Below are 57,671 nucleotides of genomic sequence, written 5' to 3' on the forward strand. Positions count from 1 at the left end.
CGCCCGCCCCGCCCGCCCAGGGCCAGGGTCCCGCCGCCGGAGCCTGGCCCGGCGCCTCCGCCGCGCCCGCCGCCCCGGCCCCGCAGGCCGCCCCCGCCCAGGTGCCCGCGCCCGCTGCGGCCGCCGCCGCTCCGTCGCCGGGCATGGCCGCCGGCGCCGGGCAGATCCAGGCGATGTGGCCGGCCGTCCTGGAAGCCGTCAAGAACCGGCGCCGCTTCACATGGATCCTGCTGAGCCAGAACGCCCAGGTCGCCGGCTTCGACGGCACCACCCTCCAGCTCGGCTTCCCCAACGCCGGGGCCCGCGACAACTTCGCGAGCAGTGGCAGCGAGGACGTGCTCAAGGCGGTCCTCGCCGAGCAGTTCCAGGTCACGTGGAAGATCGAGGCCGTGCTCGGCGGTGGCGGGCAGCCCGTACCGCCCGTGTCCGCCTCGTCCTACGGTGCTCCGCCCGCGCCCGCCTACAGCCCGCAGCCGGCCCAGCACGCCCAGGCCCCGCAGCAGCAGTCGCAACAGCAGTCACAGTCACAGCAGTCACAGCAGTCGCACCAGCAGCAGGCGCCGCAGCAGTCGTACCAGCAGCAGCCCCACCAGCAGCAGCAGCCCGCTCATCACGCGCCCCCGCCGGTCGCCCCCGAGGACGACGTCCCGGAGGACGACGACCCCGACCTCGTCGACAGCGCACTGAGCGGACACGAACTGATCGTGCGCGAGCTCGGAGCCACCGTTGTGGAGGAATACACGAACGACTAGGCGGTCCGACTTGGGTGCCCGCACGAAGCGCACCCCCGCGCGCGGGCTAGGCTGCACGACGTGAAGGTCCTCGTCATCGGCGGCGGCGCCCGCGAACATGCCCTGTGCCGCTCTCTGTCCCTCGATCCCGACGTCAACGCGCTGTACTGCGCCCCAGGCAACGCCGGCATCGCCGAGGTGGCCGAGCTCCGCCCCGTCGACGCCCTCGACGGCGAAGCCGTCTCCCGCCTCGCCACCGAGCTCGGCGCCGACCTGGTCGTCGTCGGCCCGGAGGCCCCGCTCGTCGCCGGGGTCGCCGACGCCGTGCGCGCGGCCGGCATCCCCGTCTTCGGCCCGTCCGGCGAGGCGGCCCAGCTGGAGGGCTCCAAGGCCTTCGCCAAGGACGTGATGGCCGCGGCCGGCGTCCCCACGGCACGCAGCTACGTATGCGCCGCCCCGGAAGAGGTGGACGCGGCCCTCGACGCCTTCGGCGCCCCGTACGTGGTCAAGGACGACGGCCTCGCCGCCGGCAAGGGCGTCGTGGTAACCGACGACCGGGCCGCCGCCCGCGCCCACGCGCTCGGCTGCGACCGCGTCGTCATCGAGGAGTTCCTCGACGGACCCGAGGTCTCCCTCTTCGCCATCACCGACGGCGTCACCGTGCTGCCGCTCCAGCCCGCGCAGGACTTCAAGCGCGCGCTCGACGGCGACGAGGGACCCAACACCGGCGGCATGGGCGCCTACTCCCCGCTCCCGTGGGCCGACCCGAAGCTCGTCGACGAGGTCATGGCCGCCGTCCTGCAGCCGACCGTGGACGAACTGCGCCGCCGCGGCACCCCCTTCTCCGGGCTGCTCTACGCGGGCCTCGCGATCACCTCGCGCGGTGTACGGGTCATCGAGTTCAACGCCCGCTTCGGCGACCCCGAGACCCAGGTGGTCCTGGCCCGGCTGCGCACCCCGCTCGCGGGCGTGCTGCTGAACGCCGCCAACGGCACCCTGGACGCCCAGCCCCCGCTGAGCTGGAGCGAGGACGCCGCCGTCACGGTCGTCATCGCCTCCCACAACTACCCGGAGACCCCGCGCACCGGGGACCCCATCGAGGGTCTGGCCGAGGTGGCCGAGCAGGACGCTCCGAACGCCTACGTGCTGCACGCCGGGACCCGGCGCGAGGGCGACGCGGTCGTCAGCGCGGGCGGTCGCGTGCTGTCGGTGACGGCGACCGGTTCCGATCTGGCGCAGGCCCGGACCAGGGCGTATAAGGCCGTCGCGCGGATCGGGCTCGACGGCTCGCAGTACCGCACGGACATCGCGGCCAAGGCGGCGGAAGGTCGCTGAGCAGCGGGATCCCCCGCACGCGGGCCCGGTACGCACTCGGTGCGGCCGGGCCCGCGCGCATGCTCGCGTGCGAGTGCATCCAGCCGCGTTCGAACGCACCCAGCTTTACCCAAAGCCATTCCATCGGGTGATCGTCACCCGGTCCGCCTGACGTCCGCTCGCGCCCCAACTATGGTGCGGCGCAAGCATTCCGGCTCTCATTCCGGCACTTGGCCCACCGGCATTGCGATGTCAGTGGCGGGTGTCACAGTGGGGGAGTGAGCAAAGCCGCCGCAGGGCAGAGGGGGGTGAGGTCCGGCCGTGTCCGGAACCGGTTCGATCGCTGAAGTGGGCACGCCGTCCGCGCGTTCCCGTGCTTTGGCCGTGCTGCGTGTGCGCAGCAGGGCCCTGGCCGCCGTACTGCTGCCCGCCGCCCTCGCGGTGGTCCTGGTGAGCGCCCGGATGACGGGCCGCCTCGCCGGCGACCCCTGGCCGGCGGTGACCCTCACCGTGTGCGCGGTCGCCGCGCTCGTCCTCCTCGTCGGCGGGATATTCGCGGCCGTCGTGCTGCGTGCCAGTCCCGCCATCACTCCGACCGTGCCGCTGTCCGAGGCCTCCGCCCCCGATCTCTACCGGCTCGTGCGGGACCTGGCGGACCGGATGGACGTCCCCGCGCCCTCCGCGATAGCCCTGACGCCCGACTGCGACAGCTGGCTCGAGGACCGCACGCACCCGGCCCACCGCCGTGCCCGCACGCCGATACCGGCCGGACCCGCCGCGCGTCCCGGATCCGCCGGGTCTCCCGGCCCCGAGACCGAGCCGGGTGCCGCCCCCGTGCTGGTGATCGGCTCCCCGTTCCTGTGGTGGATGCGCGTCGCCGAGCTCCGCGCCGTGCTCGCGCCCGTCGTCGCGGGTACGGGCCCCTCCGCGCACCCGGACATAGCCGACGCGCGCGGATTCGTACGGGGCCTCGACGCCGCCGTGGACGTGGGCAACGGCCGCTTCCTCGGCTGGATCGCCGCCCCCGCCCGGCTGCTGCTGCGGCTGTGCCGGGTGGACGCCGCCGAGATGGAGCGCGGGGTCGCCGCCGCCGCGTCGGAGCGTGCACAGGGTGTGGACTACGGGCTGCGCATCGTCGCCCAGGAGCAGGTCGGCCTGGCGTACGCCGGCTGGGACCGGCTCCTGACCCGCGTGGCGCTGCCCGCCTGGCGGATGGGCCGGTGGCCCGCCCGCCTCGACGCGGGGGTCGTCTCCGCTCTGACCGAGCTGTCCCGGCGCGACCGCCTCGCCGACGGGTTCACCTCCCGGCTGGGCGAGCGCCCGGCGTGCGACCTGCTGGAGCGGCCCGGGGCGGTGGACGAGGCCGCCTCGCTGCTGGCCGCCCGGCTGTTCCACGGCGGACCGGCCGAGGCCGGGCCGGCCTGGTCGCCGGTGGACTGGGCGGAGTATCCGGAGGAGGTCGTCGACCGCAAGTGGCGTACGGAGGCCGCGCGGCTGCTCGCCGCGCTGGATGCGCTGTCCGCGCCCGCCGCCTCCACCGTGGAACGGGTGCTGGCGTACCTCACGGACGGTGATGGCGAGGCGCTGGCCGGACGGCTGAGCGCGGAAGCCGCCCGGGACGCCGCCCCTGCCGTCGCCAACCCGGGAGCGCGAGGCGCCGACTCCCTGCCGCTGTTCCCGTTGGAGGCGCCGCGCAGCGGCCGGGACCTGCTGACGGATCACGTCCTGGCACTGGTGTGCTGCGCGGCGGTGGATTCCGCCGGGGCCGCGCCCGGGCTGGACTGGCTGGACGGCCCGGTGCTCCTGCTCGGTGGCGTCCGGCGGGCGGACCTCGCGCCCAGGGTGCTGTCGCTGGTGGAGGACGGGGACTCCGGTCCCCTGCGGGACTGGCTCGCGGAAGTGGGCGTACGCCCCGAGAAGCCGGTCCGCCTGGTGTAGGCGGTCCGGGGCGGTCCGGGGCGGACACGGTCCAGGTCGGTCCCGCTCCCCGTACCGGCCGCACCGGCTCGGGCGGCGGCCGATTTCTTTGACCGCTGAACTTTTCGCGACGAAGGGTGACGGGCCGCGCGCGTTATGTGATGTGCTGGGACCGGTCGTGGCGTTCGGGGGAGCGAGGGAGGGGAGCGGTATGGGTGCGGAGCAGATTCGGCGTTGGGAGTCAGGTGCGCTCGCGCACGCGGTGACCGATCCCTTCGGGCAGGGACCGCTGCCGTGGTTCCGGGGCAGCGAGCTCTACTACGACGACAGCGGGCAGGTCGTGCCCTGGTACGTCGACCCGGCCGTCGCCGCGGGGCCCGGGCAGATCCCCCGCGCCCGGAGGAACGGCGGCCCCCGGACCGCCGATGACGTGCACAGGCAGATCAAGGGGTTCACCTCCACCGGCGCGGTCGCACCCGGCGAGGCCATCGACTTCCACATCACCGTGGACCCGCCGCAGCAGTTCTCCGTCGATGTCTACCGCATCGGGCACTACGGCGGCGACGGCGCCTCCAAGATCACCACGAGCCCCCGGCTCTCGGGAATCGTCCAGCCGCCGCCCCTGACCGCCGACCGCACCGTCTCCTGCCACCACTGGTGGCTCTCCTGGCGGCTGCAGGTCCCCTCGTACTGGAGCGTCGGGGCCCATGTCGCGGTCCTGACCACGGCCGACGGCTACCGCTCGCACATCCCGTTCACGGTGCGCGACGACCACCCGGCCGATCTGCTGCTCCTGCTCCCCGACATCACCTGGCAGGCCTACAACCTCTACCCGGAGGACGGGCGGACCGGCGCCAGCCTCTACCACGCGTGGGACGAGGACGGGCGACTGCTCGGCGAGCGCGACGCCGCCACCACGGTCTCCTTCGACCGCCCGCACGCCGGAGCCGGTCTGCCCCTGCACGTCGGCCACGCCTACGACTTCATCCGCTGGGCCGAGCGCTACGGCTACGACCTCGCCTACGCGGACGCCAGCGACCTGCACGCCGGCCGCGTCGACCCCACCCGCTACCGGGGCCTCGTCTTCCCCGGCCACGACGAGTACTGGTCCGCCCCGATGCGCCGCACCGTCGAGCGCGCCCGCGACCACGGCACCTCGCTCGTCTTCCTCTCCGCCAACACCATGTACTGGAAGGTCGAGCTCTCCCCCTCGCCGTCCGGAGTGGAAGACCGGCTCCTCACCTGCCGAAAACGCCGCGGTCCCGGCCGCCCCAGTCTCTGGCGCGAAGTGGACCGCCCTGAGCAGCAGTTGCTCGGCATCCAGTACGCGGGGCGGGTCCCCGAGCCCGCGCCCCTGATCGTGCGCAACGCCACGCACTGGCTCTGGGACTCCACCGGCGCCGTCGAGAACGACGAACTGCCCGGCCTGGTCGCGGGCGAGGCCGACCGCTACTTCCCGCGTACGCAGCTCCCCGAGCACCAGAGCCGGATCCTGCTCGCGCACTCCCCGTACGAGGACGGCGAGGGCCACCGCCGCCACCAGGAGACCTCGCTCTACCGGGCCCCCAGCGGCGCCCTGGTCTTCGCGTCCGGAACCTTCGCCTGGTCGCCGGCCCTGGACCGCCCCGGGCACGTGGACGAGCGGGTCCAGCGGGCCACGGCCAATCTCCTCGACCGGATCTGCAAGAGGGACTGACCGCACCCGCGGTCCCCGTTCGCGAACGGGTACGGGAGAATGGGGCGCGCTCGTACAGAACCACAGGGAGACCCCGTGTCCGGATTCGTCGAAAAGCCCGAGCCGGTCCAGGTGCCCGGCCTCGTCCACCTCCACACCGGCAAGGTGCGCGACCTCTACCGCGACGAGGACGACAACCTCGTCATGGTCGCCAGTGACCGCATGTCCGCCTTCGACTGGGTGCTGCCCACCGAGATCCCGGACAAGGGCCGCGTCCTGACGCAGCTCTCCCTGTGGTGGTTCGACCAGCTCCAGGACATCGTCCCGAACCACGTCATCAGCACCGAGCTGCCCGCCGGCGCCCCCGCCGACTGGGCGGGCCGCACGCTGATCTGCCAGAACCTGCGGATGGTCCCCGTCGAGTGCGTGGCCCGCGGATACCTCACCGGCTCCGGCCTCGCCGAGTACCGGCAGACCCGTACGGTCTGCGGACTCGCCCTGCCCGAGGGCCTCGTCGACGGCTCCGAGCTGCCCGCCCCGATCTTCACTCCGGCCGCCAAGGCCGAGGTCGGCGAGCACGACGAGAACGTCTCCTACGAGGAGGTCGCGCGCACCGCAGGCGCCGAGACGGCCGCCCTGCTGCGCCAGAGCACCCTCGCCGTGTACGGACGGGCCCGCGACATCGCCCGCGACCGCGGGATCATCCTCGCGGACACCAAGTTCGAGTTCGGGTTCGACGCGGACGGCACCCTGGTCGCCGCCGACGAGGTGCTGACCCCGGACTCCTCGCGCTTCTGGCCGGCGGACCTGTGGAAGCCGGGCCAGAGCCAGCCGTCCTTCGACAAGCAGTTCGTCCGCAACTGGCTGGCCTCCCCGGCCTCGGGCTGGGACCCCAAGGGCGAACTCCCGCCGCCCGCCCTCCCGCAGGAGGTCGTGGAGCAGACCCGCGCCAAGTACGTCGAGGCCTACGAGCGCCTCACCGGCCAGAACTGGGCCTGACGCGGCAGGCCGCGGTCCGGCGCCCGGAAACGGGCCCGGACCGTGGTCCCGCGGCTCTGCCTCCGGCGCCGGAAACGGGAGAAGCCCCCGGTCCGAGGACCGGGGGCTTCTTCGTTACAGAGCGGACAACGCGACTCGAACGCGCGACATCCACCTTGGCAAGGTGGTGCTCTACCAACTGAGCTATGTCCGCATGCGCCGTAACGCGAGACCTACTATACCCAACCCCGCTCCCTCGCGAGACGCACTGCCGTGTGCCGGTTCTCGGCCCCCAGTTTCGAGGCCGCCGAGGACAGGTAGTTGCGCACCGTTCCCTGCGAGAGCGAGGCCCGCTCCGCGATCTCCGCGATCGGCGCCCCGTCCCCGGCCAGTTCCAGCACTTCCGCCTCACGGGCGGTCAGCGGGGAGTCCCCCGCGCTGATCGCGTCGGCCGCCAATTCCGGATCCACGTAACGGCCGCCGGCGTGCACGGTCCGGATCAGCTCGGCCAGCCGTTGCGCCGAGACCGTCTTCGGCGCGAAGGCCCGGACACCCGCTGCCAGGGCTCTCTTCAGGTGTCCGGGACGGCCGTGGCTGGTCACGATCATGGTCTTGCAGCCGGGGAGCTCGGCCCTCAGGGATGTGGCCACACTCACACCGTCCGCCCCGGGCATCTGCAGGTCCAGTACCGCCACGTCCGGCCGGTGGGCCCGCGCCATCGCGAGCGCCTCCGGGCCCGAGGCCGCCTCGGCGACGACCAGCAGATCGTCCTCCAGGCCCAGCAGCGCGGCCAACGCGCCCCGGATCAGGTGCTCGTCATCGGCCAGCAGTACCCGTACGGGGCTCATGCCCGCGCCTCCTGTCGCATCGGCCCGGCCGGACCGGGGATCTCGGCGCGCAGCCTGAACCGGCCGCCGCCCACCGGACCGGCCTCGAGCGTGCCGTCCAGCGCCGCGAGCCGCTCCCGCAAGCCCGCCAGTCCCGAGCCCGGGGGCCCGGCCGGGGCCTTGGGGGCCCCGTCGTTCTCCACCACCAGCGTGAGCGCGCCCGTCCGCTCCTCGGTGGTCAGGCGGATCACGCAGCTGCGGGCGTCGCCGTGCCGCAGCACGTTCGTCGTCGCCTCGCGGACCACCCAGCCGAGTGCCGACTGCGCCTCGGCGGGCAGCTCGTGGTCCGCCTCGAACTCGACCCGGCAGTCCATTCCGGCCGCGCGCAGTACCCCGCGCGCGCCTTCGAGCTCCACCGAGAGGTCCGCCTCCCGGTAGCCCCGCACCACGTCGCGGACCTCCTTCTGGGACTCCCGGGCGATTCGCTGGACCTCGATCATCTGGTCGACGGCCTCGGGGCGCTCGCGCCGGGCGAGCTGGACCGCCAGCTCGCTCTTGAGGGCGATCACCGCGAGGTTGCGGCCCATCACGTCGTGCAGGTCCCGGCCGAAGCGCAGGCGCTCCTCGGCGACCGCGAGCTGCGCCTGCACCTCGCGGGCGTGGTCCAGCTCGTACACGGTGTTCAGCAGCCAGCCCGAGAACCCGCAGGCCGCGCAGAGGAAGAGGCTGGTCAGCAGCACCCCGACCGCGAGCCCGGCGGACTCGCCGGCCGGGAGGCCGAGCGCGAGCGCCCCCACCCCGGCGCCGGCGGCCGTGACCGGGGCGACGTAGCGCATGTGCCGGACTTCCCGCAGGCACAGGACGAGCGTGCCGCTGGTGAAGCAGGTCATGCCGACGACGAGGGTCGGTGCCACCGAGGCGTCCCCGTCGCGGCCGGCCGCCCGTAGGGCGAGGACGGCCAGCACGGCGGCGCCGGTCAGGGCGACGGTGGCCACGGCGAGCCGGGCCGGCCGCTCGCGCCGGCCGACGATCCAGTCCAGCGCCCGGGAGGAGAGGAAGCCGACGAGTACGGAGTGGGCGCAGACGAGGAGGAAGAGCGCGAGGGCGATCGCCGGGGGCGTCCTCCCGGCCGCGCTGCCGAGCGCTGCCAGGCCGATCGAGAAGATCTCGATGAGCACGAAGAAGTGGAACGACCAGCGGGTGTAGAGCTCGACCTTCCCCGCGCTGCTGCGGCTCTTCCACCAGCCGGTGATTCTCATGGGCCAAGTCTCGCGGCAGCGGGGCCGCACCGGCCATGACACATGTCATCGGACTCAGGGGAAGTCCGGAAACCTGATGTGCGGGGATACGGCGATACGGGCGATACCGGCGATAGGGGCATACGGGATACCAGGCATACGGCCATACGACAAAAGCCCCGATCAATGACCGGGGCCTTTGTGCGCTGAGCGGACGACGCGACTCGAACGCGCGACATCCACCTTGGCAAGGTGGTGCTCTACCAACTGAGCTACGTCCGCATACTCACCACAGCACGAAGTGCCGTGCGATGCGTGCATCACTCTACCTGATCCACAACTGTGGTCGGTAATGCGTTGCAGAGCGGGTGACAGGGATCGCACACTGCGCCTTCCCCCTGGAAGGGGGATGTTCTACTACTGAACTACACCCGCACGACTTCGGGGCCAGGCCTTGCGGCCCCGCCCCTTGGCGTGATCCACACACTAGCGGACCGATAGGGGTGGATGGCAAATCGGCTCTCAGTGAGCGGCGTTGTACTCCTCGTAGACCTTCTTGGGGATCCGCCCGCGCGGCGGGACGTCGAGCTGGTTGGACCTGGCCCAGGCCCGGACGACCGCCGGGTCGGGGGCGATGGCCGTGTGCTTGAAGGCCTTCCCGGAACGGGCCTGGCGCCGGCCGGCCGCCACGAAGGGGGCCAGGCCCTTCCGCAGTTTCTTTGCGTTGGCCACATTGAGGTCGATCTCGTACGTCTTACCGTCCAGAGCGAAGACGACCGTTTCCACCGCTTCTCCACCGTCGATGTCGTCGGAGAGCGTGACTACTACGCGCTGCGCCACGGATATCGGTCCCTTCGTGCGGCGCCGCCCTCCCCGCTGACGTGCGGGGCCGAGCTGTGCTGCCGCCTGTGTGGATGTTTCGGAGCAATGCATCTTTCCGGTCCCGTTGTGCGGCGGATAATGCCGACACATCGGATGAATCCTTTGTACCCCGATTCCCATTGCATTGCGAAGCCCAGTTAATTCTCTCCGCGTGTCCCGCCGCAATCCCGGGTGCGTGGTTTTCCCGTGGATTTTGCGAAGCGTTGGTGAAGCCGAATCGGCTGGACGATCATACCGAAGCGATATCTACCCGCGTAGAAATTTTGGCCGGGTAGGCTGAGGGAACCGCCTTCGCACCAACCACCTCATCGGGAGTGCCAGTGGCACGCGTCGTAGTCGACGTCATGCTCAAGCCGGAGATCCTCGACCCCCAGGGCCAGGCGGTGCAGCGTGCACTGCCGCGCCTGGGCTTCGAAGGGATCGCCGACGTCCGCCAGGGGAAGCGCTTCGAACTGGAGGTGGAGGGACCGGTCGACCAGGCCGCCCTCGACCGCATCCACAAGATGGCCGAAACATTCCTCGCCAACACCGTCATCGAAGACTTCACCGTGAAGGTCGAGGCCTGACGGTGACCACTCGCATCGGAGTCGTCACGTTCCCCGGAACGCTGGACGACCGTGACTCGCTGCGCGCCGTCCGCCTCGCGGGAGCCGAGCCGGTCTCGCTCTGGCACCGCGACAAGGACCTGCACCAGGTCGACGCGGTCGTCCTCGCGGGCGGCTTCTCCTACGGGGACTACCTGCGCGCCGGGGCCATCTCCCGCTTCTCGCCGGTGATGGAGACGATCATCGAGCAGGCCAAGGGCGGCATGCCCGTCCTCGGCATCTGCAACGGCTTCCAGATCCTCACCGAGGCCCACCTGCTGCCGGGAGCGATGCTCCGCAACAACCACCTGCACTTCATCTGCCGCGACCAGAAGCTGCGGGTGGAGAACGCGGAGAGCGCGTGGACCGGCGACTACACCGCCGGCCAGGAGATCTCCGTACCGCTCAAGAACATGGACGGCCGGTACGTCGCCGACGAGCGGGTGCTGGACGAACTGGAGGCCGAAGGCCGCGTGGCCTTCCGGTACGTCGACGTGAACCCGAACGGCTCGCTGCGCGACATCGCCGGCATCACCAACGCCGCGGGCAACGTCGTCGGCCTCATGCCGCACCCCGAGCACGCGGTCGAGCCGCTGATCGGGACGGGCCGCACCGACGGCCTCCCGTTCTTCACGTCGGTCCTGAAGAAGCTGGTCAACGCATGAGCCTCGACACGGTCAAGAACGCGACGGAGAACCCGGACTCCTCCCAGCCCTGGAAGGAGCTCGGCCTCAAGGAGGACGAGTACGCCCGGATCCGGGAGATCCTCGGCCGCCGGCCCACCGGCGCCGAGCTCGCCATGTACTCGGTCATGTGGTCCGAGCACTGCTCGTACAAGAGCAGCAAGGTCCACCTGAAGCAGTTCGGTGAGAAGACCCCCGAGAACACGGCCATGCTCGTCGGCATCGGCGAGAACGCCGGCGTCGTCGACGTCGGCCAGGGCTACGCGGTCACCTTCAAGGTCGAGTCGCACAACCACCCCTCGTACATCGAGCCCTACCAGGGCGCGGCCACCGGCATCGGCGGCATCGTCCGCGACATCCTCGCCATGGGCGCCCGCCCCATCGCCGTCGTCGACCCGCTGCGCTTCGGCGCGGCCGACCACCCCGACACCAAGCGCGTCCTGCCGGGCGTCGTCGCGGGCATCGGCGGCTACGGCAACTGCCTGGGCCTGCCCAACATCGGCGGCGAGGTCGTCTTCGACGCCTGCTACCAGGGCAACCCGCTCGTCAACGCCGGCTGCATCGGCGTGATGAAGCACGAGGACATCCACCTCGCCAAGGCCTCCGGCCCCGGCAACAAGGTCATCCTCTACGGGGCCCGCACGGGCGGCGACGGCATCGGCGGCGTGTCCGTCCTGGCGTCCGAGACCTTCGACTCCACCGGCCCGGCCAAGCGCCCGGCCGTCCAGGTCGGCGACCCGTTCCAGGAGAAGCTCCTCATCGAGTGCACCCTGGAGATCTTCAAGGAAGACCTGGTCTCCGGCATCCAGGACCTCGGCGGCGCGGGCCTGTCCTGCGCGACGTCCGAGCTGGCCTCGGCCGGCTCCGGCGGCATGCGCGTCGAGTTGGACACCGTCCCGCTGCGCGACGCGACCCTCTCGCCCGAGGAAATCCTCATGAGCGAGTCGCAGGAGCGCATGTGCGCGATCGTCGAGCCCGCCAACGTGGCGCGCTTCATGGCGATCTGCGAGAAGTGGGACGTCATCGCCACCGTCATCGGTGAGGTCACCGACGGCGAGCGACTGGAGATCTTCTGGCACGGCGAGCAGATCGTCGACGTCCCGCCGCGCTCCGTCGCGCACGAGGGCCCGACGTACCACCGCCCGTACGCCCGCCCCGAGTGGCAGGACGCGCTGCAGGCCGACGACGCCGGCAAGCTGCCCCGCCCGCAGACCTCCGAGGAACTGCGCGCGCAGGTCCTGGCCCTGGTCTCGTCGCCGAACCAGGCCTCGAAGTCCTGGATCACCGACCAGTACGACCGCTTCGTGCAGGGCAACACGGTGCTGGCGCAGCCCGAGGACGCGGGCATCGTCCGCATCGACGAGAAGTCCAACCTCGGCGTCGCCATGGCCACCGACGGCAACGGCCGCTTCGCGAAGCTCGACCCCTACACGGGTGCGCAGCTCGCGCTGGCGGAGGCGTACCGCAACGTCTCCGCGACCGGCGCCAAGCCGCTCGCCATCTCCGACTGCCTCAACTTCGGCTCGCCCGAGGACCCGGGCGTCATGTGGCAGTTCGCCGAGGCCTGCCGTGGTCTCGCGGACGGCTGCCTGGAGCTGGGCACCCCGGTGACCGGCGGCAACGTCTCGCTGTACAACCAGACCGGTGACATCGCCATCCACCCGACCCCGGTCGTGGCGGTCCTCGGTGTGATCGACGACGTCAACCGCCGCACGCCGATGGCGTTCGCGGAGGCCGGCCAGCTGCTCTACCTGCTCGGCGACACCGCCGAGGAGTTCGGCGGCTCGGCCTGGTCCGAGGTCGTCCACCAGCACCTGGGCGGCATGCCGCCCAAGGTGGACCTGGGCCGCGAGAAGCTGCTCGGCGAGATCCTGATCTCGGCCTCGCGCGACGGCATGATCGACGCCGCGCACGACCTGTCCGACGGCGGCGTGATCCAGGCGCTCACCGAGTCCTGCCTGCGCGGCGGAAACGGTGCGCGGATCGTGGTGCCCGAGGGCCTGGACGCCTTCACCTTCCTGTTCTCCGAGTCCGCGGGCCGGGCCATCGTGGCCGTCCCGCGCAGCGAGGAGCTCCGCTTCACCGACATGTGCGGTGCGCGTGGCCTGCCGGCGGCCAGGATCGGTGTCGTGGACGGCGAGGAGATCGAGATCCAGGGCGAGTTCACGCTCCCCCTGGCCGAGCTCCGCACCGCCCATGAGGGGACGATCCCGGCACTGCTCGCCTGAGCAGCGCTCTTCCGAGCCCCCGTCCGGTCTTTCCGGGCGGGGGCTCGTCCGTTCCGGCATGATGCCCGTACCGAGGACGGGGGGACGCGTGTCCGGGACCAGGGGCCGAAGGATCGGTACGTTCGGGGTGTTGGTGGTCGTGGCCGCCGTGGGCGTGGGCGGCTGGTTCCTGTACGACGGGAGCCGGACCCGCGCGGACAGCCGCGCACGGATCACCGAGGCCTGCCAGGGCCTGGTGGACCCGGACCGGGTGATGCGTCTCGCGCGCTCAGCGGACGAGGTGGACGCCGGCGAACGGGGCGACCACCTGTGCGTACTGCGCCGGGCCGGCACGTTCGAGGGCCGGAAGGACATGCAGGAGTACTTCTCGCTCACCCTGACCGGCTCCCACGGTGCCGTCACCGGCGAGGGCCGGTTCGACTACGCCGGCGGTCGCTCCGTGGCGGTGACGGCGAAGTGCGCCGAGCCGGTCGAGGGCACCGGGGTGACCTCGTTCCGGGCCACGGCCACCTCGGAGTTCGAGCGCACGGACTTCGCCGACCCCGGGGAGCTGGCCGCGCTGGCCCGGGAGGCCGCCCTGCGCGCGGCCGCGAAGGCGGGCTGCACGACCGACCTGCCCGAAGTCCCGAAGGACCTGACCGCGGCCGGCCGCTGACCACGCCCGCCGAGCGCTCGCCTGCGGCCTGCCCGCTGCCCTCGCCCGTCCCAAGTCCGCCTGCTGAGACCGCTTCCCGCTGTCGGACCCCGACGCGCCCGGCGGCGTAGGGTCGGCGCCATGCCGCCCGCCAAGAAGAAGCTGCGCACTTACGATCACGCCAAGACCCGCGCTGCCGTCATCGCGCAGTTCGGGCACGTCCAGGAGGCCGTACGGGGCCTGGACGCCGAGCAGCTCGCCCGGCCGAGCGGGGTCGGGGACTGGTCCGTGGCCGAACTCGCCGCGCACATCGCATGGATCGCCGACTCGTTGGCCGCCGGCCTCGCCCGGCCGCCCGCCGCCGTCGCCGAACTGCCCGCCGCCGAGTGGCCCTTCGCCACCTCCTCGCTCGCCGGGAAGATCTCCGAGGCGGCCAAGGAGACCCTCGGCGGCGCACCGTTGCCCGAGCTCTACGACCGGGCCGGCGCCCGCCTGGCCGAGGCGCTCGAGGCGCACCCCGGCAGCCGGGTGATGGACCTGTGGATCGGCGCCATGACACTGGCCGACTTCCTGGTCACCCGTACGGTCGAGCTCGTCGTCCACACCGACGACCTGCGCCGCGCCACCGGACTGGACGTACCGATCGACCGGCAGGCCCTGGCGGCCTGCACCCGGCTGCTCGCGGACGCCCTCGCGCTCAAGGCGCCCGGCGGCTCGGTCGAGGTGCGCGTCCCGCCGTTCGCGGTGGTCCAGTGCGTCGAGGGCCCGAGGCACACGCGCGGTACCCCGCCGAACGTGGTGGAGTGCGATCCCCTGACGTGGATCCGGCTGGCGACGGGGCGTACCCGCTGGGCCGAGGCGCTGGACGAGGCCGAGGTCCGGGCGAGCGGCGAGCGCGCCGACCTCTCGGCGCTGCTGCCCCTCATGAGCTGAGAGCCGTGGGGGCGGAACCGTGCCGGGGCCGGATCCGTCCCAAGGGCATGCGTAGGCTCGCGCTCCTCCCCGCCGCCCTGGTCGCCGTACTCGCGCTGTCCGCCACCGCCACCGCCTGCGGTGACGCCGGCGCGGACCCGGGACGGTCCGTGGCCCGCGGATTCTCCGGATCCTGGTCGGTCGAGAACCTGACCGTGGACGGCAAGACGCTGACGGCGCCCGCCGCCACCCGGCTGACGCTGGAGCGCGGCGGGGGCCACCGGGCGCAGGCCACCGGCAACTACGGCTGCAACGGCTTCACCGCCGGGGTCGTCTTCGACTCCGCGGCCACCATGACCGTGACACCCGGCGCCGTCACCGACATGGCGTGCGCCGACCTGCCCTTCGAGACGGCCTTCGGCAAGGTGTTCCGGGGCCGGCTGACCATCCGGCAGGGGCCGGGAGAGGTCACCCTGACGGCTCCGGACGGGAACACGATCGGCCTGAGCTCGAAGCCCCGTACCCCCGACGCCCCGCTCGTCGCCACGGTGTGGACGGTGAACTCCCTGATCGAGGGCGACCTCGCCTCCTCGGTCCCCGCCGGCGCCGAGGGCCGGGCCCGTCTCACGCTGGCCGCGGACGGGACCGCGAGCGGCAACCTCGGCTGCAACCGGTTCGACTCGAAGGCCACCGTCGAGGGGAACAAGCTCACCTTCGGCCCGCTCGCCACCACCCGGATGGCCTGCCAGGGCGCGGCCGGCGAGGTCGAGCGGGCACTGGCGGAGCTGTTCGGCAGCGGTCCGCTCGACTGGCGGATCCGGGCGGACGTCCTCACCCTCACCGCGAGCGACGAAAGCGGCAGGGCCGTCACCGCCACGGCGGCCTCGGCAGCGGAGTAACACCCCTGCCGCAGGCGCGCGCGGCCTTCCGCCGACCACCGCCCCGGGTCTCGTACGAACCCACAGTGCGGCGGTCGGTGAAGACAAAAGGGGATACGAGACGGTCCCACGAACGGTCACCCTCCGCACGGGTTACCGGACTGTCCGCACTGTGATTTTTGCGGGCCGTCCCCAATTCGGACCAGTGGTCGATCTCGCCTACACTCGGAAGCGTGCCTCGTGGTGATGGACGACTCAACCACGACCTGCTCCCCGGCGAAAAGGGCCCCCAGGACGCTTGCGGCGTCTTCGGTGTCTGGGCTCCGGGTGAAGAGGTCGCCAAGCTCACCTACTTCGGACTGTATGCACTGCAGCACCGTGGACAAGAGTCCGCGGGTATCGCTGTGAGCAACGGTTCCCAGATCCTCGTCTTCAAGGACATGGGCCTCGTTTCCCAAGTCTTCGACGAAACCTCTCTCGGCTCGCTCCAAGGTCATATCGCGGTCGGTCACGCCCGCTACTCGACCACCGGAGCCTCCGTCTGGGAGAACGCGCAGCCCACTTTCCGTGCGACCGCCCACGGCTCCATTGCCCTGGGTCACAACGGCAACCTGGTGAACACCGCCGAGCTCGCCGAAATGGTCGCCGACCTCCCCCGTCAGGACGGCCGCGCCACCCAGGTGGCGGCCACCAACGACACCGACCTGGTCACCGCCCTGCTGGCCGGCCAGACGGACGACGACGGCAAGCCCCTGACCATCGAGGAGTCGGCCACCAAGGTCCTCCCGAAGGTGAAGGGCGCCTTCTCGCTCGTCTTCATGGACGAGGGCACGCTCTACACCGCCCGTGACCCGCAGGGCATCCGCCCGCTGGTCCTCGGCCGCCTGGAGCGCGGCTGGGTGGTGGCGAGCGAGACCGCCGCCCTGGACATCTGCGGCGCCAGCTTCGTCCGCGAGGTCGAGCCGGGCGAGCTCATCGCGATCGACGAGAACGGTCTGCGGACCTCTCGCTTCGCTGAAGCAAAGCCCAAGGGTTGTGTCTTCGAGTACGTCTACCTGGCGCGCCCGGACACCGACATCGCCGGCCGGAACGTCTACCTCTCGCGTGTCGAGATGGGACGGCGCCTGGCCAAGGAAGCCCCGGCCGACGCGGACCTGGTGATATCGACGCCGGAATCGGGCACGCCCGCGGCCGTCGGCTACGCCGAGGCCAGCGGGATCCCGTACGGCGTCGGCCTGGTCAAGAACGCCTACGTGGGCCGGACCTTCATCCAGCCCTCGCAGACGATCCGCCAGCTGGGCATCCGCCTCAAGCTCAACCCCCTCAAGGAAGTCATCAGGGGCAAGCGCCTGGTAGTCGTCGACGACTCGATCGTCCGCGGCAACACCCAGCGCGCCCTGGTCAAGATGCTCCGCGAGGCCGGCGCGGCGGAGGTCCACATCCGGATCTCCTCGCCGCCGGTGAAGTGGCCGTGCTTCTTCGGCATCGACTTCGCCACCCGGGCCGAGCTGATCGCCAACGGCATGACGGTCGACGAGATCGCCACGTCGCTGGGTGCGGACTCCCTCTCGTACATCTCGCTCGACGCGATGGTCGAGGCGACCACCATCCAGAAGCCCAACCTCTGCCGTGCCTGCTTCGACGGCGTGTACCCCATGGAGCTGCCCGACCCGCAGCTCCTGGGCAAGCAGCTCCTGGAGACGGAGCTGGCCGGCGGCACGGACGCCGCCGACGCGCTCCGCCGCCCGTAGGGACGCGAAGCCGCCTACGGTCCGCGGGCTCACCCGAGCCCGCGGACCCGTAAGCCGTCCTCATCTGCTCATTTGCTCATCCTGCTCACACTGCGCGCGGGCCCGTCTTTCTGTTCCCGGGCCCTCGCACCACACGCAGCAACGACACGAAAGCTCTCTCCTGTCATGACAGAGAAGACCACCGGTGCCAGCTACGCAGCCGCGGGCGTGGACATCGACGCGGGAGACCGCGCCGTCGAGCTGATGAAGGAGTGGGTGAAGAAGACGCAGCGCCCCGAGGTCCTCGGCGGCCTCGGCGGCTTCGCCGGCCTCTTCGACGCCTCGGCCCTCAAGCGCTACGAGCGCCCCCTGCTCGCCTCCGCCACCGACGGGGTCGGCACCAAGGTGGACATCGCCCGCCGCATGGGCGTGTACGACACCATCGGCCACGACCTCGTCGCGATGGTCATGGACGACATCGTCGTCTGCGGTGCCGAGCCGCTCTTCATGACCGACTACATCTGCGTCGGCAAGGTCCACCCCGAGCGTGTCGCGGCCATCGTCAAGGGCATCGCCGAGGGCTGCGTCCTGGCCGGCTGCGCGCTGGTCGGCGGCGAGACCGCCGAGCACCCGGGCCTGTTGGGCCCGGACGACTTCGACGTGGCGGGCGCCGGCACCGGAGTCGTCGAATACGACCGGCTGCTGGGCGCGGATCGCATCCGTACGGGTGACGCCGTCATCGCCATGGCGTCCTCCGGCCTTCACTCGAACGGGTACTCGCTGGTCCGCCACGTCCTGTTCGACCGGGCCGGAATGGCCCTGGAGCAGCACGTGGACGAGCTCGGCCGCACCCTCGGTGAGGAGCTGCTCGAACCCACCAAGATCTACTCGCTGGACTGCATGGCACTCACCCGGACGGCCGAGGTCCACGCCTACTCCCACATCACGGGCGGCGGCCTCGCGGCCAATCTCGCCCGGGTGATCCCGGACCACCTGCACGCCACGGTCGACCGCTCGACCTGGACCCCCGGCGCGGTCTTCGACCTGGTCGGCAAGGCCGGGCAGGTGGAGCGCCTGGAGCTGGAGAAGACCCTGAACATGGGCGTCGGCATGATGGCCGTGGTCCCGCAGGAGTCGGTGGACGTGGCCCTGACCGCGCTGGCCGACCGGGGCGTCGACGCCTGGGTCGCCGGTGAGATCCTCGACCGGGGCGACCACGCCGAGGGCGCGACCCTGACCGGCGACTACGCGAGCTGACCGTCGCACCTCACGCGGACAGCACGGAAACCCGGTCCGGGGCGATGCCCTGGACCGGGTTTCCGTGCTGTGAGCCCTGTGTGCCGCTGCGGACGATCAGCTCACCGCGGGTTCGACGCCCGATGGGCGTCAAGCACCGCGGCGGTAGACGGACGGACCGGACTCTTCGTCCTCGTCGTCGTCATCGCTGTTGTAGCGCTCCGCGTACTTGGCGTACGGGTCGTCCTCGTCATCATCAAGCTCGTCATCGACGACCGGCTCGCTGACAGGCAGCGGTTCCGTGTGCGATGCGCCCAGCTCATTGGCCAGACGCGACAAGTCAGTCCCGCCGCTGCTGTACTTCAGCTGGCGGGCGACCTTCGTCTGCTTGGCCTTTGCCCGGCCGCGCCCCATGGCTCGACCCCCTCGGTGACGGGGCTCGACGGCCCCAGAGTCTGACACGCGTTCATGGTTCGGAGCGGGCTCTCCGTGGAGAGACCGTCCGTAGGGGTTTAACGGTACCTGCTTCCGCGGCCATACGGTACGCCGCCCGCATGACGCGCCCCGGTGCAGTACCAACGAGGCACCCCGTCCTCGCTGGTCAGCTGCGATTTTAGCCCTTTCCTGACGGGCGACCCGCCGAAGCGCAGTGAGTTCCGTCTCGCCGCGCCCCGGCGGGCGCATCCAGGAGCCCCGCGGGGCCCCGTGGAGGGTCAGACCGTGCGGGCCCTGCGGGCGTCCGCCATGCGCTGCTCGGCGATCCGGTCGGCCGCGGCGGCCGGCGGGATCCCGTCGGCCTTCGCACGTGCGAAGATTTCCAGCGTGGTGTCGAAGATCTTCGCGGCCTTGGCCTTGCAGCGGTCGAAGTCGAAGCCGCGCAGCTCGTCGGCGACCTGGATGACTCCGCCCGCGTTGACCACGTAGTCCGGCGCGTAGAGGATCCCGCGGTCGGCGAGGTCCTTCTCCACACCCGGGTGCGCGAGCTGGTTGTTCGCCGCTCCGCACACGACCTTCGCGGTCAGGACCGGCACCGACGCGTCGTTCAGGGCCCCGCCGAGGGCGCAGGGGGCGTAGATGTCCAGACCCTCCACGCGGATGAGCGCCGCGGTGTCGGCGACGGCGGTCACCTTGCCCGGGTGCTTGTCCAGGATCCGCTGGACGGATTCCGCGCGGACGTCCGTGATCACGACCTCGGCGCCGTCCGTCAGCAGGTGCTCGACCAGGTGGTGGCCGACCTTGCCCACGCCGGCGACGGCGACCTTGCGGCCGCGCAGGGTCGGGTCGCCCCACAGGTGCTGGGCGCTGGCGCGCATGCCCTGGAAGACGCCGAAGGCGGTGAGGACCGAGGAGTCGCCGGCGCCGCCGTTCTCGGGGGAGCGGCCGGTCGCCCAGCGGGTCTCGCGGGCCACGACGTCCATGTCGGCGACGTAGGTGCCGACGTCGCAGGCGGTCACGTACCGGCCGCCGAGGGACTCGACGAACCGGCCGTAGGCCAGCAGCAGTTCCTCGGACTTCAGTACGTCCGGGTCGCCGATGATCACGGCCTTGCCGCCGCCGAGGTCGAGCCCGGCGAGCGCGTTCTTGTACGACATGCCGCGCGAGAGGTTCAGCGCGTCGAGGACGGCTTCCTCGTCCGAGGCGTACGCGTGGAAGCGGGTGCCGCCGAGGGCCGGGCCCAGAGCGGTGGAGTGGATCGCGATGACGGCCTTCAGGCCGGAGGCTCGGTCCTGGCACAGCACGACTTGCTCGTGGCCGCCCTGTTCCGAACGGAACAGGGTGTGCAGGACGCCGTCGGTCATTTCGGTCACGGTGGTGACTCCCATGGAAGAGATGCGGCGGGAAAGACGCCCGCCCTGCGGGTGGGGGAGGGCGTGCTGGGAGCAGCGTAAGACCTGAGGGCCCCGGTGATCCTCCCTGTCCGGAGATCGGGACACTCCCGGGTTCTCGGGCGGGCCGCGGCCGGTCGTCGGAGTAGGGCCGGGCGGGGCGGGGGAGTACGAGAGCGTGAGCGAATCCCCCGATCCCCGGCTGCCCTCCGCCCGCTCGGTGCCGGCCGTCCCGTACGCCTCCTACCTGCGCGTCTACGAACCGCTGTCGGCCTTCCCGGAGCCCGAGCGCGCGCACTGGGCCGACTACGCCCGGCGCGGGGTCATCCCGACCGCCCAGGACGAACTGCGCCGCTCGCTGGTGGACTTGGTCCGGGTCCCCGTGGTCGGGGTCCCGGCGCACGAGAGCGCGGACGCCTTCACGGCCGAGGTGGACGGGTCGCTGCTGGTCTGCCCGTGGCGGACCAGGCTGCGCGGCTGGCTGGCCCTGGAGGAACTGGTGGCGCAGTTCCCGGCGCCGGTGCTCGACGCCGTGCTGCCCGCGGCGGCCCGCCGCCGGGCCGCCGAGGAGTACGAGGCCTGGCGCGGGCGCAATCCCGACGCGCGCCCGTGGATCCGTACCGGGGTGTGGCAGGTGCCGCTGCGCTGGTTCGTGCTGGTGGCCGACGAGGAGCGGGAGTACGTGGCGGGTGAGCGGCTGCGCTATCGGACGCCGATGGTGCAGGCCCGGCGCCGCCTCGCGCGGGGCCTGCGGACCCTGCGCGAGGCGGAGGGCTACGGGATGCTCGCCGAGGGGCTGGTGGAGGTCGGCGGCTGGTTGGAGGAGTTCCATCCGCGTTCGATGGTGGAGCTGGACTACGGCGGGCTGCTGCACGCGCTGCCGGCGGAGCGGCTGGAGGGGGACCGCTCGGCCCGGGACCTGGCGGCGGGGATCGCGGCCCTACGGGCCGGGGACCGGGACGGGGCGTCCGAGACGTACGGGATCCTGGCCGACCGGTGGCGGGCGGTCCGGGAGAGACTGTTCGCGAACTAGTGCGAGTCCGGGCGGCTAGCGGAGCGGAGCGCCGATGTCCACCCGCCGATCGGCCGCTCTTCGGGGGGAACGGCCTGCTCACGGCCGGGATGCCCTCTTTTGGGTCTTTGTTCCGGGACCTACGTCCCGATACGGGCCATTGGCCCAAGCGTGACGGACCGCACTATCTACACCCTTGCGCCCTTCCCCTACCCTCGTGCCAAAATAGGACAAGGAGTCCGGGGAGGGTTCCTTCCGTCCAACTAAGGGCGGAATGCTCGGCATTTGCACTCTACGGGGGGTCTGACGACTCCTGATCGCTCTGTGACTGATCGTCACAGTGGGGTGACTGTCCGTTATGGGACGGTCCATCGGCTTCCGCCGCTGATGAACACCTCGGAGGGCAATTCCGTCGGTTTGGCCGTCGAGGCTGGACGGATGGTGTAGTTGTAGTGCCGAGGACAAGCCGTTCGTCCTATAACCGACTCGGCCCGCGTATGTCCATTTCGGGCAACGCGGGCCAAGGTGCAGAATTTAGAGGAAAGAACCGAGATGGTTCGGTTCTCCCGAGGAGGCCGCTCATGACCGCTCGCACCCCTGATGCCGAGCCGCTGCTGACCCCGGCTGAGGTTGCCACGATGTTCCGCGTGGACCCGAAGACGGTCACCCGCTGGGCCAAGGCTGGCAAGCTCACGTCCATCCGCACCCTGGGTGGACACCGCCGTTACCGCGAGGCTGAGGTTCGCGCACTGCTTGCGGGAATTCCGCAGCAGCGCAGCGAGGCCTGAGGTTCCGCAGCAACACCCTTTGACGGGTCTTTATCGGGTCCCCCAATCCGATGAGCCCTAAATAGCTTCATGCGACCGGGCCTGCCCCAACAGGTTCATCAGTCGTTCGATCGCGCTGGACTCCGCCGGGTCCAGCGCGATCTTTTTTATGCCCTGGTCAGGGCTCTCCCGGGCCGGCCTGCGGGATGGTCGAATCAGGGTGCAATTGCACATATTAAATCGAGCATGCGTATGGGTGCGATAAATACGTGCGTCTCAGAAAGACATGGGGTGACTCCCGTCACAGGTGATCAGTCTTGTGAAGAGGGCAACGCACCCCTTAAAGGGGCGGGCCGCGCGGAACGCATCATGCGAACGGGCGTTTTTCCGAGGTGCGCCCCCACGGCTCGGAGATCGCCCCGGCCCGCACGGGCGGCCCCGCCGGCGCGGACCCCGGCTTTCCGGCCGGAGGGGCTCCGGATCGGCCGCAGGAGCCCATCAGGGGGCCCTCGGGGGGTCTTTGGGGGCGCTCCGGCGCTCCGGCCGCTGCGGTCGGGGATTCGGGCGGCTGCGGCGTCCTTGGGGTGCGCCCGAGCCGGAAACGCGTCAGGGCCCGCATCCCTGAAGATGCGGGCCCTGACGATCTTGCGAACCTGACGGGACTTGAACCCGCGACCTCCACCTTGACAGGGTGGCGAGCTAACCAACTGCTCCACAGGTCCTTGTTTCGCGGCCGCTAGGCGGCTGCGAAACAGACTGTACCGCAGCTCAGGGGGTGCAGTCGACTCCGGTCACCGGGCCGGTCCCGGAGCCGCCGCGTCGACCGCCTTCACGATGCGCTTGTCGGAGACCGGATACGCCGTTCCGAGGGCGTGCGCGAAGTAGCTGACCCGCAGTTCCTCGATCATCCAGCGGATCTCGGTGACCGCCGCCGGTACCGGCCGGCCCTTCGGCAGCTGCTCCAGCAGCCAGAGGTACTCGTCCCGCATCTCGTGGACCTTCTCCATGCGCGTGGTGTCGCGCTGGACGCCCGTGGGCATCTGCTGGAGCCGCCGGTCGGCCGCCACCAGGTAGCGCATCAGGTCCGGCAGCCGGCGCAGTCCGGCCAGCGTGACGAAGCCGGCCGGCACGAGGGCCGCCAGCTGGTCCCGCACGTCCTGGACGTTCGCCATCAGGGCGAGGCTGCCGGTGGCCTTCAGCCGCCGCTCGCAGGCCTGCCAGGCCGCCAGCACCTGCTGCACCTGCGTGATCGTCCGTACCGTCGTGTCCACCAGGTCGGCCCGTACGGCCTCGTAGAGCTTGCGGAAGCCCGCCTCGTCCCAAGCCGGGCCGCCGTGGTCCGCGATCAGCTTGTCGGCCGCGGCGGTGGCGCAGTCGTCGAACAGCGCCTGGATGGAGCCGTGCGGATTGCGCGACAGGGCCAGCTTCTGCTGGTTGCTGAGGTGGTCCGAGGCGAACTTCGCCGGGTTCACCGGGATGTTGAGCAGGATCAGCCGCCGGGTGCCGAGCCGCATCGCCTGTTCCTGCTCGGCCTCGGTGTCGAAGAGGCGTACGGACACGCTCGTGCCCTCGTCCACCAGCGCCGGGTACGCCTTCACCGGCTGACCGGCCCGCCGGGTCTCGAAGACCTTGGTCAGCGTGCCGATCGTCCAGTCCGTCAGCCCGGTCTTCTCGACCGACTCCCCGCCTTCGCGCTCGGCGCTGGCCGCGGCGGCCTGCGAGAGGGCCTGGCGGGCCTTGGGCTTGAGCTGGAGGCGCAGGGCCTCCAGGTCCTTGGCCTCGGCGAGGTTCTTGCGGCGCTCGTCGACGATCCGGAAGGTGATCTTCAGGTGGTCGGGGACGCGGGTGAGGTCGAAGTCCTCGGCGGTGACCGGGACGCCGACCATCCGCTGCAGCTCTCGGGCCAGCGTGACGTGCAGGGGCTCCCGCAGCGGGTGCGCCGTGGCCAGGAAGCGGGTCGCGAAATTCGGCGCGGGCACGTAGTGCCGGCGGATCGGCTTGGGGAGGGACCGGATGAGCTCGGTGACCACCTCCTCGCGCAGGCCCGGGATCTGCCAGTCGAAGCCCTCGTCCGTGACCTGGTTCAGTACCTGGAGCGGGATGTGGACGGTCACGCCGTCCGCGTCCGCTCCCGGCTCGAACTGGTAGGTCACCCGGAACTTCAGCCGCCCCTGTGTCCAGGAGTCCGGATAGTCGGCCTTGGTGACCCCGGCCGCCTTCTCCGTCAAAAGCATCTCGCGCTCGAAGTCGAGCAGTTCGGGCTCGTCGCGCTTCTTGTGCTTCCACCAGGAGTCGAAGTGCGCGCCGGAGACCACGTGTTCGGGGATCCGCTGGTCGTAGAAGTCGAAGAGCGTCTCGTCGTCGACCACGATGTCGCGGCGCCGGGCCCGGCTCTCCAGCTCCTCCACCTCGGTGAGGAGCTTGCGGTTGTCGGCGTAGAACTTGTGGTGGGTCCGCCAGTCGCCCTCGACCAGGGCGTTGCGAATGAACAGTTCCCGCGAGACCTCGGGGTCGATCCGGCCGTAGTTGATCTTCCGCTGCGCGACGATCGGCACGCCGTACAGCGTGACCTTCTCGAACGCCATCACGGCCGCCTGGTCCTTCTCCCAGTGCGGCTCGCTGTACGTGCGCTTGATCAGGTGCTGGGCGAGCGGCTCCACCCACTCCGGCTCGACCTTGGCGTTCACCCGGGCCCACAGCCGCGAGGTCTCCACCAGCTCCGCCGACATCAGGAACTTCGGCTGCTTCTTGAAGAGCGAGGAGCCCGGGAAGATCGCGAACTTGGCGGACCGTGCGCCCAGGTACTCGTTCTTGTCGGTGTCCTTGAGCCCGATGTGCGACAGCAGGCCCGCCAGCAGCGAGATGTGCACGCTCGTCTCCGGGGCGTCGGCCTCGTTGACGTGGATGCCCATCGTCTTCGCGACCGTACGCAGCTGCGAATAGATGTCCTGCCACTCGCGGATCCGCAGGAAGTTCAGGTACTCCTGCTTGCACATCCGGCGGAAGGAGGACGAGCCGCGCTCCTTCTGCTGTTCGCGGACGTAGCGCCACATGTTCAGGAACGAGAGGAAGTCGCTCGTCTCGTCCTTGAAGCGGGCGTGGTTCTGGTCGGCCTGCGTCTGCTTGTCCGAGGGCCGCTCGCGCGGGTCCTGGATGGACAGGGCCGCCGCGATGACCATGACCTCGCGGACGCAGTTGTTCTTGTCCGCCTCCACGACCATGCGGGCCAGGCGCGGGTCCACCGGGAGCTGGGAGAGCTGGCGGCCCAGGGGGGTGAGCCGCTGCCCCTTCTTGCCCTCTTGGGCGGACTTCTCCGCCTGTTCGAGCGCGCCGAGCTCCTGGAGGAGCTGGACGCCGTCGCGGATGTTGCGGTGGTCCGGCGGATCGATGAAGGGGAACTTCTCGATCTCGCCGAGGCCGGCCGCGGTCATCTGGAGGATGACGGAGGCGAGGTTCGTGCGCAGGATCTCGGCGTCCGTGAACTCCGGGCGGCTGTCGAAGTCGTCCTCGGAGTAGAGCCGGATGCAGATGCCGTCGCTGGTACGGCCGCAGCGGCCCTTGCGCTGGTTGGCGCTGGCCTGCGAGATCCGCTCGATGGGCAGGCGCTGGACCTTGGTGCGGTGGCTGTAGCGGGAGATGCGGGCAGTGCCCGGGTCGATCACGTACTTGATGCCCGGAACGGTCAGCGAGGTCTCGGCGACGTTGGTCGCGAGGACGATCCGCCGGCCGGTGTGCTGCTGGAAGACCCGGTGCTGCTCGGCGTGCGAGAGGCGCGCGTAGAGCGGCAGCACTTCGGTGAAGCGCAGGTTCCGCTTGTTCAGGGCGTCCGCGGTGTCGCGGATCTCCCGCTCGCCGGAGAGGAAGACCAGGACGTCGCCCGGCCCCTCCGCCTGGAGCTCGTCCACGGCCTCGCAGATCGCGGTGATCTGGTCGCGGTCGCTGTCGTCGCCCTCCTCCTCCAGGAGCGGGCGGTAGCGGACCTCCACCGGGTACGTGCGTCCGCTGACCTCGACGATCGGGGCCTCGCCGAAGTGCCGGGAGAACCGCTGCGGATCGATCGTCGCCGAGGTGATGATCACTTTGAGATCGGGGCGCTTGGGCAGCAGCGTGGCCAGGTAGCCGAGCAGGAAGTCGATGTTCAGCGACCGCTCGTGGGCCTCGTCGATGATGATCGTGTCGTACGCGCGCAGCTCGCGGTCCGTCTGGATCTCGGCGAGCAGGATGCCGTCGGTCATCAGCTTCACGAAGGTCGCGTCCTGGTCCACCTGGTCGGTGAACCGGACCTTCCAGCCGACCGTCTGGCCGATCTCGGACTTCAGCTCCTCCGCGATGCGCTCGGCCACCGTGCGGGCCGCGATCCGTCGGGGCTGGGTGTGCCCGATCATGCCCCGGACCCCGCGTCCCAGCTCCATGCAGATCTTGGGGATCTGCGTGGTCTTGCCGGAGCCGGTCTCGCCCGCGACGATCACGACCTGGTGGTCGCGTATCGCCTCGGCGATCTCGTCCTTCTTCTGGCTGACGGGCAGGTTCTCGGGATACGTGACCTCCGGCATCCGCGAGGCGCGGCCGACCAGTCGCGCGGCGGCCTTCTCGGCCTCCGCGGCGATCTCGTCGAGCGCGGCCTGCTTGGCCTCGGGCTTGCGGATGCGGCGGGCGCCTTCGAGGCGGCGGCCGAGGCGGTGCGCGTCACGGAGGGAGATCTCACCGAGAAGCGTCTGCAGGGCGGCGAAGGAAGTAGACATACCTGGTCGAGGATCTCACCCGTTGGTGCCGGGTGGCGAACGCATTTGTGGGGCGGACCCGTACCATTTCGGGACGAGTGCCCCGAGTCCGTCCGGGTGCCCGCCCGAGTGTCCGCCCGAAGTCTCCCCATGAGAGGCCGTCCACGATGCCCCGCACCCGCCGCCTCCGGTGCGTGTTCGCGGTGCTGCTGGGCTGGGCGCTGCTGGCCGGAACCCTCCAGGTGGCTGCCGCGCCGGTAGCCGCCCCGGCGTCGGCCGTCGTGGCCGAAACGTTGTCTTCGGCCGTCGCCGCGTCCCCGGTCGCCGGGCCCCCGGCCGCGCAGCCGGGCCCGGATCCCGTCGAGGCCTTCGCCGGCGCCGGTCCCCGGGGTCCCTCCTGCGCCCCCGGGTCCGCCGGGCGCGACGGGCTCCCCGCGCTGCCCGTGCGCGCCGGGCCGGACCAGTCGCAGGCCCAGGCCCCGCCCGCTCGGTCGTGGCCCGAGGGGCCGGGCCGGCCGCCGGCGGTACCCGTACGGGTGCTCGTACACGGACCGGGTCTGTCGGCGCCGTCCCCGTCGGAGCTGTCCGTGATGCGGGTCTAGGCCGTCTCCCTGCGATCGCGCCGACCCGGCACGATCCAACGAGACGGCCCAAGAGGACCGGTCGCATCCGGCCGGTCCGCCCCCGCACAGCTCTGGAGCACCCGCGTGTCCTCTTCCCGGTCCTCGAAGTCCCGGCCCTCGAACCCCCGGTCCTCGAACCGCAAGCCCCTGCTCGTCTCCGCCGGCGTCGCCGTCGCCGCGATCACCCTCGGCCTCGTCTCCTGGCAGGCCACCGCCCCGGCCGACGAGCCCGCCGGCGGCTCCTCCGCCTCGGGCGCACCCCGTACCGACCCCGCCGCCGAGCTGAAGGCGCTCGCCCGCCGCGACTCCGCGGACAAGCTCGCCGTCGGCCGCGCCGACGCCCCCGTCGTCCTGATCGAGTACTCCGACTTCAAGTGCGGCTACTGCGGGAAGTTCGCCCGCGACACCGAGCCCGAACTGGTGGAGAAGTACGTGCGGGACGGCACCCTGCGCATCGAGTGGCGCAACTTCCCGATCTTCGGCGCCGACTCCGAGGCCGCCGCCAAGGCCGCCTGGGCGGCGGGGCAGCAGGACCGCTTCCCGCAGTTCCACGCGGCCGCGTACGCCGACGGCTCGAAGGAGAAGGGCTTCGGCGAGGAGCGGCTGGCCGAGCTGGCGCGCCAGGCCGGCGTCCCGGACCTGGAGCGCTTCAAGAAGGACATGGCGGGCGAGCGGGCCGCCGCCGCGCTGAACAAGGACCAGGAGGAGGGCTACCGCATCGGCGTCACCTCCACCCCGTCCTTCCTGGTCAACGGGCGTCCCATCGCGGGAGCCCAGCCGACGGACGCCTTCGCCGCGGCCATCGCCCAGGCCGAGGCGCAGGAGCGGGCGGCCGCGAAGTGACCGACATCGGATACCTGGCCGCCCTGCTGGGCGGCCTCCTCGCGCTGCTCAGCCCGTGCAGCGCGCTGCTCCTTCCCGCCTTCTTCGCCTACTCGATCGACTCCCGCTCCCGGCTCCTGGCGCGCACCGGGATCTTCTACGCGGGCCTCGCGAGCACCCTCGTACCGCTGGGGGCGGCCGGTTCGTACGCCGGGCGGTTCTTCCACGGCAACCGCGACGGGCTCGTGCTGGCCGGGGGCTGGCTGATCATCGTGCTGGGGCTCGCGCAGATCCTCGGCATGGGCTTCGCCCCGAAGCGGATCGCGGAGCTGTCGGGGAGGATCCGCCCGACGACCGCCCTGTCGGTGTACGCGCTGGGCGCCGTGTACGGGCTGGCCGGTTTCTGCGCCGGACCGATCCTCGGCAGCGTCCTGACGGTGGCGGCGGTCAGCGGCAGCCCGGTCTACGGCGGCCTGCTGCTCGCGGTGTACGCGCTGGGGATGGCCGTTCCGCTCTTCGTGCTGGCGCTGCTCTGGGAGCGCTTCGACCTGGGCCGGCGCCGCTGGCTGCGCGGGCGGTCCTTCGCGGTCGGCCGCTTCGAGCTGCACACCACCTCGCTGGCCTCGGGCGTGTTCTTCATCGTGCTCGGCGCGCTGTTCCTGCTCTACGACGGGGCGAGCGCGCTGCCCGGGCTGCTGGACGTGGACGACTCGTTCGCGGTGGAGCAGCGGGTGCGGTCCGTCGCGGACGCGGTCCCGGACTGGGCGCTGCTCGGGCTGGTCGCGGTGGGGGCGGTCGGCGCGGGGCTGGTGCAGTGGCGCCGGCGGGCGCGGACGGCGGACGCCGGAGGGGAGTGACGAAGAAGGCCCCGTCCGAGGGACGGGGCCTTCTACCTGCGTGGTGGCTGGGGCCGGGGTCGAACCGGCGACCTATCGCTTTTCAGGCGATCGCTCGTACCAACTGAGCTACCCAGCCACGAAACCGTTTCCGGCTTCAGCGAACCTGACGGGACTTGAACCCGCGACCTCCACCTTGACAGGGTGGCGAGCTAACCAACTGCTCCACAGGTCCTTGCAATGTGCGAGAACAAGTCTCGCACACGGTAATGCGTACCCCCAACGGGATTCGAACCCGTGCTACCGCCTTGAAAGGGCGGCGTCCTGGGCCACTAGACGATGAGGGCTAAAGGCCCGCCGGGCACTTTCCAGCGCGTCGGGGACGTGAGAAGCATATGGGATCCCGGCGGCGATCGCCAAAACGGTTTCCGGGCTCACCCCCGGAGCCCCGCGCGGACCCCCGAAGTCACCCCCAGCCGAGTTCGTGGAGCCGCTCGTCGTCGATGCCGAAGTGGTGGGCGATCTCGTGGACCACCGTCACGGCGACCTCCTGGACCACCTCGTCGGGGGTCTCGCACATCCGCAGGGTCGGGCCCATGTAGATCGAGATCCGGTCCGGCAGGACCCCGGCGTACCACTCGCCGCGCTCGGTGAGCGGGGTCCCCTCGTAGAGGCCGAGCAGGTCGGGGTCGTCGGTCGCGGGCTCGTCCTCCACGAAGACGGCCACGTTGTCCATGACCCGGGTCAGCTCCTCGGGGATCGAGTCCAGGGCTTCGGCCACCAGCTCTTCGAACGCGTCTCGCGTCATCTCCAGCACGCGGTCATTCTCCCGTGTCCGCGGCCGATCGAGGCGGGCCGGGACGCGGCGCGCGAGAATGGCCCGGTGGCGACATGTGCGGTGGGGCGCGGATGACCCGGCCGGCCGAGGGCCCCGAGGCCATCGACCCGGACGTCGACCTCCACGTGCCGGCGCAGCGCGCCGAGCCGCGGCGCCGGGTCCTCGCGGCCGTGGCGGCCGGCGGCGCCGTGGGCGCTTCGGCGCGGTACGGGGTCGGGCTGCTGTGGCCGGCCGCGCCCGGGGCCTTCCCGTGGGGAACCTTCTGGGTCAACGTGGCGGGCTGCGCGTGCGTCGGCGTGCTCATGGTGCTGATCAGTGAGGGCGGCCGCTCGGCGCATCCCCTCGTACGGCCCTTCGCGGGGGTCGGGGTGCTCGGCGGCTTCACCACCTTCTCCACCTATGCCGTGGACTTCGCCCGGCTGCTGGACACCGGTGAGGCGGGGACCGCGCTGGCGTACGCCGGTCTCACGGTGGCCGGCGCGCTCGGCGCCGTGTGGGCGGCCGCCCGGGTGACGCGTCGCGCGGTGGGCGGCGGCGGGGCTCCGGTGCGCCGGTGAACTGGCTCGTGGTGATCGTGGGCGCGGCCGTGGGGGCGCCGCTGCGCTACCTGATCGACCGTGCGGTGCAGGCGCGGCACGATTCGCTCTTCCCCTGGGGGACCTTCGTGGTGAACGCGGTGGCCTGCCTGGTGCTGGGGGCGCTGACCGGGGCGGTGTTGGACGGCGCGGCCTCCTCGCGGCTGAGCCTGCTGCTCGGGACGGGGCTGTGCGGGGCGCTGAGCACGTACTCGACGTTCTCGTACGAGACGCTGCGACTGGCGGAGCGGGGCTGGGGGTTCCTCGCGACGGCGAACGTGGCGGCGTCGGTACTGGTCGGGCTCGGAGGGGTCACGCTCGGACTCCAGGTGGCGCGCAGCCTGTTCGCGTGAGGCCTCGCCCGGCCGTTCGCCCGGCCGTTCGGACCGCGGTCCGAACGGTGGCACGCGACCCTTCTCCCCACTGGAGCGTGTCTCTTACGGGGCAGAGGGAGTTGGGCACATTGACCCGCTCACCGCGGACCCTTGCCTGTGTTCCGGAGGTGCCCCGTGCGCCAGTTGACCGCTTCCCTCCGCCCCCCGCGCCCCCTTCGCCCCCTGCGACTGGCGGTCGCCGCGCTCGCGGTGGCGGCGACGGCGGGCTGCATGAGCGTCGGCGACGACGCCGCTCAGCCCGGCCCCTCCTCCTCGGCCGGGGCCCAGGCGGGCAGGTCGGGCGGAGGCTCCTCGTCCGGCAAGGGCTCCGGGGCCGCGAGGGGCGGCCACGGCTCGAAGGACGGTACGGGGAACCAGGACGGCAAGGCCGGGGAGCCCGGCAAGGCCTCCGGCGCGACGGGCGCCTCCCCCAGCCCCGGCGCCCCCGCGGGCCCGCCCGGGGCTCCCTCGCAGTCGGCGGGGCCGGGCGGCGGAGCGGGCGGCCAGGGCCCCCAGCAGCCGCCGACGGGCGGAGCCGGTTCCGGTTCGGGATCCGGCGGAGCGAGTGGTTCGGCGGGCGGCCAGCCCGGCTCCGCGACCCCGGCGCCGCCGACTCCCGTCCCGCCCGTCTCGCCCCCGCCCGTGACCGATCCCACACCGACTCCGGAGCCCACGCAGCCGGACCCCACCGGGGCGCCCGTCGGGCAGTCGTAGGCCCGGGCGGGCCGAGGGCCGAGCCCGGGGGTTCCCCGGGGTGAAGGGTGTTTGCGCAGGTCAGGGCTCTCTTTGGGGAGGTGACTTGCCAGACCCGGGGGAGGGTGCGTATGGTTATAGATCGTTTGATCCCATTGCCCGGCGCCGACTCCGAAGAGCGCCGCGTGGCGCGTACTCTCCCTAGCCGTGGCTGACCGCATTGAGGCGGTCGATTTGCGATTCACGGAGTTTGGGCGCGTGCCGAGACTCCGGAAGGTTTCGCATTTCGCATGTCCATTTCCAGTTCTGACCGTTCCGTCATGCCCGAGAACGACTCCAACGAGATCGTCGACGCCGAGACCCTCGCGGTCACCGAGGCCATCGAGGCCGTAGTCGCCGACGAGATCATCGAGGCCCTCGAGGCCGACGTGACGACCGGCGAGTCCTTCGAGGACTCCACCACCGACTTCGACGCCGAGGCCGACGACGCCGACGCCGACGCCGACGCCGAGCCCACCCTGACCTTCGGCGACCTCGGTCTGCCGGACGGGATCGTGCGCAAGCTCGCCCAGAACGGTGTCACCGCCCCCTTCCCGATCCAGGCGGCGACCATCCCGGACGCCCTGGCCGGCAAGGACATCCTCGGCCGCGGCCGCACCGGCTCCGGCAAGACGCTCTCCTTCGGTCTGCCGACCCTGGCCTCGCTGGCCGGCGGCCACACCGAGAAGAAGAAGCCCCGCGCGATCATCCTGACGCCGACGCGTGAGCTCGCGATGCAGGTCGCCGACGCTCTCCAGCCGTACGGCGACGTGCTCGGCCTCAAGATGAAGGTCGTCTGCGGCGGTACCTCCATGAGCAACCAGATCTTCGCTCTGGAGCGCGGTGTCGACGTCCTCGTCGCCACCCCGGGCCGTCTGCGCGACATCATCAACCGCGGCGCCTGCTCCCTGGCGAACGTCCAGGTCGCGGTCCTCGACGAGGCCGACCAGATGGCCGACCTGGGCTTCCTGCCCGAGGTCACCGAGCTGCTCGACCAGATCCCCGGCGGCGGCCAGCGCATGCTCTTCTCCGCCACCATGGAGAACGAGATCGGCACGCTGGTCAAGCGCTACCTGACCAACCCCGTCACGCACGAGGTCGACAGCGCGCAGGGCAACGTCACGACCATGACGCACCACGTCCTCGTCGTGAAGCCGAAGGACAAGGCGCCGGTCACGGCCGCCATCGCCGCCCGCAAGGGCCGCACCATCATCTTCGTCCGCACCCAGCTGGGCGCCGACCGCATCGCCGAGCAGCTCATCGAGTCCGGCGTGAAGGCCGACGCGCTGCACGGCGGCATGACGCAGGGCGCCCGTACCCGCGTCCTCGCGGACTTCAAGGACGGCTACGTCAACGCGCTCGTCGCCACCGACGTCGCCGCCCGCGGCATCCACGTCGACGGCATCGACCTGGTCCTGAACGTGGACCCGGCCGGCGACCACAAGGACTACCTGCACCGCTCGGGCCGTACCGCCCGCGCCGGCAAGTCGGGCGTGGTCGTCTCCCTCGCCCTGCCGCACCAGCGCCGCCAGATCTTCCGCCTGATGGAGGACGCGGGCGTCGACGCCTCGCGCCACATCGTCCAGGGCGTCGGCGCCTTCGACCCCGAGGTCGCCGAGATCACCGGTGCCCGTTCGCTGACGCAGGTCCAGGCCGACTCCGCGAACAACGCCGCGAAGCAGGCCGAGCGCGAGGTCGCCGACCTCACCAAGCAGCTGGAGCGCCTGTCGCGCCGTGCCGTCGAGCTGCGCGAGGAGGCCGACCGCCTGGTCGCCCGCTCCGCGCGTGAGCGCGGCGAGGACCCGGAGGCCGCTGTCGCCGAGGTGGCCGAGGCCGCCGAGGCCGAGGTCGCGGCTGCCGCCGCGGCCGCGCCGGTCGCCGAGGAGCGCCCCGCGTTCCAGAGCCGTGACGACCGCGGCAACTTCGAGCGCCGCGACAACCGTCGTGACGACCGCGGTGACCGCGGTGGCGACCGTGGCGGCTTCCGTCGCGACGACCGTCCGTCCGGTGGGTTCCGTTCGGGTGGCGACCGTCCCGCGGGTGGTGGCTTCCGTTCCGGTGGCGACCGTCCGACCGGTGGTGGCTTCCGTCGTGACGACCGCCCCTCGGGTGGCTTCAACCGTGACGACCGCGGTGACCGCGGTGGCGACCGTGGCGGCTTCCGTCGCGACGACCGTCCGTCCGGTGGGTTCCGTTCGGGTGGCGACCGTCCCGCGGGTGGTGGCTTCCGTTCCGGTGGCGACCGTCCGACCGGTGGTGGCTTCCGTCGTGACGACCGCCCCTCGGGTGGCTTCAACCGTGACGACCGCCCCTCGGGTGGCTTCAACCGTGACGACCGCGGTGGCGACCGTCCCACCGGCGGCGGCTTCCGCTCCGGCGGCGGCGACCGTCCGTACGGCCGTCGCGACGACCACCGCCCCGCCGGTGGCGGCTCGACAGGCTCCTCCTTCGGCGGCCGCCGCGACGACAAGCCCCGCTGGAAGCGCAACGGCTGATCACAGCCGCTGAACTGAGCGAGTGACAGGGCCCCTGCGACACACCGTCGCAGGGGCCCTGTCCGTACGCCGGCCCGCTGGTCCGGGAGCACTCGCCGACATGGCCCGGGCCGGACAGGGGATATGCGATCGGCTGTCCCGCGCTCTGCGGCTATGCTCTGGGTTGAGCACGCCGAGGGCCATTAGCTCAATTGGCAGAGCAGCGGACTTTTAATCCGTTGGTTGTCGGTTCGAGTCCGACATGGCCTACTGCTCGCGGGAACGAGGGGACAACCTCTGACCTGCTGGGAACGCCCCATCCGAGTCCTCGGGTGGGGCGTTTCGCATGTCCGGGCCGGGCGGACCACCCGCCGGACGGGGTGTCAGGACCCGCGCGGACGGGCCGGAAACGCCGGTTTTACGGCTCTGACCTGCGGCGATACCCATCCTGAGCGTCGTGTGGACGTTAATTGGCGGAGCCCTCCGCCCGGATGGCGTAGAGTTGGGTTTACCGACGCGGGGTGGAGCAGCTCGGTAGCTCGCTGGGCTCATAACCCAGAGGTCGTAGGTTCAAATCCTGCCCCCGCTACTCAGTACGAAGGCCCGGTTCCCTCAAAGGAACCGGGCCTTCGTCGTTGGCCCATGCTGCCGGTCCCGGTCCTTTCCCCGCGCGCCCCCTCACCCGAACGGTCCTGTCCGGGTAGCCGTACGAGCCCCGCGGCGGCCAGCCTTGGGGGCGAGGCGGCGGCGGGCCCGCATCCGTGCGAGGACCGGGCGGTAGGAGAGCAGCGTGGCGCGGCTGGGCCGGCAGGGCAGGAGCGGGCGCGCGTTCGACGCGGTCGCCGCCGCACCCGTGGTCCGCCGGATCGTCAGAACGCTCCCGGCCACCCTGATCGCGCTCGGCATCGCCTTCAACTTCGTGACCCCGCCCAGCTACACGGGCTCGCCCTTCTTCACCGCGGCCCCGCTGGTCGCCGCCCCGCTGTTCACTCTGCGCCGGACCGTGCTGACCGGCGTGCTGGCCACGCTCGCGGTGATCCTGCTGCACATCTACGACAGCACCACCTGGAAGGCGGAGGCCCTGACCGAGACGGTCACCGTCCTGACCGTCTCCGGGCTCGCCACGCTGATCAACGTCGTGGTGCGGCGCGGCACCGAGCAGCTCGCCTCGGCGCGCGGGATCGCCGAGGCCGCGCAGCGCGCCGTACTGCCCACGCCCGCCGATCGCATCGCGGGCCTGCACGTGAGCGCCCGCTACGAGGCCGCCCAGGCGGACGCCTTCATCGGCGGCGACCTGTACGCCGTCCAGGACACCCCGTACGGGGTCCGGCTCGCGGTGGGCGACGTACGGGGCAAGGGGCTCGGGGCGGTCGAGGCCGTCGCGGTGGTCCTCGGGGCGTTCCGGGAGGTGGCGGAGAGCGAGCCCACCCTGGAAGGGGTGGCACGGCGGCTGGAGCGGGCGCTGGCCCGCGAGGGCACCCGGCGCGACAGCCTGGACGCGGTGGAGGGCTTCACGACGTGCGTGCTCGGGGAGATCCCGCCGGGCGCGGGCACGCTGCGCCTCGTCAACCGGGGCCACCCCGAGCCGCTTCTGCTGTACGCGGACGGGGGCCTCTCGGTGCTGGCCCCCGTCGAGCCGGCGCTGCCGCTGGGCATGGGCGACCTCGGCGGCCGGCCGGACCGGGCCCGCGAGTGGGAGTTCCCCGAGGGGGCCACCCTGCTCCTCTACACCGACGGCCTGACCGAGGCCCGGGACGGGGAGGGGGTCTTCTACGATCCGGCGGCCCGGCTGCGCGGCCGGGTCTTCCCCGGGCCCGACGAACTGCTGAGCGCGCTCGGCAGCGACGTGCGCCGCCACACGGGCGGCGCGGCGACGGACGACATGGCCCTGCTGGCGGTGGCGCGGCCCGCCCGGGGGCAGCCGGAACGGCGACGGACGGTCCCCGTAGTACCGAGAGGAAACGGAGCGTAGTCGCGGGGGCGCGCTCTGCAAGCGTCTTGATGGACCGTCAAGAGAGTGGTGTGGCGGAAGAGGTGGGCGAGTCGGCCGATTTTTGCCCGAGTTGATCCCTGAGTGCGGGTAAAAGTCCTGGCCAGGGCCATTCAGTAAGTGGCTGATTATCGTTAACGATCAATCGCAACTGCTTGGAATCACTCCCCCTCTTCTATTACCGTTCGATAACGCAGCGCGGTCGTCCCAGTCGTCGCCAGAGACGGCGCCGTGCGCGTGCGTGTCCATGAGGAGTGTGCCCCGGTGGCCTCCAACTCGCCTGCCCCTGAAGGCATCGAATTCCAGGAGCCGCCCACCGCCGGAGCCTGGGGCGAATGGAACCCCACCGAGGACTCGGCACGCCCGCCGCGCGGCAAGCACCGGGTCCTCAAGCAGCGCGGGGGACTCGCCCGGTCCTCCACCGTCCTGGGCGTCGGCGTCATCGCGGCGGTCGGCGCGAGCGGCATCGCCACCGCACAGGACCGGCCCCAGGTCGCCATATCCCTGCCCTCCATGCCCGAGCTCCCCGGCGTGCTGGGCGGCGGGGACGATGCCGAGGCCGACGGGACGCAGCACGCGGACGCGGACGCCGCCCCCGCCCGGACCGGAATCTTCCCGCGGCAGGCCGACCGCCGCGCCGACGCGGGCGAGCTGCTGCGCAGCCGCATCCTCCAGCAGGCCGAGTCCCAGCAGGAGGCGGCCGCAGCCCAGGAGCGGGCCGATTCCGAACGGGCCGCCCAGGAGGTCGCCGCCCAAGAGGCCCGCGAGGCCCAGGAGCGTGCGCGCGTGGCGGCCGAGGCCGCGGCGGCCGAGCAGGCGGCCAAGGAGGAGCGCGAGGCGCGGGAGGCCAAGGAGGCGGCCGAGGCCAAAGCCAGGGAGGCCGCCGTCAAGGCGGCCGGCGGCTACTCACTGCCCACCTCGGCCTACACCCTCACCTCCCACTACGGGGACTCCGGCTCCATGTGGTCCTCCGGCCACCACACGGGCCTCGACTTCGCCGCCCCGACCGGCACCCCCGCCAAGGCCGTCGGCAGCGGCAAGATCACCTCGGCGGGCTGGTCCGGCGCGTACGGCTACCGGATCGTGCTGGAACTGACCGACGGCACCGAGGTCTGGTACTGCCACCTGTCCTCCATGTCGGTGACCGGCGGCTCGGTCGCCGCCGGCGAGACCATCGGCCGGGTCGGCGCCACCGGCAACGTCACCGGCCCCCACCTCCACCTCGAAGTCCGCGAAGGCGGCACCACGGTGGACCCGCTGGCCTGGCTGACGGCGAAGGGCCTCAACGTCTAGTGCTGTGACCGGGAAGGTCCACCGGCCCAGCACTAGGTCGTCTCTAGCACTAGGTCGTCTCTCGCTGACCGTGCCGGGCGGCGCGGATCAGGCGAGGTCGGAAAGGGACGGCCTGAGCCCCGAGCGGGGGCCGCGATGGTCCCGCGGAGCCGGTACGCCGGCCAGTGCGGGCCGCTCCACGGGGACCCGGTGCGCCAGCGGATCGAACCAGGGCGGCAGCAGCTCCTCCAGGACCGCCGCCCGGGACAGGGCCGGTCCCGCCGTCGCGCGCCGCAGCCAGAGCCGGTGCAGCAACTCCCGCTCCCGGCCGGCGAAGTCGGGCTCGCGGGCCGGACCCACGCTGCGCGCCCGGTGACGCAGCAGGGCGAGGGCCGCCGCGTCGGCCTCGTACCGCGCCACCGCGCGCCCGGCCGGGCGGCCGCCCGTGCTCCGGGCCAGCTCCCGGGCCAGCGACCGCGCCGGCATCGACACCAGCGCCGGAACCTCGGCCGGGCCGAGCCAGCCGGCGGCCGCGTACACCGCGAGCTCCCCGGCGACGGCCCGCAGGCGCCGGCGCCGTATCCACACGGCCAGCCACGCCAGCAGCCCGAACAAGGGGACCATCACGCAGCCGTAGACCATGTAGAAGCCGGACTCCCCGAGGTCCGAGGAGCTGTTCCACAGCGCGTGCAGCCCCATGGCCGAGCCGAGCCCGAGCAGCGGCAGCCCCGCCCGGCGCCGGCGGTGGACGCAGAGGGCGGCCGCGCCGAAGCCCAGGCCGGTGAACACCGTGAACAGCGGGTGCGCGAACGGCGACATGACGACGCGGACGAAGAAGGTCGCGGCCGTGACGGAGTTCAGTACGGCGGTGCCGTTCTCCGCGTCCTCGCCGAAGGCGTTGCCGAGGTAGAGGATGTTCTCCGTGAAGGCGAAGCCGGTGGCGGTGAAACCGGCCACCACGAAGCCGTCGGCCGGGCCGGTGAACTGGCGCCTCCGGAACAGGAACACCAGCAGCAGGGCGGCCGCCTTGGCGCTCTCCTCGACCACCGGGGCGATGGCCACCGAGCCGAGCTGGTCGGCGTCGGAGGGATCGGCGGTGGCAGCGGCTATCCACTCGGTGGCGAAACTGTTGGCCAGTATGGCGATCAGCGCCGCCGCGCACGCTCCCCAGCCGAAGCAGAACAGCAACTGCCCCCACGGATGCGGCGCGGCCCGGCCCACCCACCGGAACGCCGCCAGGAGCGGCGCCACCGGTAGCAGGGCCAGGCCGAGGCCGACGAAGAACCCGGGGGTGCCGGTCTGCTCCCGCACGAGTTCCAGGATCGAGATGCCGGCGGCGGCGAGCAGCACGACGAGCACGTACGTGGGCACATGGGCCGCACCGGACAGTCGGGTTGTCGCTCGGAGCACGTGATGACTGTACCGAGCGACACCGACACGCGGAGTGACGTACTTCAGTTCCCGCTGTTGTCCGAGCCGTTGTCCGGGTTCTCGATGCGGCGGAAGAGCAAGTCGTGTACGACGTGCCCCTTGTCGAGTCCCTGTCCCTCGAATCGGGTCAGCGGGCGGAAGCCGGGACGGGGCGCGTAGCCGCCGTCGGCCTGCGTGTTCTCGAACTCCGGCTGCGCGGTGAGCACTTCGAGCATCTGCTCGGCGTACGGCTCCCAGTCGGTCGCACAGTGCAGGATCGCCCCCGGCGCCATGCGGGTGGCGGCCAGCGCGAGGAACTCGGGCTGGATCAGGCGTCGCTTGTGGTGGCGGGCCTTGGGCCAGGGGTCGGGGAAGTAGACGCGGATCCCGGCGAGGGAGTCGGGCGGCAGCATCTCCCGGAGCAGGATGATGGCGTCGCCGTTCGCGACGCGCACGTTGCCGAGCCCGTTGCGCTCGGCGAGGGCGAGGAGGTTGCCCTGACCCGGGGTGTGCACGTCGGCGGCGAGGATCCCCGTCTCCGGGTCGGCGGCGGCCATCTGCGCGGTGGCCTCACCCATGCCGAAGCCGATCTCCAGCACGACGGGAAGCCCGTCGAACATCTGCTTGAGATCGATGACGTCATGCCCGTCGATGTCGAGACCCCAGGTGCCCCACAGCCGCTTGAGGGCCTCGCCCTGCCCGGTGGTCACCCGGCTCCGCCGGGGCTGGAAGCTCCGGATCCGCCGCTCGTGGTGCGAGCCGGCCGGATCGGGAGCGGGCCCGTCGGGAAACCGCGGCTCGGTCCGCCACTTCGGGGGCGTGTAGGTACCGGTCGCCTCCGGCGCGGGCTGGGAGGCGGGATTCTGGGGGTTTAGTGGCTCAGACACAATGCCCAGATTCTACGCGCGCCCCCCGCCCACCCGGCGGCCCGCCCAGCCCCGCAGGGCACGCCACCCGCAGCCGCGACCCGGCGGTCGGGGAGTGTCCCGCGCAGCAGGGACCCGGGACCGCCGAAGCTACGCCGCGCGCAGCGCGGTGAGCGCTCGGGACGCGATCTCCCGCCCGATCGGGAGCGAAGCGGTGGCCGCCGGCGACGGAGCGTTCAGCACGTGCACCGTCCGCATCCCCTCCCGGATCAGGAAGTCGTCCACCAGCGTCCCGTCCCGCAGCACCGCCTGCGCCCGGACCCCGGCCGCCGCGGGCACCAGGTCCCCGGCCGTCACCGCCGGCAGCAGCCTCCGTACCGCCTCGACGAACGCCGGCTTCGACAGCGACCGCCGCACTTCGCCCGCCCCGTACCGCCAGTGCTGGGCGGCCATCCGCCAGGATCCCGGCCAGGCCAGCTCGTCCGCGAGGTCCCGCGGCCGCACCACGCCCCACCCGTACCCCTCGCGCGCCAGCGCCGGCACCGCGTTCGGCCCGACGTGGACCCCGCCCCCGATGCCCCGCGTCAGGTGCACCCCGAGGAAGGGGAACGCGGGGTCCGGCACCGGATAGACCAGCCCGCGCACCAGCTCCGGTCTCGCCAGGTCGTAGTACTCGCCCCGGAACGGCAGGATCCGCATGCCCGGGTCGTCGCCGGCCAGCCGGGCGATCCGGTCGCACTGCAGGCCCGCGCAGTTCACCAGGACCCGCGCGCGCACCACGAGGCCGGTGCTCGTCCGCACCGCCACCCCCGACGCGCGCCGCGCGATCCGCTCCACGGCGCCGCCGTAGACGATCTCGGCCCCCGAGGACTCCGCCAGCTGCTCCGCGACCCGCCCGTAGTCCACGATCCCGGTGGTCCCGACGTGGATCGCGGCGAGGCCGCGCACCTCGGGCTCGTACTCCGCGATCTGTGTCGGCCCGAGTTCCCGCACCGGGATGCCGTTCTCCCGGCCCCGCTGGACGAGCGCGTGCAGGCGCGGGAGCTCGTCCCGCTCGGTGGCGACGATGAGCTTGCCCGTCACCTCGTGCGGGATGTCGTGCTCCGCGCAGAACTTGACCATCTCGGCCGCCCCGCGCACGGCGAAGCGCGCCTTGAGCGAGCCCGGCTTGTAGTAGATGCCGCTGTGGATCACACCGCTGTTGCGGCCCGTCTGGTGCCGCGCCGGACCGGCTTCCTTCTCCAGGACGACCACACGGGTCCCCGGAGCGAGCCCGGCGAGGGCATGCGCCGTCGACAGCCCGACGATTCCGCCGCCGATCACCAGCACATCGCAGTCCACCCTGCCCATGCTGCCCACGCCGCCCACACTGACACCTCCCACCCCTGCATAGTGCACCCCGCCACTGACAAAGGGGCGACGCGGGGCCTATGCCGGGGTCACCAGCAGAGGCCTGGCCCGCTCGCGCAGTTCGGCGACGCGCGGTTCGTCCCCGTACGGTTCCAGCCGGTGCAGGAGGTCCCGTACGTATTCGGTCGTCCGTGCGGACGTGATCCGCCCGGCGACCTCGACCGCCCGGGTGCCCGCCGCGCACGCCGCGTCGAGGTTCCCGGACTCCAGCTCGGCGACGGCGCTCACCACGAGCCGCAGCCCGTGCGATCGTACGTACTCCTCCGTCGGCCGGGACAGTGCCTGTTCGGTGAAACGCCTTACCTGGCGCGGGAGTTTGAGATCGCGGTAGCACTCGGCCGCGTCCGCCGCGAAGCGGTCGTAGGAGTAGAAGCCGAGCCAGGTCGGATCGGCGTCGCCCTCCCGGGCACGCTCCAGCCAGCTCTCGGCGGCCTTCAGCGCGGCCCCGGCGGCCGCCGGATCGCCGGCCTTCGCGTGCGCCCGCGCCTCGACGAGGCGGAAGAAGCTCATGGTGCGGGCGGTGGCCAGGCCCCGGTTGCGTTCGACGGCGGCCTGCGCGAGGTCCACGCCCTCGTCCGCAAAGTCCCGATAGGTAGCCTGGAGCGACATCGAGGCCAGCACGTACCCGCCGAGCGGTACGTCGGCTGCCGCGCGGGCCAGGCGCAGGGCCTGGATGTAGTAGCGCTGGGCCGCTTCCTGCTGGCCGGTGTCGAAGGCCATCCAGCCGGCCAGCCGGGTCAGTTCGGCGGTCGCGCCGAAGAGCGCGCGGCCCACCTCGTCGGTGTAGGAGCCGAGCAGCAGCGGCGTCGCGTCCACCCGCAGGCACTCGGGGACCATCGACGAACGCCAGTCGCCGCCGCCGTACTTGGAGTCCCAGCGGCGGGCGTCCTCGGCGGCCTCGCGCAGCTTGGTCACATCGCTGTGGCCCACGCGCTGCGGGCCGGCCTCGGGCGCGTAAGGGGCGTGCGTTTCGCCTGGAGGCTGGGCGGGCACACCCCGGACGGGCGCTCCGGGAGGCGCCGGAAGGCCTTCCGGCGGGGCCGCGCCCGGCACCGGCTCGCGTGATGCCACGGTCGCGCGGGATGGCACCGGGCGATACTGCCCCGGTCCACTGCCCGGTCCACTGCCCTGCCCGCTGTCCTGTCCGTTCTGCCCCCTGCTCCGCACCTGGCCCTGACGCTGCCCGGACGCGGGCCCCGGCTCGCGCGCCACGGAACTGTCGGCGGGAGATATCAGCCAGCGCGAAGCCGGCGTCGCATATGCCGATACCGAGAACGAACCGGCGAGCGACTGCCAGATCCCGCCACCGCCGCGCCGCCCGGCGAGGTCGAGCCGGTAGAGGTCGGTGGCCGAGCGCACGGCGGCGCCCACGTCGCGCGGGAAGGCCAGCCCCACCTCGGGCGCCGGGTCCGCGTCCGCGAGGCCGATCTCGTGCAGCGGCACGGGCCGGCCGAGCTTCGCGCCGATGGCCGCCGCGATCAGGTGGGGCGCGGCGCCCTGCGGCACCATGCCCTTCGAGACCCACCGGGCCACGGACGTCTTGTCGTACCGAAGTGTCAGGCCGCGCTGCGCGCCGAGGTCGTTGACCCGGCGGGCGAGCCCGGCGTTGCTGATGCCCGCGAGGGCGAGGACGGCGCCGAGCTTCTCATTGGGCTCGCGGAGCTCCCTGGACATGCGCCACCCCTCGTCACACGCGGAACGCATACGCCGCCGGGGCATAGGCGCCCGGCATTTCGTAAACCCAGCGTAGTTCCCTGCCTCCCAAGCGTTAAGGCCTCTTGTTCCGTATGGCGGGATTGTTGTCCGTATGCACAGTCGGGCGGGGTCCACGCCCGGGGCGCACGTGTCAGCGCGTGCTCCGCCCGTGTGGCCGTGCGCCCGGCCGTGCGCTCTGGCCGCTCCGCGGGGCCGGCGATTCGATGTGCGGTGCGTGGGTCGGCCCGCCGCGTGGATCCGGCGGGCCGGGGGACGCCGCTGCCCCAATCCCCGCGGGTGGCGGAACGGTCCGGGGGGCGGACGCCGCCTCCCGGGCCGCGCTTCGCCGTGCCCCGCCGGATGGGACCGGCGGGTCCGCGGTACGGCCTGAGAATGGCCGAAAGCGACCTATGGGACGCTGGGAACGGAACGCCAAATACCGCATGGACGGGGCGTGTTCGTTCGCACGCGCGCCCCCTTAACCACTCTCGCACGCCTGTCTCGTGGCAGCATGGTCCCCGAGCCACCCGGGGTCCCGCCGGTCGTGCCCAGAGAGCCGGCCGCGCCGTTCGTACCCCGGTCAGGTGCCCACGGGCTGGGGAGGCGGCGGTGCGCTGGTTGGTGGGTTGGAGCAGTATCGCCGCGAGCTTCGGCACGGCCGGACGGGTCGCGGGCCCCGGCTCCGCCCGAAGCGCCGCGCAGGGCTCCGGCCAGGGCGCATACGGCTCCGGCCACGCCACCGGCTACGGCCCCGGCCCCGACGGATGGGCCGACGGCCCCGTCCGCGGCGGCCTCGCCGACGCCGACCACGCCGACGATCCGGCCGCCGCCGACGCCGACCGCACCGTGGTCCCCGTGGGCGCCCAACTGCTCTGGGGAGACCCCGACCCCCTCTGGGCCGTCGGCGACTGGCGACCGGACGAGATCCGCACCCTCACCGCAGACCCGGCCGACCCCTTCACCCGGCTCGTCGTCCTCGGCTGCTGCGGCGCCACCGACGGGGAACTGCGCCAGGCCCTGTACGCCGCCCGCGGGGGCGCCCTGCGCCACCTCACCCAGTGGCCCGGCAGCTACACCGCCGTCGTCCAGGCCGGCCGGCGCATCACCGTCGTCGGGGACCTCGCCGGAGCCCGGCCCGTCTTCTACACCCCCTGGGCCAGCGGAACCGCGTACGCCACCGCCGCCCTCCCGCTCGCCGACCTGATCGAGGCGCAGCTCGACGTGGGCCATCTCGCCGCCCTGCTGGCCTGCCCCGACAGTCCGGAGGCGCTGGGCGACGGCACACCGTACGTCGGCGTACGCCGGATCCCGCCCGGCCACGCCCTGATCCTGCGCGAGGGCTCGCGGGAGATCACCGGGTACGAGTCGGTGGCCTCCCTCGCGGTGGCCGCCCCCGAGGCCGACCCCGAGCGCGCGGTGGAGGGCGTACGGGAAGCTTTGGTCGACGCGGTGCGCGCCCGGCTCACGGCTCCCCGCCATGCTCCCGAGGCGGCGGCCTACGACCCCGGACCCGTCCCCGGAATGGGCCCCGCCGACCGCCGAGCGGCCCGCGGCGCCCCCGCGCCCGTTCCCGGAGTGGGCGCCGACCTCTCCGGCGGCAGCGCCTCCGCGACCCTCGCCCTGCTGGCGGCCGGCCTCCCCGGAGCACCGGGCACCATCCTCAGCCGCACCGGCGAACGCCTCCTCGCGGTCACCTTCAACGACCTCGCCACCCCGCGGGGCCGCGAGGCCGAACTGGAACGCGCCCACGCCATCGCCGCCAACCCCCGGCTGCACCACGTGGTCGTGGCCGCCGCCGAGGAAGCGCTCCCCTACGCGGACCTCGACGGGCCCCTCACCGACGAACCGGGCCCCTCCCTCGTCTTCGCCGCCCGCGAGCGCCGCCGTCTCGCCGCCGGCTCCGCGGACCACTTCACCGGCCACGGAGCCCGCCAAGTCCTCGACGCCCACCCCGCCCGGCTCGCCGACCTGCTCCTCGACCGCCGCCGGCGCCACCTCCTGCGCCCGGCCCTGGCCCTGGCCCGCTCGTCCCCCGGCGACTCCCTCCTCGTCCCCCTCACCGTGTACTCGGCCGCCCGCCGCCTGGCCCGTACGCCGTACCGCGCGGGCATGGAAGCGGCGGCGGCCCGGCTGCGCGAGGGCGCGGCCTCCGGGGGATCCTCCTCCCCGGTGGACGCCTCGCTCGCAGCCCTGACCTGGTCCCGGCCGGGCCCGGCGGCGGCCTGGCTGACGGGCGAGGCGCTGGCCGAGGTATCGATCCGCCTCAGCGCCGCCGCGGGCCGCCCCCCGCTCTCCCTGCGCCCGGGGGAGGCCCGGGCCCGTGCCGTCCTGGCCCGCCACGCGGCCGGCCACCGGGTCTTCGAACAGGCAGTGGAGGTCCGCAGCCAGCGGCTGCACGCCCCCTTCCTGGACAATCAGGTCGTACGGGCCGCCCGGGCCCTCCCCGAATCCCTGCGCGTCCAGCCCGGCGCCCGTGCGGCGATCCTGCGCACCGTCCTGTCCTCGGCCGGCGTCCGCGAACTCCCTCCCGGGTGGGGCGCCACGACCCGCGCCCCGAACGAATCGGCGACCCGACTGGGCCTGCGCACCGCCCTCCCGGAGCTCCTGTCCCTCTTCTCCGCCCCCCTCCTGGCGGACGCGGGCCTGATCGAGGCCCGGGTCGTGCGCCAAGCCCTCCTCGACGCGGCGGACGGCCACCCGGTCCCGTTGGACGGACTGGCCGAACTCGTCTCGATGGAACTGTGGTTGGGCCGCCTCCTCGCCCGCCGGGGCACGTGCTGGACGGGCACCTCCACCCCCCGCCGCCGCGCGGTCCCCACAGGCGTCCCCCTCCGCCCCAAGGCCCTCTCGTAACCCACCCCCTCACCGGCCGCCCGCTTCGTCCGTCGCACGCTGTCCCGCCGCCCGGCGTCCCACCCGGGGCATGAGCCGACAACTCGTGGGTCCTTGCCCGCAGTTGTTTCCGGCCCGTCGGCGTTCGAGGCGCCGGTCCCCGGGGCGGGAGCCCAGGGCCCGGACGGAGCCGAACACCCCCGACCGGCGTCCGCACCCGGCGAAGGACCGGCAGTATTGCCCCGTGCGTTACCTGATCCTCGGCATCACCGAGGCCCGCGACGAGACCGACGAGACCGACGAGACCCACACGGCTCACCGGGCCGACGAGACCCCCACGGCCCCCCAGTCCGAGGTGCGCCGGGCCGACGAGGTGCGCCGGGCCGACGAGGTGCACCAGGCCGACACCCACACCCCCCGCCCCCTCGGCGGCCCCCGCCTCCGCGCACTCCTCACCGCGCTCGCCCTGCGCGCGGACACCCGCACCCCCGCCCCCGTCGCGGACCTCATCGACGAGGTCTGGGGCGACGACCCGCCCGGGGATGCCCCCGCCGCCCTCCAGGCCCTCGTCGCCCGGCTGCGCCGCGCCCTGGGCGCCCGGGACACCGTCCTGGCCGACCCCGCCGGCGGCTACCGCCTCGCCGTCCGAGGCCCGGACGACGTGGACTTCCACCGTTTCACCCGGCTGGCCCGCCGAGGAGCCCAGGAGCTCGCCTCCGGCCGGCACCCCGCCGCCGCCGTGACCCTCCGGTCCGCCCTCGGCCTCTGGCGCGGCCCCGCCTTCGCCGATCTCCCGGAGCCGGCCCGCACCACCCACGCGGCCGCCGCCGAGGCGCGCCGCACGGCGGCGCTCCGCGACCGGGTCGAGGCCGATCTCCGCTCAGGTGCCACGGATCCGGCGACGCTCCTCCCGGAGATCGAGGCGCTGATCCAGGGGAACCCGTACGACGAACGCCTCCGCGCCCAGCAGCTCCGCGCGCTGCGCGCGGCCGGCCGCCCCGCCGAGGCCCTCGCCGCGTACGAGCGCACCCGCCGGACCCTGTCCGAAGCCCTCGGCACGGACCCCGGCCCCGAACTGGTCTCCCTCCACGCCCAGCTCCTCCAGCCGGCCGCGCCGCCCACCCCGCCCCGGACCCCCGCGCCCCGGCGGGGCAACCTCCGCCCCCGCCTCACCTCCTTCGTCGGGCGCGAGCCCGAACTCGCCTCGCTCCGCGCGGACCTGCCCCGCCTGCGCCTGATCACGCTCACCGGCCCCGGCGGCTCCGGCAAGACCCGCCTCGCCGAGCACGCCGCCGCCGAGCACGCCGCCGCGACTACCGCCGCCGCCGAGCACGCCGCCGCGACTACCGCCGCCGCCGAGCACGCCGCCGCGACTACCGCCGCCGCCGACCACGCCACGGCGACTACCGCGGACGCCGACCACGCCGAACCGGCCTGGCTCGTCGAACTGGCCCGCCTGGACCACCCCGCCGCCGTCCCCGGCGCCGTCCTCAGCGCCCTCGGTCTGCGCGAGAGCTCCCTCGTGGCCCGCGAGAAGGCCCCGACCGAGGACCCCACCGCCCTCCTCGTCGAGCACTGCGCGAACCGCCGCCTGCTCCTCGTCCTCGACAACTGCGAGCACGTCATCGGCGCCGCCGCCGACCTCGCCGAACGCCTCCTCACGCACTGCCCCGGCGTACGGATCCTCGCCACCAGCCGTGAGCCCCTCGGCGTCCCCGGCGAAACGATCCGGCCCGTCGAACCGCTCCCGCCCGCCACCGCGCACCGGCTCTTCGCCGACCGGGGCGCCGCCGCCCGCCCCGGTTTCGCCCCCGACGAGGACCCGGCCGCCGTGGCCGAGATCTGCGCCCGCCTGGACGGCCTGCCGCTCGCCATCGAGCTGGCCGCCGCCCGGTTGCGCCTGCTCACCCCGCGCCAGATCGCCGACCGCCTCGACGACCGGTTCCGCCTCCTGACCAGCGGTTCCCGGACCGTCCTACCCCGCCAGCAGACGCTGCGCGCCGTCGTCGACTGGTCCTGGGACCTCCTCTCCGAACCCGAACGCACCGTCCTGTGCCGCCTGTCCGCCTTCGCCGGCGGCTGCGACCTGGCGGCGGCCGAAGCCGTCTGCGCCCTGGAGGCCGACGTCGACGCCGACGCCGACACCGACGCCGACGCCTACGCCGATCACGAGGCCGACGTCGCCCACCTCCTCGGCTCCCTCGTCGACAAGTCCCTCGTCTTCGCCGAGCCCGCCGGCCCCGCCGGCATGCGCTACGGCATGCTCGAAACCATCCACGAGTACGCCACCGAACGCGCCGCGGCCGCCCCCGCCGCCCGCACCCGTACCGCCCGCCGTCACGCCGCCCACTTCACGGCCCTCGCCGAGGAAGCCGAACCCCTGCTCCGCTCCGCCGCCCAGCTCCCCTGGATCCGCCGGATCGAGACCGAGCTCGACAACCTCCGCGCCGCCCTGCACACCGCCGTCACCCACGACGACGGCGACACCGCACAGCGCCTCGTCTTCGCCCTCGGCTGGTTCTGGTGGCTGCGCAACTACCGCGACGAGGGCGCCGAGTGGACCGGCCGGGCCCTGGCCCTCACTCCGCCCGACCCGCCCGATGGCTCCCCGTCCTACTGGATCCTCATGCGCCTGGAGGTCCTCCGCGTGTTCCTGCTCGCCGAGGGCCGCGATCTCGAGGAGTTCCACTCCCCGGGCTACGCCGCCTCCTCGGCCCGCATCACCGAGGCCTTCGGTCGGGGCGGCCCCGAGACGGTCCGCTTCCCCGGCATGCTCTGGCCCATGGCCTCGTACCTCACCGGCGACGTCCTCGGCTTCCACGCCTGCCTCGAAAGCGCCGTCGAGAACTGCCGCCGCCACGGCTCCGACTGGGAGCTGGGCGTCACCCTCATGCTCCGCACCCACGTCGCCATCGACATCACCGGCGGCCTGCCCACCGTCGACGCGGACATCGCCGAACTGCACGAGATAGCCGACCGGGTCGGCGACCGCTGGACCCGTTCCCAGGTCGCGAGCGCGTCCGGCGAACGGGCCCTCTCCCGCGGCCGGTACGACACCGCCCGCACCGAGTACGAGGAGTGCCTGCGCCTCGCCCGGGAGGTCGGCGCGGACCTCGAAGCGCCCTTCGTGCTCGTCCGGATCGCCGAAACGGCCTTCTGCGTCGGGGACGTCGACGGCGCCGAGCAGCTGCTGGCCCAGGCGGACCGCGAGGCCGCGCAGTTCGGCGGGGTGTACGACGTGCGCGCCTACAGCCGACTGGTCGCCTCGCTGCTCGCCCTCTTCCGGGGCGACCTCGACCGGGCCCGCACCGACTGCGATCTGGCCCGCGCCGAGGCCGCGAAGTTCACGGGGCCGCCGCAGCTCACCGCCGGACTCGCCAACATCGAGGCCGTCCTCGCCGCCCGTGAGCACGGCCCGGAGGCGGGCCTGGCCCTGATCGCCCCCGCCCTGGCCGCCGCCGTCGCCGGGCACTGCGCGGAACGGGTCCTCGCCGCGCTCGCCGAGACCGCCGCCGGTCAGCTGGCCGCCACCGGCCGCCCGGCCGAGGCCGTACGGGTCTTCGCGGCCGCCACCGCCTGGCGTGCGGGACACCCGCGGTCGGTCCCGGAGGCGGCGGCCCTCGACGGGTTCCCGGACCGCACCCGCGCCGCGCTCGGCCAGGAGCGCTTCGCCCGGGAACAGGCGGCCGGCGCCGCGCTCACCCCGGCGGAGGTGGCGGCGCTCCTCACCGGAGGCTGACCTTCGTCAGCGGCAGCCGATCACGGCGTCGGCCCAGGTCGCCAGCGTCGGCAGGCGCCCGCCGCCGGCCCGTTCCACGACCAGGCGCAAGGTCTCGTGCCCGGCCAGGGAGACGGACAGGCCCACTGCCGGGTCCCCGTAGCCGAGTGCCCGGGACTGCCACAGGCGCTGCCCGTCCGCGTACACGGAGAAGCGCACCTCGCCGTCCGTGAACAGCGACAGGCCGTCCACACCGGCCCGTGCGGAGAAGCTCGCGCACTGGCGGTTGAGGACGATCTCCACGGACGAGCGGGAGTCGACGGTGATCCCGTGCCCGAAGCGCTGCCCGCCGATCTGCGGGCTCCAGCGCTGCCACACCCAGCTGCTGCGCCAGGTCTGCAGCTCGGGGCCGCTGTGGTCCCCGGCGACGGAGTGGTCCAGCCCGGCGAGGCGGAACCCCTCCGGGGCCCGCGGCGGCGGAGGAGGCGTCGGCTTCGGCTTCGGACTCGCGCTGCGGCTCGGGCTCGGGCTCGGCGAGGGCCGCTCCCGGCTCGGCGAGGGCGCCGGCGCGGCCGGCGCCCCGGCCACCGGCGGCTTCGTCGCCCGCGCCGTCGGTACGGGCCCTCGCGCCGGCGGCGGCTGCGCCCCCGCCGGGCTGGGCTCCCGCGCGGCGGGGGCGGAACTCCCCGGCGCCGGAAGGGCGGGCGCTACCACGCCCGGCGCGGGCGCCACCCGGGCCTGCGGCTCGGTGTCGTCACCGGCCAGCGCGAACACCACCCCGGCGGCCGCGGCGACCACGACCCCGGCGGCGATGGCGGCCTTCGCAGGCAGCCCCAGCCCCTCCGAGGGCACGGCCGCGCCGATACCGCCGGACCCGGCCCCGCCCGCCGCACCACCCGCGGCGGCCCCGGCTCCCGCTCCGGCCGACGACCCGCCGGCCGCGGCCGCGGCGGCTCCGGCACCGCCTGCGGCGACGGCCCCGCCCGCCACCACTCCGGCGGCCTTGGCCGCGTACCCGGCGGCGAACCACCCGATGACCGCGACCGGGAGCAGCGCGGGAATGCCCGCGTTGACGTCCTTGAGCTCCCCGGCCGCGAGCCGGCACCGGGCGCACTCCTCCAGGTGGCTGCGCAGACCCCGCTCCGCCCGCATGCGCAAGCCGCCGCGGGCGTACGCGCCCAGCCGGTCGGCGTACCGGGCGCAGTCTCCGCCCGAGCTCAGCGCGGTGCTCACATGGGCCTGCAGGTAAGCCTGCTTGAGCCCTTCGCGGGCCCGGCCGGCCAGCACGGCGGTGGCGTTGGCGCTCAGCCCGAAGAGCGGTGCGATCGAGCTCGGCGAAGCCTCCTCGACGGTGGTGTGCCACAGCACGGCCTGCCACCGCTCGGGCAGGCTCCGGAAGGCCTGCATGGCGAGGGAGTGCTCGGCCTCGCGCATCGCCCTTACATCGGCGCCCAGTTCGAGGGTGTCGTCCCCGGTCAGCGCGACGGTGCCGTCACCGCCTCCGGCGGCCTGCTCCGCGAACAGCGCGAAGTCCTCGACCAGATGCTCCCGTCTCGCCGTCTTCGCCCAGGCCGCGGCGACCCGGCGCACGGTGGTCAGCAGATAGGCGCGCACCGACTGGTCCGGGCCCGCCCCGCCCCGTACGGCCTGGAGGGTGCGTGCGAACACCTCGGCCGTCAGGTCGTCGGCGGTGTGCCCGTCGCGGCAGCACGTGCGGGCGTAGCGGCGTACGGCATCGGCGTGCCGGCGGAACAGCTCCTCGTACGCGCCGTCGTCGCCGCCGCGCACCCGGCCGATCAAGTCCCCGTCGGACGGCGGCAGCTCACCGCTCGACCCGGCGGCGTGGCGCCCGCCCGGCTCGCGCTGCGCCGGGACCTGCCGTGCGGGCGGGCTGCCCGTCCCGACTTCGCCACCGGCGCCGGCGCGTGGCTCTTCCCGCCCGTCAACGCTCATGGCGGACGCCCCCGCACGACACACTCAACCGGTACACCGATTCAGCGTGGCACATGGTGGACGCGCACCGGACCCGTCTCCACGCCATCCACTCATCCGGGCAAGCCACGGCGAATCGCCGTGCGCCACCTCACCCGTTCGAGCGATAGTGCGTTCGATGGATCCGGTTGACGCCACCCCGCGGGGGGACCCGCCATCCGCGTCGGGCCGTGCCGGGCCCTGCCCGTCGACGGCCTACACGGTCCGGGACCGCAGCCCTTCGAGCAGGATGTCGAGCAGTCGGGCCGAGGCCGCCGCCTGCTGCGCCGCGTCCGGCAGCGCGGGCGCCGCCGTGGCTATCACCAGCAGCACATCGGCCACCGTGACGTCGGCGCGCAGCTCGCCGGCCTCCCGGGCACGGTCCACCAGGCGGCCGACGACCTCCAGCAGCGCACCCGCGCCCGCGTCGTCCGAGGGCTCGTCCTCCAGGCCGGTCCGCGAAGCCCCCACGACCCGCAGGTCGGGTGTCCCGCCGGCCGCGACGGCCTGACGCTGGTGCGGAACGCGTGCTTCCTCGTCCTGCGCCGCGTCCTCGTCGGGGCCGCCGACCCGCAGCACCTGCGGCGGCAGCAGCCGCCCGGCGCCGGAGGCCACGGAGGTGCGCAGGAAGCACGACAGCGCCTCCCACGGCTCCTCCTCCTGGCCGAGCGCGGTACGGGCCTGCTCGGTCAGCCGGGAGGTCTCCTCCTCGGCTATCCGCCGGACCAGGACGTCCTTGCTCGGGAACCGCCGGTACACGGTGCCGACGCCGACCCGCGCGCGCCGCGCCACGTCCTCCATCGGAGCCCCGTAGCCCAGCTCGCCGAAGACCTCGCGGGCCGCGCGCAGTACGTGTTCGAGATTGCGCTGCGCGTCGACGCGCAGCGGAGTGGAGCGGCCCACGCCGTGCGTGGTGGCACCGCTCGCCATCAGTCGGCCATTGCTTTCCGTCGAGGCCGTGGCCGTCGACAGTGCGGTGACAGAAGCATGGAAATCGGAAATGTGCATGTGTATCCCCCGGTAATCATTTGTCTCCCCCCGGAGACACTCCCCGCCTTCGCGTCGAGAGGGGCCACGGTCATGAGGGCCCCCGGTCCTACTCCTCGACGAGATACGAACATAGTTGAGCCAGAGTCAATTCAGAAGAGGCAGCCCCGGACGGACAGCCCCCCGATCGGAGCATTCACCCCCATTTTTCCGTTCCAAACCCCCGGAATCAGCCCTTCCGCACCCCCTGACCTGCGCACCTTCACCTCCACCTGCCTCACGCGACCACCCCGCCCCGGGCATCCCGCCGGTCACACAATGTGCCGGGCCTGTGGACAAACTCCGGGCCACGATGCGTCATGGGATGGTGAAGGCTGCTAACTCCCGGGGCACGGACCCCGGTACCCCGCCCCGTACGCGGATCCTCATCGTCGGCGGCGGCTACGTAGGCATGTACACGGCACTCCGGCTCCAGCGAAAGCTGAGAACCGGGGAGGCCGAGGTCACGGTGGTCACGCCCGAGCCCTACATGACGTACCAGCCCTTCCTCCCGGAAGCGGCCGCCGGCTCCATCTCCCCGCGCCACGTCGTGGTCCCGCTGCGCCGCGTCCTGTCGAAATGCCGCATCGTCATCGGCGAGGCCCAGCAGATCGACCACGCCGCCCGGACCGCGACCGTCACCACCCTCGCCACCGATGAGGAGGGCGGCGCCCCCGTGCGGATCGAGTACGACGAACTCGTCCTCGCCCCCGGCTCCGTCTCCCGCACCCTCCCCATCCCGGGACTCGCCGAATTCGCCATCGGATTCAAGACGGTGGAAGAGGCCATCGGCCTGCGCAACCACGTCATCGAGCAGATGGACATCGCCTCCTCCACCCGCGACCCCGCCATCCGCGACGCGGCCCTCACCTTCGTCTTCGTCGGCGGCGGCTACGCGGGAGTCGAAGCCCTGGGCGAGCTCGAGGACATGGCGCGCTACGCGGCCCGCTACTACCACAACGTCAAGCCCGAGGACATGAAGTGGGTGCTGGTCGAGGCCAGCGACCGGATCCTCCCCGAGGTCGGCCCCGAGATGGGCACCTACACGATCCGCGAACTGCGCCGCCGCGGCATCGACCTGCGCCTGGAGACCCGGCTCGAATCCTGCGAGAACCGCGTCGCCGTCCTCAGCGACGGCGCCCGCTTCCCCACCCGCACCGTCGTCTGGACCGCCGGCGTCAAACCGCACCCGGTCCTCGCCGCCAGCGACCTGCCCAAGAACGACCGCGGCCGCCTCGCCTGCACCTCCTTCCTCACCGTCGAAGGCGTCGAACACGCCTGGGCGGCCGGCGACGCCGCCTCCGTCCCCGACATCACGGCACCGGAGAAGGGCACCGCCTGCGCGCCCAACGCCCAGCACGCCGTCCGCCAGGCCAAGGTCCTCGCCGACAACCTCGTGTCGTCCCTGCGCGGCGGACTCCTCACCGAGTACGCCCACAAGTACGCCGGGTCCGTCGCCTCGCTCGGACTCCACAAGGGCGTCGCCCACGTCTACGGGCGCAAGCTCAAGGGCTACCCTGCCTGGCTGATGCACCGCGCCTACCACCTCAGCCGCGTCCCCACCCTCAACCGCAAGACACGGGTACTCGCCGAGTGGACCCTCTCCGGTCTCTTCAAGCGTGAGATCGTCTCCCTGGGATCCCTCGAACATCCCAGGGCAGAATTCGAACTCGCAGCGGGCGGAGGCCCCAAGGACCCTCCGAAGAAGAGCGGAGGCTGACGCTGTCAGTGCCGTCCGCCACACTGGACGTGTGACCATAGGTGGGCTCACACCTGCACAGAGTGACATCAGCGTGACATCCGAGTGCCACCCGATCGCCACCGAGTGACACAGCGACCACGAGCGACACCACGAGGCTTGAAAGCAGTGAACTTCACGCGCTGGAGCGCCCGGTTCCCCGGAACGCAGCGTCGCGCCGCCGCCCGGTCCGAACACGCCGCAGCCCAGGCCAAACGGGGCGAGGGTTCGGTCCCGGCAGCCCGCGGCGCCGGCCATTCTGCGACCGGGACCGACACCGACCCCTCCGGCCCCGCCGACCCCACCGTCCGCGGCACCGGTTCGGCCACCGCCGCCACGCCCGCCACCGCCGGTACGGGAGGCTCCGCCGAGCCCGTGCCCTCCCCGGACGAGCTCTCCGTACGGGACGTCCTCGGCCGACTCCCGGCGCTCGTCGCCCTCGTGCACGGCCCGGAGCACCGCGTCGCCTACGTGAACGACGCCTACACCGCCGGCTTCGGCGCCCGTACCCCCGGCGCCCCCGCACACCTCGCGCTCCCCGAGCTCGGCGAGCTGGGCCTGCTCCCGCTCCTCGACCAGGTCCAGCGCAGCGGGAAGCCGCGTACCGCCAAGAACCGCACGGCCCCCGGCGGCGCCAGCTCGTACACCGTCACCTGCACCCCCGTCGACTTCCCCAAGGCCGGCGCCGACGACGCGGCCGAAGACCCCCGGCACGCCGGGATCCTGATCCACCTCGCCGACGTCACCGACCACGCCGAGGCCGCCGAGCGCCTGCGGGCCAGCGAGCGCCGCCAGCGCGAGGCCGCCGTCACCCTCCAGCGCTCCCTCCTCCCGCAGGAGCTGGAACAGCCCGACGACCTGCGCGTCGCCGCGACCTACCAGCCCGGCGGCACCGAGGCGGCCGTCGGCGGCGACTGGTACGACGTCATCACCTTGGGCGCCGGCCGAACCGCCCTCGTCATCGGCGACGTCATGGGCCGCGGGGTCCGCGCCGCCGCCGTCATGGGCCAGCTCCGTACCGCCGTGCGCGCGTACGCCCGCCTCGACCTCCCGCCCCACGAGGTGCTCCAGCTCCTCGACGGACTGGCGGCCGAGATCGACGCGAGCCAGATCGCCACCTGCGTCTACGCCGTCCACGACCCCAACGAGGGCCTCCTCGCCTACGCCTCCGCCGGCCACCTCCCGATCCTCGTCCGCGACGAGGACGGCACCGTCCGCCGCGCCGCCGACCCCACAGGCCCGCCGCTCGGCACCGGCGGCTGGCTCCACACCTCCGGCACCATCGCGCTGGGCCCCGGCTCCACCGCCGTCCTCTATACAGACGGCCTGGTCGAGCGCCGGGGCGAGGACATCGACGAGGGCGTCGCCGCCCTCGAGCGCGCCCTCTCCGGCGCCCAGGGCACGCCCGCCGTCATCTGCGACCGCCTGATGCGCGCCCTCGGCGTCGACGCCGACCACGACGACGACGTCGCCGTGCTGGTCCTCCAGCAGCCCGCCCGCACCGGAGCCGACGCGGAGCTCTTCCACAACGCGGCCCTGGAACTCCTCGGCGGCATCGAGGCCGCCCCGCGCGCCCGCGCCTTCGCCCAGGGCGTCCTCGCCTCCTGGCGCTTCCCGGTCGAACTGTGCGACCTCGGCGTCCTGGCGGCGAGCGAGCTCGTGGCGAACTCCCTCCAGCACGGCACCCCGCCCATGCGCCTGCGGCTGCGCCGCACCGACCGCCGGCTGATCATCGAAGTCACCGACGGGGACGACCACCTCCCGCGCCGCCGCCGCGCCGAGCCGGCCGACGAGACCGGCCGCGGCATCTCCATCGTCGCCACCGTCGCCTCGTCCTGGGGCTGCCGCCGCACCCCGGGCGGCGGCAAGGCCGTCTGGTGCGAGTTCGCCCTCCCTGACAAGGACAAGGACAAGTAGCGTCCGGACCCGAAGAAGGCCCCGATCCACCGGACCGGGGCCTTCTCACGTTCGCGGTGGAACGACCGCCTCTTCGCGCCTACGCGGCTACGGGCTCGGCAGCCGCGATCGTCTGCGCCGCGCCGGCGCTCCGGGCCTGCGTCGGGTTGTCCTGCACCGGAGTCAGCTGCTTGCCCAGGCGCAAGGCCAGCCCGGCGATGCCGAGCGAGACCAGGACGAAGATCCCGATGTAGAGCATCGGCACGCCCGCGCCCAGCGGCACACCGAGCGGCCCGAGCGCCAGCGCCATCTGCTTGACCAGGGCGAAGGCCGAGTTGTACTGGCCCACGGACCCCTCCGGAGCCAGATCGGCCACCAGCGGGGCCAGCGTCGGCGACAGCATCGCCTCGCCGATGCCGAAGAGCCCGTACGCGGCCACGAACGCACCGGCGGCCATGACGGCACTGCCGTGTCCCAGACCGGAGAAGCCGGCGATGACCCACGCGGCGGTCCAGATCAGGCCGACGAGCGCGATCACCCGGGACCGGCGACGGTTCTCCACGAGCCGCAGCACGACGAACTGCGCGAGGACGATCGCACCGGTGTTGGCGGCAAGCGCGAATCCGAGCGTGGACGGGGTGATCCCGGCGGCCTCGGTACCGAAGGCGGCGAGCCCCGATTCGAACTGTCCGTAGCAGGCGAAGAAGAGGACGAAGCCGAGCACGCAGAACTGCACCATGGCCTTGTGCTCCAGCAGGCGCTTCCAGCCGCCGCCCGCCGGGACGGCGTCCTTGGCCAGGGCATTGCTGATCGCCGGCACCTGCGGCATCCGCACGGTGGCGATGACCCCGGCCAGGACCAGGAACATCACGGCCTCGATGCCGAAGAGAAGCGTGAAGCTGCCGGGCCGGCTCTCGTCGACGATCAGACCGCCGATGAGCCCGCCGATGCCCAGGCCCAGGTTCTGCATGAAGAACTGGAAGGCGAAGGCACGCGTCCGGGTGGACGGAGTGGAGCACCGCACGATCATCGTGGCCAGCGCGGGCTGCATGACGGCCTGGCCCGCGCCCAGCGCGAGGGCGGAGAGCAGGATCGCGGCCACGCCGGTGGAGAACCCGAGCGACAGCGCACCCGCCGAGGCGAGGACGGCCGCTCCGATGACGACGGGGACCGGACCGCGCCGGTCGATCACCCGCCCGGTGAAGGGCAGCGCGAGGAGCGCGCCGAGGGCGAACGCCATGAACGTTCCGGTGGCCCACATGGGGTCCAGCTCTCGCACCTTCGCCGCGTAGACATAGAGGAACGGAACCGTGAAGCCGATGCCGAACGCGGTCAACGCGTTCCCGGCCTGGATCCGCCGCATCGCAGCGCCCATCACCTTGGTCACTTCTCACCACCTTGATTGCTGAAGCCTGAAGACTTCACAGCTAAAGTTCGACCCTTAACTCTACACATCGAAGGAGTTAGACGCCAACGGCCGCGTGCGATACTTCGGACCATGGGTGACACCCCCGACGGCACTGCGCCCGTCCACGAACCGAGCCTCGACGAACAGATCGCCGTCTATCAGCGCGAGTTCCAGGACCTCGACCCCCAGGTCGAGAAGGTCGTCTCGGCCTTGAGCCGCCTGAACCGCCGCATGAACGTGGCGTACGGCCGTCAGACGGCGGCCCTGGGCATCAGCAACGCCGAGTGGGAGGTCCTCAAGGCCCTCGTCCTCTCGGGAGCCCCCTACCGGATGGGCCCGAGCGAGCTCGCGAAGCAGCTGGGCCTCACGCCGGCGGCGATGACCCACCGGAT

General features: G+C 72.7%; 42 protein-coding genes, 9 tRNA genes and 1 pseudogene (1 of these 52 running past the window's edge). 31 read left to right on the plus strand and 21 right to left on the minus strand.

Annotated elements, in window-relative coordinates:
- The 5 genes and pseudogenes from ACFWBY_RS35900 to ACFWBY_RS35920 form a co-directional block, all read left to right on the plus strand.
- Window positions 1–752: pseudogene (locus ACFWBY_RS35900) on the plus strand (DNA polymerase III subunit gamma and tau); the annotation flags it as partial.
- A 60-nt stretch (window positions 753–812) separates the two neighbouring features.
- Window positions 813–2,066: a phosphoribosylamine--glycine ligase gene (purD, locus tag ACFWBY_RS35905; RefSeq protein WP_385339471.1), complete on the plus strand. Its 1,254-nt coding sequence runs from the start codon at window positions 813–815 to the stop codon at window positions 2,064–2,066.
- Window positions 2,067–2,366: 300 nt separating this feature from the next.
- Window positions 2,367–3,983, plus strand: a complete 1,617-nt coding sequence (locus ACFWBY_RS35910) for a hypothetical protein (RefSeq protein WP_385339469.1) — start codon at window positions 2,367–2,369, stop codon at window positions 3,981–3,983.
- A 190-nt stretch (window positions 3,984–4,173) separates the two neighbouring features.
- A complete protein-coding gene (locus ACFWBY_RS35915) occupies window positions 4,174–5,658 on the plus strand; it encodes a N,N-dimethylformamidase beta subunit family domain-containing protein (protein WP_385339466.1) in 1,485 nt (494 codons plus the stop codon).
- A gap of 75 nt (window positions 5,659–5,733) precedes the next feature.
- Window positions 5,734–6,636 carry a phosphoribosylaminoimidazolesuccinocarboxamide synthase gene (locus ACFWBY_RS35920; protein ID WP_385339464.1) on the plus strand — a complete coding sequence of 301 codons (903 nt, stop codon included), beginning with the start codon at window positions 5,734–5,736 and terminating at the stop codon, window positions 6,634–6,636.
- 120 nt (window positions 6,637–6,756) lie between these two features.
- Here the strand turns inward: ACFWBY_RS35920 and ACFWBY_RS35925 are convergent.
- From ACFWBY_RS35925 to ACFWBY_RS35950, 6 genes are all read right to left on the minus strand, one after another.
- Window positions 6,757–6,829 (minus strand) — tRNA-Gly (locus tag ACFWBY_RS35925).
- A 22-nt stretch (window positions 6,830–6,851) separates the two neighbouring features.
- Window positions 6,852–7,463: a response regulator gene (locus ACFWBY_RS35930; protein WP_385339461.1), complete on the minus strand. Its 612-nt coding sequence runs from the start codon at window positions 7,461–7,463 to the stop codon at window positions 6,852–6,854.
- On the minus strand, window positions 7,460–8,701 hold the full coding sequence (locus tag ACFWBY_RS35935; RefSeq protein WP_385339458.1) for a sensor histidine kinase: 1,242 nt from the start codon (window positions 8,699–8,701) through the stop codon (window positions 7,460–7,462). The genes ACFWBY_RS35930 and ACFWBY_RS35935 overlap by 4 nt, the downstream gene beginning before the upstream one ends.
- Window positions 8,702–8,889: 188 nt before the next feature.
- Window positions 8,890–8,962: transfer RNA gene (locus tag ACFWBY_RS35940), tRNA-Gly, on the minus strand.
- Window positions 8,963–9,043: 81 nt separating this feature from the next.
- Window positions 9,044–9,115 (minus strand) — tRNA-Gly (locus ACFWBY_RS35945).
- Between the two features lie 87 nt (window positions 9,116–9,202).
- Window positions 9,203–9,520: an Lsr2 family protein gene (locus ACFWBY_RS35950; protein WP_112449209.1), complete on the minus strand. Its 318-nt coding sequence runs from the start codon at window positions 9,518–9,520 to the stop codon at window positions 9,203–9,205.
- A 356-nt stretch (window positions 9,521–9,876) separates the two neighbouring features.
- On the opposite strand from ACFWBY_RS35950, the gene purS reads away from it, so the two are divergent.
- The 8 genes from purS to purM all read left to right on the plus strand — a co-directional run bounded on the left by purS (window position 9,877) and on the right by purM (window position 18,468).
- The gene (purS, locus tag ACFWBY_RS35955; protein WP_008740952.1) at window positions 9,877–10,128 is read left to right on the plus strand and encodes a phosphoribosylformylglycinamidine synthase subunit PurS; all 252 of its coding nucleotides are present in this window, start codon (window positions 9,877–9,879) and stop codon (window positions 10,126–10,128) included.
- A 2-nt stretch (window positions 10,129–10,130) separates the two neighbouring features.
- Window positions 10,131–10,811, plus strand: coding sequence for a phosphoribosylformylglycinamidine synthase subunit PurQ (purQ, locus tag ACFWBY_RS35960; RefSeq protein ID WP_385339454.1), 681 nt, complete (start codon window positions 10,131–10,133; stop codon window positions 10,809–10,811).
- The gene (purL, locus tag ACFWBY_RS35965; RefSeq protein WP_385339451.1) at window positions 10,808–13,057 is read left to right on the plus strand and encodes a phosphoribosylformylglycinamidine synthase subunit PurL; all 2,250 of its coding nucleotides are present in this window, start codon (window positions 10,808–10,810) and stop codon (window positions 13,055–13,057) included. The genes purQ and purL overlap by 4 nt, the downstream gene beginning before the upstream one ends.
- 88 nt (window positions 13,058–13,145) lie before the next feature.
- The gene (locus tag ACFWBY_RS35970) at window positions 13,146–13,712 is read left to right on the plus strand and encodes a hypothetical protein (RefSeq protein WP_385409752.1); all 567 of its coding nucleotides are present in this window, start codon (window positions 13,146–13,148) and stop codon (window positions 13,710–13,712) included.
- Window positions 13,713–13,832: 120 nt separating this feature from the next.
- A complete protein-coding gene (locus ACFWBY_RS35975) occupies window positions 13,833–14,624 on the plus strand; it encodes a sterol carrier family protein (RefSeq protein ID WP_385339445.1) in 792 nt (263 codons plus the stop codon).
- A 47-nt stretch (window positions 14,625–14,671) separates the two neighbouring features.
- Entirely contained in the window at window positions 14,672–15,502 is an 831-nt protein-coding gene (locus ACFWBY_RS35980) for an META domain-containing protein (RefSeq protein WP_385339442.1), read from the plus strand.
- Window positions 15,503–15,714: 212 nt separating this feature from the next.
- On the plus strand, window positions 15,715–17,232 hold the full coding sequence (gene purF / locus ACFWBY_RS35985) for an amidophosphoribosyltransferase (protein WP_385339439.1): 1,518 nt from the start codon (window positions 15,715–15,717) through the stop codon (window positions 17,230–17,232).
- Window positions 17,233–17,397: 165 nt separating this feature from the next.
- The gene (gene purM / locus ACFWBY_RS35990) at window positions 17,398–18,468 is read left to right on the plus strand and encodes a phosphoribosylformylglycinamidine cyclo-ligase (protein ID WP_385339436.1); all 1,071 of its coding nucleotides are present in this window, start codon (window positions 17,398–17,400) and stop codon (window positions 18,466–18,468) included.
- 129 nt (window positions 18,469–18,597) lie between these two features.
- Here purM and ACFWBY_RS35995 read toward each other — a convergent pair whose 3' ends face one another.
- Together ACFWBY_RS35995 and ACFWBY_RS36000 are read right to left on the minus strand one after the other, a co-directional pair.
- Window positions 18,598–18,861 carry a DUF3073 domain-containing protein gene (locus ACFWBY_RS35995; RefSeq protein ID WP_385339434.1) on the minus strand — a complete coding sequence of 88 codons (264 nt, stop codon included), beginning with the start codon at window positions 18,859–18,861 and terminating at the stop codon, window positions 18,598–18,600.
- 299 nt (window positions 18,862–19,160) lie between these two features.
- Entirely contained in the window at window positions 19,161–20,270 is a 1,110-nt protein-coding gene (locus tag ACFWBY_RS36000; RefSeq protein ID WP_385339431.1) for a Leu/Phe/Val dehydrogenase, read from the minus strand.
- Between the two features lie 181 nt (window positions 20,271–20,451).
- Here ACFWBY_RS36000 and ACFWBY_RS36005 point away from each other — a divergent pair, with 181 nt between their 5' ends.
- Together ACFWBY_RS36005 and bldC are read left to right on the plus strand one after the other, a co-directional pair.
- The gene (locus tag ACFWBY_RS36005; RefSeq protein ID WP_385339428.1) at window positions 20,452–21,306 is read left to right on the plus strand and encodes a hypothetical protein; all 855 of its coding nucleotides are present in this window, start codon (window positions 20,452–20,454) and stop codon (window positions 21,304–21,306) included.
- A 560-nt stretch (window positions 21,307–21,866) separates the two neighbouring features.
- On the plus strand, window positions 21,867–22,073 hold the full coding sequence (gene bldC, locus ACFWBY_RS36010) for a developmental transcriptional regulator BldC (protein WP_003949541.1): 207 nt from the start codon (window positions 21,867–21,869) through the stop codon (window positions 22,071–22,073).
- Window positions 22,074–22,700: 627 nt separating this feature from the next.
- Here bldC and ACFWBY_RS36015 read toward each other — a convergent pair.
- A tRNA-Asp gene (locus ACFWBY_RS36015) sits at window positions 22,701–22,774 on the minus strand.
- A gap of 69 nt (window positions 22,775–22,843) precedes the next feature.
- Entirely contained in the window at window positions 22,844–26,794 is a 3,951-nt protein-coding gene (gene hrpA, locus ACFWBY_RS36020) for an ATP-dependent RNA helicase HrpA (RefSeq protein WP_385339425.1), read from the minus strand.
- Window positions 26,795–26,940: 146 nt separating this feature from the next.
- On the opposite strand from hrpA, the gene ACFWBY_RS36025 reads away from it, so the two are divergent.
- The 3 genes from ACFWBY_RS36025 to ACFWBY_RS36035 all read left to right on the plus strand — a co-directional run bounded on the left by ACFWBY_RS36025 (window position 26,941) and on the right by ACFWBY_RS36035 (window position 29,075).
- On the plus strand, window positions 26,941–27,375 hold the full coding sequence (locus ACFWBY_RS36025) for a hypothetical protein (protein WP_385339422.1): 435 nt from the start codon (window positions 26,941–26,943) through the stop codon (window positions 27,373–27,375).
- Between the two features lie 105 nt (window positions 27,376–27,480).
- A complete protein-coding gene (locus tag ACFWBY_RS36030) occupies window positions 27,481–28,239 on the plus strand; it encodes a DsbA family protein (protein WP_385339419.1) in 759 nt (252 codons plus the stop codon).
- Window positions 28,236–29,075 (plus strand): cytochrome c biogenesis CcdA family protein, encoded by an 840-nt coding sequence (locus tag ACFWBY_RS36035; protein ID WP_385339416.1) that lies wholly within the window; start codon window positions 28,236–28,238, stop codon window positions 29,073–29,075. Before ACFWBY_RS36030 ends, ACFWBY_RS36035 begins: the two co-directional genes overlap by 4 nt.
- A gap of 41 nt (window positions 29,076–29,116) precedes the next feature.
- Here ACFWBY_RS36035 and ACFWBY_RS36040 read toward each other — a convergent pair.
- The 4 genes from ACFWBY_RS36040 to ACFWBY_RS36055 form a co-directional block, all read right to left on the minus strand.
- Window positions 29,117–29,193 (minus strand) — tRNA-Phe (locus tag ACFWBY_RS36040).
- A gap of 22 nt (window positions 29,194–29,215) precedes the next feature.
- A tRNA-Asp gene (locus tag ACFWBY_RS36045) sits at window positions 29,216–29,289 on the minus strand.
- Window positions 29,290–29,328: 39 nt separating this feature from the next.
- Window positions 29,329–29,401, minus strand: a tRNA-Glu gene (locus ACFWBY_RS36050).
- A 119-nt stretch (window positions 29,402–29,520) separates the two neighbouring features.
- Window positions 29,521–29,871: a metallopeptidase family protein gene (locus tag ACFWBY_RS36055; protein WP_385339413.1), complete on the minus strand. Its 351-nt coding sequence runs from the start codon at window positions 29,869–29,871 to the stop codon at window positions 29,521–29,523.
- A 92-nt stretch (window positions 29,872–29,963) separates the two neighbouring features.
- Between ACFWBY_RS36055 and ACFWBY_RS36060 the strand changes: the two genes are divergently transcribed.
- The 8 genes from ACFWBY_RS36060 to ACFWBY_RS36095 all read left to right on the plus strand — a co-directional run bounded on the left by ACFWBY_RS36060 (window position 29,964) and on the right by ACFWBY_RS36095 (window position 37,330).
- Window positions 29,964–30,449 (plus strand): fluoride efflux transporter FluC, encoded by a 486-nt coding sequence (locus tag ACFWBY_RS36060; protein ID WP_385339411.1) that lies wholly within the window; start codon window positions 29,964–29,966, stop codon window positions 30,447–30,449.
- Window positions 30,446–30,820: a fluoride efflux transporter CrcB gene (gene crcB, locus ACFWBY_RS36065; RefSeq protein ID WP_385339408.1), complete on the plus strand. Its 375-nt coding sequence runs from the start codon at window positions 30,446–30,448 to the stop codon at window positions 30,818–30,820. Before ACFWBY_RS36060 ends, crcB begins: the two co-directional genes overlap by 4 nt.
- Window positions 30,821–30,985: 165 nt before the next feature.
- Complete coding sequence (locus tag ACFWBY_RS36070; protein WP_385339405.1) at window positions 30,986–31,555, plus strand: hypothetical protein; 570 nt, start codon at window positions 30,986–30,988, stop codon at window positions 31,553–31,555.
- A gap of 269 nt (window positions 31,556–31,824) precedes the next feature.
- Window positions 31,825–34,068, plus strand: coding sequence for a DEAD/DEAH box helicase (locus tag ACFWBY_RS36075; protein ID WP_385409753.1), 2,244 nt, complete (start codon window positions 31,825–31,827; stop codon window positions 34,066–34,068).
- A gap of 176 nt (window positions 34,069–34,244) precedes the next feature.
- Window positions 34,245–34,317, plus strand: a tRNA-Lys gene (locus ACFWBY_RS36080).
- A 245-nt stretch (window positions 34,318–34,562) separates the two neighbouring features.
- A tRNA-Met gene (locus ACFWBY_RS36085) sits at window positions 34,563–34,636 on the plus strand.
- A 210-nt stretch (window positions 34,637–34,846) separates the two neighbouring features.
- The gene (locus tag ACFWBY_RS36090; protein ID WP_385339479.1) at window positions 34,847–36,019 is read left to right on the plus strand and encodes a PP2C family protein-serine/threonine phosphatase; all 1,173 of its coding nucleotides are present in this window, start codon (window positions 34,847–34,849) and stop codon (window positions 36,017–36,019) included.
- Window positions 36,020–36,301: 282 nt separating this feature from the next.
- Window positions 36,302–37,330, plus strand: a complete 1,029-nt coding sequence (locus ACFWBY_RS36095) for a M23 family metallopeptidase (RefSeq protein ID WP_385339400.1) — start codon at window positions 36,302–36,304, stop codon at window positions 37,328–37,330.
- An 87-nt stretch (window positions 37,331–37,417) separates the two neighbouring features.
- Here the strand turns inward: ACFWBY_RS36095 and ACFWBY_RS36100 are convergent, their stop codons facing one another.
- The 4 genes from ACFWBY_RS36100 to ACFWBY_RS36115 all read right to left on the minus strand — a co-directional run bounded on the left by ACFWBY_RS36100 (window position 37,418) and on the right by ACFWBY_RS36115 (window position 42,669).
- On the minus strand, window positions 37,418–38,719 hold the full coding sequence (locus tag ACFWBY_RS36100) for a PrsW family intramembrane metalloprotease (RefSeq protein WP_385339397.1): 1,302 nt from the start codon (window positions 38,717–38,719) through the stop codon (window positions 37,418–37,420).
- Between the two features lie 44 nt (window positions 38,720–38,763).
- Entirely contained in the window at window positions 38,764–39,606 is an 843-nt protein-coding gene (trmB, locus tag ACFWBY_RS36105; RefSeq protein ID WP_385339394.1) for a tRNA (guanosine(46)-N7)-methyltransferase TrmB, read from the minus strand.
- Window positions 39,607–39,735: 129 nt separating this feature from the next.
- Entirely contained in the window at window positions 39,736–40,935 is a 1,200-nt protein-coding gene (gene lhgO, locus ACFWBY_RS36110) for an L-2-hydroxyglutarate oxidase (RefSeq protein WP_385339476.1), read from the minus strand.
- Between the two features lie 78 nt (window positions 40,936–41,013).
- Entirely contained in the window at window positions 41,014–42,669 is a 1,656-nt protein-coding gene (locus ACFWBY_RS36115; RefSeq protein ID WP_385339392.1) for a sporulation protein, read from the minus strand.
- Window positions 42,670–43,299: 630 nt separating this feature from the next.
- Here ACFWBY_RS36115 and ACFWBY_RS36120 point away from each other — a divergent pair.
- Both ACFWBY_RS36120 and ACFWBY_RS36125 read left to right on the plus strand, forming a co-directional pair.
- A complete protein-coding gene (locus ACFWBY_RS36120; RefSeq protein ID WP_385339389.1) occupies window positions 43,300–45,543 on the plus strand; it encodes an asparagine synthase-related protein in 2,244 nt (747 codons plus the stop codon).
- A gap of 370 nt (window positions 45,544–45,913) precedes the next feature.
- Window positions 45,914–49,261, plus strand: coding sequence for a BTAD domain-containing putative transcriptional regulator (locus tag ACFWBY_RS36125; RefSeq protein ID WP_385339474.1), 3,348 nt, complete (start codon window positions 45,914–45,916; stop codon window positions 49,259–49,261).
- 6 nt (window positions 49,262–49,267) lie between these two features.
- On the opposite strand, the gene ACFWBY_RS36130 is transcribed toward ACFWBY_RS36125, so the two are convergent.
- Complete coding sequence (locus ACFWBY_RS36130) at window positions 49,268–51,193, minus strand: sigma-70 family RNA polymerase sigma factor (protein WP_385339387.1); 1,926 nt, start codon at window positions 51,191–51,193, stop codon at window positions 49,268–49,270.
- 234 nt (window positions 51,194–51,427) lie between these two features.
- The gene (locus tag ACFWBY_RS36135) at window positions 51,428–52,219 is read right to left on the minus strand and encodes a TetR/AcrR family transcriptional regulator (RefSeq protein WP_385339385.1); all 792 of its coding nucleotides are present in this window, start codon (window positions 52,217–52,219) and stop codon (window positions 51,428–51,430) included.
- A 343-nt stretch (window positions 52,220–52,562) separates the two neighbouring features.
- On the opposite strand from ACFWBY_RS36135, the gene ACFWBY_RS36140 reads away from it, so the two are divergent.
- The gene (locus ACFWBY_RS36140) at window positions 52,563–53,957 is read left to right on the plus strand and encodes an NAD(P)/FAD-dependent oxidoreductase (protein WP_385339382.1); all 1,395 of its coding nucleotides are present in this window, start codon (window positions 52,563–52,565) and stop codon (window positions 53,955–53,957) included.
- A gap of 147 nt (window positions 53,958–54,104) precedes the next feature.
- Window positions 54,105–55,892: a SpoIIE family protein phosphatase gene (locus ACFWBY_RS36145; protein WP_385339379.1), complete on the plus strand. Its 1,788-nt coding sequence runs from the start codon at window positions 54,105–54,107 to the stop codon at window positions 55,890–55,892.
- 79 nt (window positions 55,893–55,971) lie between these two features.
- On the opposite strand, the gene ACFWBY_RS36150 is transcribed toward ACFWBY_RS36145, so the two are convergent.
- Window positions 55,972–57,258, minus strand: coding sequence for an MFS transporter (locus tag ACFWBY_RS36150; RefSeq protein WP_385339377.1), 1,287 nt, complete (start codon window positions 57,256–57,258; stop codon window positions 55,972–55,974).
- Window positions 57,259–57,369: 111 nt separating this feature from the next.
- Here ACFWBY_RS36150 and ACFWBY_RS36155 point away from each other — a divergent pair, with 111 nt between their 5' ends.
- A protein-coding gene (locus ACFWBY_RS36155; protein ID WP_385339374.1) for a MarR family winged helix-turn-helix transcriptional regulator crosses the window boundary here: on the plus strand, window positions 57,370–57,671 show its 5' portion. The gene runs 235 nt beyond the window's last position; 302 of the gene's 537 nt are visible here — the first part of the coding sequence; its start codon is at window positions 57,370–57,372; its stop codon lies beyond the right edge, outside the window.

The organism is Streptomyces sp. NPDC060049 (assembly GCF_042736715.1).
Taxonomy (GTDB): domain Bacteria; phylum Actinomycetota; class Actinomycetes; order Streptomycetales; family Streptomycetaceae; genus Streptomyces.

Bases quoted from the DNA above. Each gene is read 5' to 3' on its own strand.
- ACFWBY_RS36135 (WP_385339385.1), bottom strand. From the start codon at position 52,219: ATGCACATTTCCGATTTCCATGCTTCTGTCACCGCACTGTCGACGGCC.
- ACFWBY_RS36000 (WP_385339431.1), bottom strand. From the start codon at position 20,270: ATGGGAGTCACCACCGTGACCGAAATGACCGACGGCGTCCTGCACACC.
- hrpA (WP_385339425.1), bottom strand. From the start codon at position 26,794: ATGTCTACTTCCTTCGCCGCCCTGCAGACGCTTCTCGGTGAGATCTCC.
- ACFWBY_RS36025 (WP_385339422.1), top strand. From the start codon at position 26,941: ATGCCCCGCACCCGCCGCCTCCGGTGCGTGTTCGCGGTGCTGCTGGGC.
- purL (WP_385339451.1), top strand. From the start codon at position 10,808: ATGAGCCTCGACACGGTCAAGAACGCGACGGAGAACCCGGACTCCTCC.
- ACFWBY_RS36075 (WP_385409753.1), top strand. From the start codon at position 31,825: ATGTCCATTTCCAGTTCTGACCGTTCCGTCATGCCCGAGAACGACTCC.
- ACFWBY_RS35935 (WP_385339458.1), bottom strand. From the start codon at position 8,701: ATGAGAATCACCGGCTGGTGGAAGAGCCGCAGCAGCGCGGGGAAGGTC.
- ACFWBY_RS36130 (WP_385339387.1), bottom strand. From the start codon at position 51,193: ATGAGCGTTGACGGGCGGGAAGAGCCACGCGCCGGCGCCGGTGGCGAA.
- ACFWBY_RS36115 (WP_385339392.1), bottom strand. From the start codon at position 42,669: ATGTCCAGGGAGCTCCGCGAGCCCAATGAGAAGCTCGGCGCCGTCCTC.
- ACFWBY_RS35975 (WP_385339445.1), top strand. From the start codon at position 13,833: ATGCCGCCCGCCAAGAAGAAGCTGCGCACTTACGATCACGCCAAGACC.
- ACFWBY_RS35915 (WP_385339466.1), top strand. From the start codon at position 4,174: ATGGGTGCGGAGCAGATTCGGCGTTGGGAGTCAGGTGCGCTCGCGCAC.
- ACFWBY_RS35980 (WP_385339442.1), top strand. From the start codon at position 14,672: ATGCGTAGGCTCGCGCTCCTCCCCGCCGCCCTGGTCGCCGTACTCGCG.
- ACFWBY_RS35995 (WP_385339434.1), bottom strand. From the start codon at position 18,861: ATGGGGCGCGGCCGGGCAAAGGCCAAGCAGACGAAGGTCGCCCGCCAG.
- purM (WP_385339436.1), top strand. From the start codon at position 17,398: ATGACAGAGAAGACCACCGGTGCCAGCTACGCAGCCGCGGGCGTGGAC.
- bldC (WP_003949541.1), top strand. From the start codon at position 21,867: ATGACCGCTCGCACCCCTGATGCCGAGCCGCTGCTGACCCCGGCTGAG.
- lhgO (WP_385339476.1), bottom strand. From the start codon at position 40,935: ATGGGCAGGGTGGACTGCGATGTGCTGGTGATCGGCGGCGGAATCGTC.
- ACFWBY_RS36140 (WP_385339382.1), top strand. From the start codon at position 52,563: ATGGTGAAGGCTGCTAACTCCCGGGGCACGGACCCCGGTACCCCGCCC.
- ACFWBY_RS35930 (WP_385339461.1), bottom strand. From the start codon at position 7,463: ATGAGCCCCGTACGGGTACTGCTGGCCGATGACGAGCACCTGATCCGG.
- ACFWBY_RS36060 (WP_385339411.1), top strand. From the start codon at position 29,964: ATGACCCGGCCGGCCGAGGGCCCCGAGGCCATCGACCCGGACGTCGAC.